The 57,671-nt window shown below is 32.7% G+C and carries 49 protein-coding genes and 2 tRNA genes; 17 read left to right on the top strand and 34 right to left on the bottom strand.

Translation table 11 applies throughout. From position 1 onward, the window contains the following. Nucleotides 1-88 precede the first annotated feature (88 nt). The 17 genes from ABD011_RS06815 to ABD011_RS06735 all read right to left on the bottom strand — a co-directional run bounded on the left by ABD011_RS06815 (nt 89) and on the right by ABD011_RS06735 (nt 26,930). Entirely contained in the window at nt 89-1,840 is a 1,752-nt protein-coding gene (locus tag ABD011_RS06815) for a DUF4886 domain-containing protein (protein WP_343796885.1), read from the bottom strand. Between the two features lie 76 nt (nt 1,841-1,916). Beyond that, complete coding sequence (locus ABD011_RS06810; protein ID WP_343796883.1) at nt 1,917-3,770, bottom strand: family 43 glycosylhydrolase; 1,854 nt, start codon at nt 3,768-3,770, stop codon at nt 1,917-1,919. Between the two features lie 91 nt (nt 3,771-3,861). Beyond that, on the bottom strand, nt 3,862-5,586 hold the full coding sequence (locus ABD011_RS06805; protein ID WP_343796881.1) for a sulfatase family protein: 1,725 nt from the start codon (nt 5,584-5,586) through the stop codon (nt 3,862-3,864). Beyond that, nucleotides 5,586-6,473, bottom strand: coding sequence for an alpha/beta hydrolase (locus ABD011_RS06800; RefSeq protein ID WP_343796879.1), 888 nt, complete (start codon nt 6,471-6,473; stop codon nt 5,586-5,588). The genes ABD011_RS06805 and ABD011_RS06800 overlap by 1 nt, the downstream gene beginning before the upstream one ends. Continuing rightward, nucleotides 6,474-9,077, bottom strand: coding sequence for a glycoside hydrolase family 2 TIM barrel-domain containing protein (locus ABD011_RS06795; protein WP_343796877.1), 2,604 nt, complete (start codon nt 9,075-9,077; stop codon nt 6,474-6,476). A 9-nt stretch (nt 9,078-9,086) separates the two neighbouring features. Beyond that, complete coding sequence (bglX, locus tag ABD011_RS06790; protein WP_343796875.1) at nt 9,087-11,429, bottom strand: beta-glucosidase BglX; 2,343 nt, start codon at nt 11,427-11,429, stop codon at nt 9,087-9,089. Nucleotides 11,430-11,431: 2 nt separating this feature from the next. Next, complete coding sequence (locus ABD011_RS06785; RefSeq protein WP_343796873.1) at nt 11,432-12,217, bottom strand: carboxylesterase family protein; 786 nt, start codon at nt 12,215-12,217, stop codon at nt 11,432-11,434. Nucleotides 12,218-12,227: 10 nt separating this feature from the next. Beyond that, entirely contained in the window at nt 12,228-13,595 is a 1,368-nt protein-coding gene (locus tag ABD011_RS06780; RefSeq protein WP_343796871.1) for a glucoamylase family protein, read from the bottom strand. Next, nucleotides 13,596-14,978, bottom strand: a complete 1,383-nt coding sequence (locus tag ABD011_RS06775; protein ID WP_425545553.1) for a glucoamylase family protein — start codon at nt 14,976-14,978, stop codon at nt 13,596-13,598. 120 nt (nt 14,979-15,098) lie between these two features. After that, nucleotides 15,099-16,508 (bottom strand): RagB/SusD family nutrient uptake outer membrane protein, encoded by a 1,410-nt coding sequence (locus ABD011_RS06770; protein ID WP_131507919.1) that lies wholly within the window; start codon nt 16,506-16,508, stop codon nt 15,099-15,101. A gap of 12 nt (nt 16,509-16,520) precedes the next feature. Further along, nucleotides 16,521-19,631, bottom strand: a complete 3,111-nt coding sequence (locus ABD011_RS06765) for a SusC/RagA family TonB-linked outer membrane protein (RefSeq protein ID WP_131507921.1) — start codon at nt 19,629-19,631, stop codon at nt 16,521-16,523. Between the two features lie 241 nt (nt 19,632-19,872). Then, nucleotides 19,873-22,677 carry a helix-turn-helix and ligand-binding sensor domain-containing protein gene (locus tag ABD011_RS06760; protein ID WP_343796866.1) on the bottom strand — a complete coding sequence of 935 codons (2,805 nt, stop codon included), beginning with the start codon at nt 22,675-22,677 and terminating at the stop codon, nt 19,873-19,875. Between the two features lie 85 nt (nt 22,678-22,762). Next, nucleotides 22,763-23,491 (bottom strand): LytR/AlgR family response regulator transcription factor, encoded by a 729-nt coding sequence (locus ABD011_RS06755; RefSeq protein ID WP_134201144.1) that lies wholly within the window; start codon nt 23,489-23,491, stop codon nt 22,763-22,765. A gap of 1 nt (nt 23,492) precedes the next feature. After that, complete coding sequence (locus tag ABD011_RS06750; protein WP_134201146.1) at nt 23,493-24,536, bottom strand: sensor histidine kinase; 1,044 nt, start codon at nt 24,534-24,536, stop codon at nt 23,493-23,495. 3 nt (nt 24,537-24,539) lie between these two features. After that, complete coding sequence (locus tag ABD011_RS06745) at nt 24,540-24,884, bottom strand: DUF4907 domain-containing protein (RefSeq protein WP_343796862.1); 345 nt, start codon at nt 24,882-24,884, stop codon at nt 24,540-24,542. A 145-nt stretch (nt 24,885-25,029) separates the two neighbouring features. Further along, entirely contained in the window at nt 25,030-26,025 is a 996-nt protein-coding gene (locus ABD011_RS06740; protein ID WP_134201150.1) for a Kelch repeat-containing protein, read from the bottom strand. Further along, nucleotides 26,022-26,930: a DUF6268 family outer membrane beta-barrel protein gene (locus ABD011_RS06735; protein WP_343796859.1), complete on the bottom strand. Its 909-nt coding sequence runs from the start codon at nt 26,928-26,930 to the stop codon at nt 26,022-26,024. The genes ABD011_RS06740 and ABD011_RS06735 overlap by 4 nt, the downstream gene beginning before the upstream one ends. A 205-nt stretch (nt 26,931-27,135) precedes the next feature. Here ABD011_RS06735 and ABD011_RS06730 point away from each other — a divergent pair, with 205 nt between their 5' ends. Together ABD011_RS06730 and bamG are read left to right on the top strand one after the other, a co-directional pair. Beyond that, entirely contained in the window at nt 27,136-28,446 is a 1,311-nt protein-coding gene (locus ABD011_RS06730; protein ID WP_134201154.1) for a DUF4270 family protein, read from the top strand. Then, nucleotides 28,433-29,686, top strand: a complete 1,254-nt coding sequence (gene bamG, locus ABD011_RS06725) for a BamG family beta-barrel-assembly machinery protein (protein WP_343796855.1) — start codon at nt 28,433-28,435, stop codon at nt 29,684-29,686. The genes ABD011_RS06730 and bamG overlap by 14 nt, the downstream gene beginning before the upstream one ends. 454 nt (nt 29,687-30,140) lie before the next feature. Here bamG and ABD011_RS06720 read toward each other — a convergent pair whose 3' ends face one another. Then, the gene (locus ABD011_RS06720) at nt 30,141-31,046 is read right to left on the bottom strand and encodes an NAD(P)/FAD-dependent oxidoreductase (RefSeq protein ID WP_425545555.1); all 906 of its coding nucleotides are present in this window, start codon (nt 31,044-31,046) and stop codon (nt 30,141-30,143) included. 499 nt (nt 31,047-31,545) lie between these two features. Here ABD011_RS06720 and ABD011_RS06715 point away from each other — a divergent pair, with 499 nt between their 5' ends. Further along, nucleotides 31,546-33,687 carry a S46 family peptidase gene (locus tag ABD011_RS06715; RefSeq protein ID WP_343796851.1) on the top strand — a complete coding sequence of 714 codons (2,142 nt, stop codon included), beginning with the start codon at nt 31,546-31,548 and terminating at the stop codon, nt 33,685-33,687. Between the two features lie 72 nt (nt 33,688-33,759). On the opposite strand, the gene ABD011_RS06710 is transcribed toward ABD011_RS06715, so the two are convergent. After that, entirely contained in the window at nt 33,760-34,140 is a 381-nt protein-coding gene (locus ABD011_RS06710) for a Fur family transcriptional regulator (protein WP_335974524.1), read from the bottom strand. 82 nt (nt 34,141-34,222) lie between these two features. Between ABD011_RS06710 and ABD011_RS06705 the strand changes: the two genes are divergently transcribed. Then, entirely contained in the window at nt 34,223-34,627 is a 405-nt protein-coding gene (locus ABD011_RS06705; RefSeq protein ID WP_343796848.1) for a MerC domain-containing protein, read from the top strand. 138 nt (nt 34,628-34,765) lie between these two features. Here ABD011_RS06705 and ABD011_RS06700 read toward each other — a convergent pair. After that, nucleotides 34,766-34,839, bottom strand: a tRNA-Arg gene (locus ABD011_RS06700). An 85-nt stretch (nt 34,840-34,924) separates the two neighbouring features. On the opposite strand from ABD011_RS06700, the gene ABD011_RS06695 reads away from it, so the two are divergent. From ABD011_RS06695 to ABD011_RS06685, 3 genes are all read left to right on the top strand, one after another. Further along, nucleotides 34,925-35,560 carry a Crp/Fnr family transcriptional regulator gene (locus ABD011_RS06695; RefSeq protein ID WP_343796846.1) on the top strand — a complete coding sequence of 212 codons (636 nt, stop codon included), beginning with the start codon at nt 34,925-34,927 and terminating at the stop codon, nt 35,558-35,560. Between the two features lie 61 nt (nt 35,561-35,621). Then, complete coding sequence (locus tag ABD011_RS06690) at nt 35,622-36,182, top strand: YeeE/YedE family protein (protein ID WP_262732716.1); 561 nt, start codon at nt 35,622-35,624, stop codon at nt 36,180-36,182. Between the two features lies 1 nt (nt 36,183). Next, a complete protein-coding gene (locus tag ABD011_RS06685; RefSeq protein ID WP_343796844.1) occupies nt 36,184-36,597 on the top strand; it encodes a DUF6691 family protein in 414 nt (137 codons plus the stop codon). Here the strand turns inward: ABD011_RS06685 and ABD011_RS06680 are convergent. Both ABD011_RS06680 and prmA read right to left on the bottom strand, forming a co-directional pair. Beyond that, nucleotides 36,594-36,869 (bottom strand): ATP-dependent Clp protease adaptor ClpS, encoded by a 276-nt coding sequence (locus tag ABD011_RS06680; RefSeq protein WP_343796842.1) that lies wholly within the window; start codon nt 36,867-36,869, stop codon nt 36,594-36,596. The two genes, ABD011_RS06685 and ABD011_RS06680, sit on opposite strands and share 4 nt — an antisense overlap. Before the next feature lie 18 nt (nt 36,870-36,887). Continuing rightward, a complete protein-coding gene (gene prmA, locus ABD011_RS06675; RefSeq protein WP_343796840.1) occupies nt 36,888-37,724 on the bottom strand; it encodes a 50S ribosomal protein L11 methyltransferase in 837 nt (278 codons plus the stop codon). A 69-nt stretch (nt 37,725-37,793) separates the two neighbouring features. Between prmA and ABD011_RS06670 the strand changes: the two genes are divergently transcribed. Then, nucleotides 37,794-38,996 (top strand): porin, encoded by a 1,203-nt coding sequence (locus ABD011_RS06670; protein ID WP_343796838.1) that lies wholly within the window; start codon nt 37,794-37,796, stop codon nt 38,994-38,996. A gap of 53 nt (nt 38,997-39,049) precedes the next feature. Here ABD011_RS06670 and tpiA read toward each other — a convergent pair whose 3' ends face one another. Genes tpiA through ABD011_RS06645 form a run of 5 tightly spaced genes read right to left on the bottom strand, consistent with a single transcriptional unit; the run spans nt 39,050 to nt 43,221 of the window. Further along, nucleotides 39,050-39,799: a triose-phosphate isomerase gene (gene tpiA, locus ABD011_RS06665; RefSeq protein ID WP_343796836.1), complete on the bottom strand. Its 750-nt coding sequence runs from the start codon at nt 39,797-39,799 to the stop codon at nt 39,050-39,052. Continuing rightward, nucleotides 39,796-40,275: a TlpA family protein disulfide reductase gene (locus ABD011_RS06660; RefSeq protein ID WP_343796834.1), complete on the bottom strand. Its 480-nt coding sequence runs from the start codon at nt 40,273-40,275 to the stop codon at nt 39,796-39,798. The genes tpiA and ABD011_RS06660 overlap by 4 nt, the downstream gene beginning before the upstream one ends. Nucleotides 40,276-40,286: 11 nt before the next feature. Continuing rightward, nucleotides 40,287-41,363 (bottom strand): ABC transporter permease, encoded by a 1,077-nt coding sequence (locus tag ABD011_RS06655; RefSeq protein ID WP_343797822.1) that lies wholly within the window; start codon nt 41,361-41,363, stop codon nt 40,287-40,289. 1 nt (nt 41,364) lies between these two features. Then, entirely contained in the window at nt 41,365-42,681 is a 1,317-nt protein-coding gene (locus ABD011_RS06650) for a BT_3928 family protein (RefSeq protein WP_129761532.1), read from the bottom strand. Between the two features lie 3 nt (nt 42,682-42,684). Then, nucleotides 42,685-43,221, bottom strand: coding sequence for a DUF1599 domain-containing protein (locus tag ABD011_RS06645; protein WP_343796831.1), 537 nt, complete (start codon nt 43,219-43,221; stop codon nt 42,685-42,687). 99 nt (nt 43,222-43,320) lie between these two features. Between ABD011_RS06645 and folP the strand changes: the two genes are divergently transcribed. Genes folP through ABD011_RS06620 form a run of 5 tightly spaced genes read left to right on the top strand, consistent with a single transcriptional unit; the run spans nt 43,321 to nt 47,269 of the window. After that, nucleotides 43,321-44,142, top strand: a complete 822-nt coding sequence (folP, locus tag ABD011_RS06640) for a dihydropteroate synthase (RefSeq protein WP_343796829.1) — start codon at nt 43,321-43,323, stop codon at nt 44,140-44,142. Then, complete coding sequence (locus ABD011_RS06635) at nt 44,142-44,843, top strand: hypothetical protein (RefSeq protein WP_343796827.1); 702 nt, start codon at nt 44,142-44,144, stop codon at nt 44,841-44,843. The genes folP and ABD011_RS06635 overlap by 1 nt, the downstream gene beginning before the upstream one ends. Before the next feature lie 35 nt (nt 44,844-44,878). Continuing rightward, nucleotides 44,879-45,661 (top strand): diadenylate cyclase CdaA, encoded by a 783-nt coding sequence (gene cdaA, locus ABD011_RS06630; protein WP_131507971.1) that lies wholly within the window; start codon nt 44,879-44,881, stop codon nt 45,659-45,661. A 1-nt stretch (nt 45,662) separates the two neighbouring features. Further along, entirely contained in the window at nt 45,663-46,475 is an 813-nt protein-coding gene (locus ABD011_RS06625; protein WP_343796824.1) for a DUF3667 domain-containing protein, read from the top strand. Nucleotides 46,476-46,477: 2 nt separating this feature from the next. Next, nucleotides 46,478-47,269 (top strand): DUF3667 domain-containing protein, encoded by a 792-nt coding sequence (locus tag ABD011_RS06620; protein WP_343796822.1) that lies wholly within the window; start codon nt 46,478-46,480, stop codon nt 47,267-47,269. Here the strand turns inward: ABD011_RS06620 and ABD011_RS06615 are convergent. Both ABD011_RS06615 and truA read right to left on the bottom strand, forming a co-directional pair. After that, a complete protein-coding gene (locus ABD011_RS06615; protein WP_343796820.1) occupies nt 47,266-49,032 on the bottom strand; it encodes an ABC transporter ATP-binding protein in 1,767 nt (588 codons plus the stop codon). The two genes, ABD011_RS06620 and ABD011_RS06615, sit on opposite strands and share 4 nt — an antisense overlap. A gap of 9 nt (nt 49,033-49,041) precedes the next feature. Further along, nucleotides 49,042-49,785, bottom strand: a complete 744-nt coding sequence (truA, locus tag ABD011_RS06610; protein WP_343796818.1) for a tRNA pseudouridine(38-40) synthase TruA — start codon at nt 49,783-49,785, stop codon at nt 49,042-49,044. Between the two features lie 70 nt (nt 49,786-49,855). Here truA and ABD011_RS06605 point away from each other — a divergent pair, with 70 nt between their 5' ends. Continuing rightward, nucleotides 49,856-50,347: a metallophosphoesterase family protein gene (locus ABD011_RS06605; RefSeq protein WP_343796816.1), complete on the top strand. Its 492-nt coding sequence runs from the start codon at nt 49,856-49,858 to the stop codon at nt 50,345-50,347. Nucleotides 50,348-50,404: 57 nt separating this feature from the next. Here the strand turns inward: ABD011_RS06605 and ABD011_RS06600 are convergent, their stop codons facing one another. After that, complete coding sequence (locus ABD011_RS06600) at nt 50,405-50,815, bottom strand: DUF4293 domain-containing protein (protein ID WP_343796814.1); 411 nt, start codon at nt 50,813-50,815, stop codon at nt 50,405-50,407. A 216-nt stretch (nt 50,816-51,031) separates the two neighbouring features. On the opposite strand from ABD011_RS06600, the gene rho reads away from it, so the two are divergent. Beyond that, the gene (gene rho, locus ABD011_RS06595) at nt 51,032-52,711 is read left to right on the top strand and encodes a transcription termination factor Rho (protein WP_335974482.1); all 1,680 of its coding nucleotides are present in this window, start codon (nt 51,032-51,034) and stop codon (nt 52,709-52,711) included. 148 nt (nt 52,712-52,859) lie between these two features. Here rho and rpsT read toward each other — a convergent pair whose 3' ends face one another. From rpsT to proS, 3 genes are all read right to left on the bottom strand, one after another. Then, nucleotides 52,860-53,111, bottom strand: a complete 252-nt coding sequence (gene rpsT, locus ABD011_RS06590; protein WP_129761520.1) for a 30S ribosomal protein S20 — start codon at nt 53,109-53,111, stop codon at nt 52,860-52,862. Between the two features lie 26 nt (nt 53,112-53,137). After that, a tRNA-Glu gene (locus ABD011_RS06585) sits at nt 53,138-53,209 on the bottom strand. A 144-nt stretch (nt 53,210-53,353) separates the two neighbouring features. Then, complete coding sequence (proS, locus tag ABD011_RS06580) at nt 53,354-54,832, bottom strand: proline--tRNA ligase (RefSeq protein ID WP_343796810.1); 1,479 nt, start codon at nt 54,830-54,832, stop codon at nt 53,354-53,356. Nucleotides 54,833-54,932: 100 nt separating this feature from the next. On the opposite strand from proS, the gene ABD011_RS06575 reads away from it, so the two are divergent. Then, the gene (locus ABD011_RS06575; protein ID WP_343796808.1) at nt 54,933-55,922 is read left to right on the top strand and encodes a hypothetical protein; all 990 of its coding nucleotides are present in this window, start codon (nt 54,933-54,935) and stop codon (nt 55,920-55,922) included. Nucleotides 55,923-55,953: 31 nt separating this feature from the next. Beyond that, complete coding sequence (locus ABD011_RS06570) at nt 55,954-57,471, top strand: OmpP1/FadL family transporter (protein ID WP_131507991.1); 1,518 nt, start codon at nt 55,954-55,956, stop codon at nt 57,469-57,471. A 73-nt stretch (nt 57,472-57,544) separates the two neighbouring features. On the opposite strand, the gene ABD011_RS06565 is transcribed toward ABD011_RS06570, so the two are convergent. Then, nucleotides 57,545-57,671 (bottom strand): T9SS type B sorting domain-containing protein (locus tag ABD011_RS06565; RefSeq protein WP_343797820.1); only part of this gene is annotated, 127 nt, incomplete at its 5' end.

The following is a 57,671-nucleotide window of genomic DNA, read 5'->3' as shown; positions in this document are numbered from 1 at the left end:
TGCATAAATAGTTTAGTAAAAAAGCCTCTTTAAATGTATTTGATGTAAACATTTAAAGAGGCTTTTTTCATTGTATAAACTTATGAGTTTATTGTGGAGATATTCTTAAAGCATTAATATAATAAAACTGGTTTCCGTTATTATTAGAATCTCCAGCTGCAACCTTTAAGATAATTTTACCGTTAGCATCAGCTTGTACATTCGATATACAAACTGTATTTGTTGCATTATTTGCAGCGTCTAAGTTTGCAGATTGCTCGTTAGCTCCAACAAGAGTATATTTAGTATCTCTATTATCGCTTACACTATTTCTTGAAGCAAAGAAGCAAAATTCATAAGTATCATTTGATTCAAAACCTGAAAACTCAATAATACTCTCTTCAATTGGGTCATTTGATCCCCAAGCTAAAGCATGAGAATAAAAATTAGATTTTGATACTGAATCGTCCATATTTAAATCAGTAGTTGTAGATCCTGCTCCTGAAGTATTATTAACACCTCTAAATCTAGAAGTTGTAGCAGCCTCAATTCCTGTAAACTGTCCATTAGTGTAAATCATATTTGGTATTGCAACACCTTCTAAAAAGCCTGTATAAGCATTCCATCCATCAGGGTTATCACTAGTAGAAAAGTTAATGAATACTGGTTGAGTTAAAATACCATTTCCACCTGGATCTTGATAATCAGTTAACTCAGTAATTTCATTAGGCGTCAACACTGCTTCGTGTGCTGCTTGTTGAGCCAATTCTATATACAAAGGCAACATACCATCTGGAGAATATGAATTCCCTATAACCGACTCACCAAATAGGGTTTCATACCAAGTACAAGAAGCAATATATTTACCAAAATCGTTTAAGTGATAACCATCGCTTGTAAATCCGTCTCCCAAAAAGCTTGTTCTTGCATTTTGAATTGCAGTTCCAGCAGGTACAACCATTTCTACAGGAATTAAATTTTCGGCTAAAATGTAAGCATCTATAATTCCGTTAAACATCGTCATTTGGTCATTGTTATAGTTTGCAAAACCAGAATGCGTTGAATTTTGTGCATAAGCCCAAGTTTTATGTAAGATATACTTAGTACATGGGTTACTATTATGACTTCTTACAGCATTATAAACAATTGGAAGTGGGTTTATGAAGGTTTCAAAAAGTCCTGACTCATAACTTGCTTGCTGAAAACTAATATAGTCCCAGTTCTCGTCAGCTACAGCCTCAGAAATAGAAACTCCAGAAGTTACTGTACGAGTTCCATCTAGGTCAATTTTTCTGTAACTATAACTATTTGAATCAGATGATGCGTTTGTAGCGTGTGTATCTAAGTTTGCACCACCAATATACATGTTCCCTATAATTACTTGCTTACCTTGAGCATTAGCTAATCCCCAAAAATGCGATTCTAACGCGTCTTCAGAAAAACTATTACCAATAGCTAAGATTTTTAAAATTCCATCATTTTCATCGTCAATAACCACTTGAGTAGATGAAGAAACTTGACCATCATCTGAGTTTAAGTTCAATGTCACAGTTCCCTCTGCAAGTGTTTGAATAGTTATTGCAAACGTTAATGGGTCAACAGTAAAATCAACTAAATTAGAAGGTTCAGCTGACCATGTGTAGCTTCTTGATGGAAAAATAACATTATTAAATTCTGGGACAATTGTATATTGACAACTTGTCGCTAAAGTTAAGTCTCCTTCAAGTAATGCTTCAGTTTCTAAATTTGATGTTGTATAATCGTCAGATGTTCTACTACACGAATAAAAATTGATAACTAAGAATGCACAAAGACAAAAATGTGCCAACTTAATTAATTTGCTGGTTGTGAGATTTTTCATATTTATAATTATTAAGTTAATATTCAGTTTTAAAATAAATTTATTATTGTCTATAAAATTAAATTTGATTCATTTTTTACTCTACAAAAATAGTTTCAGTTTGTTCAGAAATTCCGTTTTCATTATATGCTTCAATGGTAAAATAATACGGCGTATCTCTATCTAAGCAGCGCATAAAATGCGTGTTGGTATCATATACTTGCCAAGATTGATACAATTTGTTTGGTGCAATTCCCCAACGTATGTTATACCCTTGCGCGCCTTCAACTTTATCCCAAGAGAATGAAATATCTCTACGGTCTTTTTCGCGATTAATCTTGAAGTTAGACACCTTGTTTGGTGCTTCACCTAAGCCTAAACCAAAGACTCTAACTTCGGACATCGCAAAGTTGTTTCCTGGTACTTTGACGTTATTATATCTAACATATTTTGCTTTTACAGGTTTGTCTAAAACTAGATAAGCATTTGGCGCATCAATATCAGATTTACTTCTGTCTACAACAGTTTTCCAGTTTTTACCATCTTCAGAAGTTTCAATAGTAAATTGATGTTTTAATCCTTCAACACGTGTGTAAATTCCTGATTCGTGATCGTGGTAATTTAACTGAATAGCGTGTACAGTTCCTTCATTCAACAATTCGATTGTGATCCATTGTTTATCGTCGTTAGTTTCGGCAACCCAAAAGGTTTTAGGGTTTTCGTCGGTTAAAACTTTTGAAGTTATTTGTCCTTCAGCATTGGTTTCTGTTGGGATTTCTTTGACTTCAACTTCATCATCATTAGACGTAAATTTCATTATTTGTTGAAGTGAAGACGATACAGTTACATTGCCTTTATACGATAATAGCATCCAACCGTTATGTTGTCCGGCTTTTGTTGGATGATTAGCGCCATAACGCGGATAATCGCCGTAAGATGTATTGCTATACATTAAACCATCTTCATCAAAATAGGTAGGAAACATACATAAACGACGTTCCCATTGCGCATTAGATGCCAACGCCATCGTCGCAAAATGCCAGTATTGACCGTTGGTTTGCTTTACCGTTATACCGTGTCCTGCACCATTGGTAAATCCGCCAGGTTTAAAACTCATCGGATTGTTTTTCATATACGTGAAAGGTCCAAGTGGCGAATCGCCAACATACACACCATCTGCATAGACATTAAATTGCGTACCTGGTGCAGCGTATTGTAAATAGTATTTTCCGTTGTGTTTAGTCATTGACGCACCTTCCATATACCCTTCTTTTAAGGTTGGATGAAAGTTGTTTTCGCCAAAACGTTCCCAACCGTGTTTTTCTTCATCTAAATTTATTAGCTCTTTTCTAACACCAGTTTCTAAAAAGCGATCATCTTTATTCAACATCTTTACACGAATAGGATGCACGTTAGAACTTCCCCAATAGAGATACGACTTGCCATCATCGTCAATAAATAATTCTGAATCTTGAATGTTATTTGAAATGGAAGCGGTTGGTGTCCATAATCCTTTTTTAGGATCGTCGGTATATAAAATACTTCCGTAACCAGCAGGATCACCAGCAAAATAAACTAAAGAATCTTTATAATTGAAAGCTGTTGGCGCATTGCTACCTTCAAAAAACCATTGTTGTGGTTTTATGAATTTCCAGTTGACTAAATCTTTGGAATGCCAATACCCAAAAGAACGTGTCACGAACATATAATATTCGCCTTTAAACTCAATCACAGCAGGATCTGCACCAGAACGATAGGATTGATTTCTGGCAGAATTGTAAACCATATAGGTATAATCAATATCTAACGGATTGATGTAGGTTTGCGTGGTGTCTATTGTTGCTGTTTCAGTTTTATTATCTTCTATAACAATAGTATTTTCTTGTTTTTGTTTACAAGATACCATTGCTATAATTACGAATGCGAGTTGTATGCTATGTTTTAATTTCATCTGTTAATTTTTATTGTTTTTCAATCGTCAGATGGAACATCTTAATAATATGTTCACTAAGTGACTTGAGATTAACCAGAGATGTTTCATTTTAATGATGATGATATTTTGATCCTGTGTTACCTCTTAATCTGTCAAATTGCTTGTAAGCATTATCTACACGCTGCTTTGGTGCTTTTTCAAATTCTTTTTCGGTAACTTTATATTGTTGTTGTAATTCGGCTAAACGTGTTCTTAGTTTGGTTTCAATCTCGTCGTAATTTTCGTCATCGATAAGGTTAGTTAACTCTTTAGGATCGATTTGTAAATCATATAATTCCCACTCATCAATATCGTCGTACACGTGAATTAATTTATAACGTTTGGTACGTACACCATACATCTTTTTTACCATATGGAATGCTGGATAATCGTAATAATGGTAGTAAACCGCATCTCTAAAATCTTCATTGTTTTCAGTGCCGTCTAATAAACCTGTAAAGGATTTTCCTTGCATATCAGTAGGAATATCAACATTTGCAAAATCTAAAAAGGTTTCAGCAAAGTCGAGATTTTGCGTTAAGCCTTCAACAACAGTTCCTGGTTTAATTTTTTCAGGATATTGGATTAACAATGGCATTTTTAAAGATTCTTCATACATAAAACGCTTATCAAACCATCCTTTTTCGCCTAAATAAAAACCTTGGTCAGATGTGTACACAACAATGGTGTTTTCGGTTAAACCATTAGCATCTAAATAATCTAATATCTTCCCAATACCTTCATCTACAGAAGCTATCGTTGATAAATATTCTTGCAAATAACGTTGTCCTTTCCATTCCGCTAATGCCTTTCCTGATAAATTAGCATCGTGGAAGGCATCATTTTTTGGTTGATAGGCTTTATCCCAAGCAGCACGTTGCTCTGGTGTCATACGTTCAAAATCAGTTTTCCAAGGATTCCAAGCTAATTCTGGACTGCCTTTTTCCTTGGTCATTTTAAGGTCGTGACCTTCGTACATATCACGATAAATAGTTTGCAATTGCTCTTTTGATGCTGTTGAATTTTCGTGATTTGTAAAATATGTATCAGGTAATGGAAATTGCACCGAATCGTACTTATTAACGTGACGTAAAGCAGGCATCCAATTACGATGTGGCGCTTTGTGATGCACCATTAAAAAGAAAGGTTGGTCGCTGTTTTTCTTTTCATCTATGTAATCAATTGCGTAATCTGTAATTAAGTCGGTTGCATAACCTTTAACCACAGTTGTATCTGGTAACTTGGTTGTCCAATGCGCAGTGGTATCAATGTGTTTTTTGTTGATGTGAACCGTATCTTGAATCTTTATAAACTGCGGATTGTAATAGTTACCTTGGTCGTTTAAAATATTCCAGTGATCAAAACCTTCAGGATAACCGTGTAAGTGCCATTTACCGACAATTGCAGTATTGTAACCTGCTTCTTTTAGCAATTTTGGAAGCGTTTGTTGTGAACCATCAAAACGGTCGCCATTCATTCTAAATCCATTAACGTGACTATGTTTTCCTGTTAACACTACAGCACGACTTGGTCCGCAAATAGAATTAGTACAAAAGTTATTTTTGAAAATTGCACCGTTTTTTGCCAATCTATCAATGTTTGGTGTTGGTGCCAGCTGACCAATAGGATGACCATACGCGCTTATGGCTTGCGCTGCGTGGTCGTCTGCCATAATGTAAATGATGTTTGGTCGTTTTGAGTTTTCAGTTACATCTGTATTGTTAGCTTCTGATTTGTTTTCTTTGCAAGACTGAAGCACTAATAATGAGATTAATATGAAAGAAATGTATCGCATTACTTTTTAGTTTTTATAATTTTAGTTTGAACAACCTCATCGTTAATCACTGTGCGCTCAAAAAAATTGAACACAATATCCAATTCCTCATAAGGAATTCTGGAAATTTCGTGACGTGCTTCTTTCACAATATTGAAATAGAATGACGTTTCAAATTCCTCTAATTTATCAGCAATAATTTTAGAACCATCTAACATTATATAACCGTCTTTTGTTGGTGCGCAATAATGATGTGGTGCATTTCCGTATGGTACCAATTGGTCTTTAGTGCCGTGATATAACACCGTTGGCACAGCATTTTCTGGCGTCATATAACTTGCATCAACAATAGCACCAGCGCAAGAAAAAGCACCAGCGAATTTTACATTGCTATACGCCTCAGCATTATCTACAAAATACTCGCGCATAAAAACTGCATTTAGGATACCTTCAGCACCAGCGCTACTACCACCAGCAATGATTTTTGTAGTATCGATTTGAAGCTCGTTAGCGTGCTCAACCACATATTTTGCAGCATCCATATAATCGATAGCGGCTTGTTTAAAAGTTTCCAATTTTTCGTCTTTAGTACAATCGCAACCAAAACCTGTTGTTGTGCCTTTTCTTAGCAAACGATACGAAATGGAAATACCAATATAATTCTGCTCTTTGGCTGCATATTTCACTAAATTTTCATCGTCTATATAATCTCTATGACCAACTGCAAATCCGCCACCATGCATCCAAAGTAACACAGGTAACGTATCTGTTTTTTTTATGTTTTCTGGTGTGTAAACATCTAGTTTTAATGTGTCTGTTCCTTTGATGGAATACGTGTAAGTCGCTTTGTTTTGTGCTGAAAGTGTTAACACAAAAAAGAATATAAATACGTTTATTACTAATTTCATTTAGTCTAGTTTTTCAATTAAAATGCCGCTAATTACAGGTAACCCTTCAATAGCGTTGAGTTTTAAAGTTAGTCCTTTTTTTGTTTGAATATTTGCCTGTAACGTTACACCATATTTTTCTGGATAGGCTTGGGCTAAATTCAATTGCTTTTCGATTAGTATATCGTTAATATACACATCAAAAATGCGTTGTGTTTTATTACTTTCTGATGTTTCTTCTGAGAGGTTATAAATGTTTTCAGTTGGCTTAATTTGTGGTTCTACGAAGTATAATTTAATGTTGTAATTGCCTTCAGGAACGTCTAGTTGATATTTAGTACAACCTTCTAATAAGGTTTGAAATAAAGGTTCCTCATCTGTGTTTTTAATATTATGTGGCAGACCTTGATTTTTATCTTTGGTCATCCCATAAGCTGAACCATCTTTATATCCAAACCATCCTTTTTTATATTCTTGGTCTGGTACAAATGTGATGTTTTGTGCTTCATCATAAAAGTTAAAATGCGCACCTAAATTGATGCCAAAGCGTTTAAAGTTTTTAAAGTCAAAAGCTTCAATACGATTGACTTGCATTGTTTTTTCTTCAGAAAAATTTTCAGTTGAAACTCTAATAGAATTATTACCATTTTTGAAAGGCATATCAATAGAAACAATACCGTTTTTTACTTTAAAACCACCTAAGCTTTTACCATTCAAACTAACATTAACATCATTTTGATTAGAATATATTTGAATAGGAAATAGTTCCTCTTCAATCAAAGTCATTCCTTCTAAATAATCTGTTGCGATATTTATGAATGGTTTTTTATCGTCTAAAACCGATTTGTACCAATAGTAAATGTCTTTTGGTGTTCGGTCGTATTGCACCAGTCCTTTTTGGTTAACGTGCGGAATAGCATCGCCACGAAATTCTGAACCAAAATCGGCAAAATTCCAAGCTGTCATTCCTGTCATAAACGGTCTTTCTGTAATCTGTTTGTAATACGATTGATGCAGTTTTGCTTGATAATTGGTAGAAAAATCGAATTTTTTAGGTGTTTTGGTAAAAATTCTAACATCTGCACCAGGACCATATTCCGACAACAATAACGAGCGTTTTGGAAAACGTTGATGTTGCTGGTCTAAGAATTTACCTAAATCTTCAATTTGTGCATCGTACCAACCAAAGTACAGATTCCAACCAAATAACATTGGTAAGTCTGCGATACCAGTGTCGTTATAAACTTCGTTTAAATGACCAGCCATAACTGTAATATGGTTTGGCGCCAATTTTCGAGTTAAATCTTCTAGCTGGTTAGCGAGTTTTAAAGTCGTTGTTTTTAGAGCTTCTTTTTCTTTATCCGATGATTTTCTATCGAACGCTAAACGCAGAAAAATTTCATTCATATACCCAAACATCACTACACTTGGGTAATTGTAATATTGTTTGATATGCTCGTTTTGCATTGTATCTGAGACCTCAAAAAAGGTTTTAGAATCGGTCACTTTATTTACGATAGGAATTTCTGTCCATACCAAAATACCAAGTTCGTCACAAAGTTTATATAGTTCTCTAGAATGCGGATAATGTGCAAACCGTATCACATTTGCACCCATATTTTTAATAAGATGAATATCCTGTTTTTGTAGATCAATTGGTACTGCATTCCCATAATCTTTATAATCTTGATGGCGATTAACACCAATTAATTTTATTGGTTTTCCGTTAAGAAAAAAGCCTTTTTCAGGATCTACAGTTGCCCAACGAAAGCCTAAATTAGATTGTTTTTGGTCTAAGATGGTTCCGTTTTTATCACTTAAGGTTAGTTGTAATTTGTATAAATATGGATGGTCTGGTGACCACAATTTTGGGTTTTTAATTTTAGGAAACGTGACCTTAACGGTTTCGGTTTTATAGGATTTTAAAGTTAATCCTTGATGTTCTTCTCTAATACGATTTCCTTCGGCATCTAAAATTTCAAGATATAAATGTGCATCGGTTTTGATTTCAAAATTATCTATCAATATATCAACTTTTACACCAGCTTTGTCGTTGGAAACGTTGTAATAATTGACATAAAAACCATCGGATGCAAAATCCTTTAAACTAAAATGCTGTTTTGGGACTTTGATCAATTCCACATCACGATAAATACCACCATAGAATGTAAAATCGGCATCAAGAGGTGGAATGTTGTCATTGTGAGAATTATCGACTTCAACTTCAATTAAATTATAAGCATCAAAGTTTAAAAGCGATGTGATTTCGACATTAAACGCTGTGTAACCACCTTTGTGATTGGTTGCTTTTTTCCCATTAATAAAAACAGTAGCTTCCTGATTTACAGCATTAAATTTTAGATAGAAAATCTGGTCTTTATCTTGAGAAGACACATAGATTTGCTTTTTGTAATAGCCTAAGCCACGACGATAACCAGACTCATCATCAAACGCATCTTTATCATTCCACGTATGCGGAATATTTACGGTTTGCCAATGGGTTTTATCCTCGGAATATTGCCAACCCGAATTGATGGTTTTTGATAAAGAAAAACACAAAAAAGGGAAAGCCACACATAATATGAGAGAAAGGGGAAGCGTCTTATATTTAATGTGTGGCATCATAGTTAGCTATTAGTCTAAAAGTTTGAATGAATTTTTAAGTGCAACATCAGAGTTTGTTCCGATAGCAACTTGGAATTCACCAGATTCTGCAACAAAATCTAAATTAGAGTTGTAGAATTTTAAGTCTTCAACCGAAATTTTAAAGGTTACCGTTACAGTTTCTCCCTTTTTAATGAATACTTTTTGGAAGCCTTTAAGCTCTTTTACTGGTCTTGTTACACTACCAACCATATCTCTTATGTATAACTGTGCTACTTCTTTTCCGTCGTAGTCACCAGTATTTGTAATATCTACCGAAACATTAATTGTATCGTTTTGAGACATTGATGTTTTATCTAGTTTAAGCTCGCTATACTCAAAAGTGGTGTAGCTTAATCCGTAACCAAAAGGATATAAAGGTTCGTTACGAACATCTAAATAATTGGTTTTGAATTTTTCAAAATGACCTTCGTCGTTTCCTAATGGACGACCTGTATTTTTATGGTTGTAGAATAATGGCACCTGACCTACATTTCTTGGGAATGTTGCCGTAAGCTTACCTGAAGGGTTAACATCTCCAAATAATACATCTGAAATGGATAAACCAGCTTCACTTCCTGGGAACCAAACATTAAGGATTGCCGGAACGGTTTCACTCTCTTCAACTAACGTTAAAGGTCTACCTGTAAACAGTACTAAAACAACTGGTTTTCCTGTTTTTAATAAGGCTTGTAATAAATCTTTTTGTACTTGCGGAATACCTAAATCTGTACGACTACTACTTTCGCCACTAAACTCAGCAGACTCACCAATAGCAGCTACAATAACATCAGACTTTTTAGCGATTGCTAAAGCCTCATCAAGCATTTGCTGATCGGTTCTTCCATCTCTTGGGATATCTTTACCGAACATTGTAGCGCGCTTTTCTAAGTCTAAATCATAATCTACGTTACTTCCTTTGGCATATAACAAATTAACATCGTTACCAACGGTTTGTTGTAAACCGTCCCAAACTGAAATAGAATTTTTATGATCTGTAGATACAGACCAAGTCCCAGCCATATTACTATTAGCTTTAGCTAACGGACCAATAACAGCTATAGTACCAGATTTTTTTAATGGTAAAAGCTGATTATCATTTTTTAATAATACTGAAGATTCTGCACCAACAAGACGTGCATAATCTCTATTTTCTTGTGTGTAGGTTTCGTTTTTAGCTCGTTCTTCACTGCAATATTTGTAAGGATCGTCAAATAAACCTAATTGATATTTTGCGGTTAACACACGTGCAAGAGCAGTATCAATATCTTCCATAGAAATTCTACCTTGGTCTAACGCACCTTTTAAAGCATGCGTAAAAGAGGCTTTAATATTTGGCGAATCACCAGCCATATCCATATCTAACCCAGCTTTTAATGCTAGCGAGGTTACATCGTATTCGTCACCCATTCCGTGTGCACGCATTTCGTAAATACCAGTATAATCAGACACTACAAAACCATTAAATCCCCAATCATCACGAAGTAAATCGGTTAATAACCATTTGTTTCCAGTTGCAGGCACACCATCAATCTCGTTAAACGATGCCATCACAGAACCAACACCTTCGTCTACAGCAGCTTTGTAAGGCGCTAAATATTCGTTATACATACGAATACGACTCATATCTACCGTATTGTAATCTCTACCTGCTTCTGGCGCACCATATAAAGCAAAGTGTTTTACACAAGACATTAAGGTATTATTTGCAGCGATATCATCTTGCTGATAGCCACGAACCATAGCGCGAGCAATAGCGCTACCTAAAAACGGATCTTCACCATTACCTTCGGAAACGCGTCCCCAACGTGGATCGCGAGAAATGTCTACCATTGGCGAAAAGGTCCAGTTAATACCGTTTGCACTAGCTTCATTAGCTGCAATTTGTGCTGTTTTTTCAATCATTTCCATATCCCAAGAGGCAGATAAACCTAACGGAATTGGGAATGTGGTTTTAAAACCGTGAATAACATCCATTCCGAAAATAAGCGGAATACCAAGTCGGCTTTTTTCAACTGCTATTTTCTGAACTTCGTAAATATTTTTTGGATCTTTAATATTAAAAAGACCACCAATTTTTCCGTCTTCAATCTTTTTTACAACATCAGTACTTTTTGAAGCACCTGTTGTAATTGGGCCTGTAGCTGGAAGATTTAACTGACCAATTTTTTCATCTAAAGTCATTAATCCGATAATGGAATCTACTTTAGCTTGATAAGGGTTGTCAGTATTTTTCGATGTTATTTTATTGCTATTGGTGTTGCATGATACAGCGGTTAGTAAACCAAAACCAATTGCAAGGGATTTTATGTTAGTAAGTTTAAGCGTTGTCATTATTATTTTTTTGATTTAGAGAAAAGCCATGTTAATAATCCAGGTTCTGCAAAAGCAGGATCCCAACTATTGTGGTTTGCGTCTGAGTATAAAGTGAAATTCGGTTTTCCGCCATTTTCTAGAATAGCATTAACCATTTTTATTGAACCTTTTGGGTCTATAACATCATCGTTTGCACCGTGAAACACCCATAATTCCACCTTAGTAGCGTAATTTTTAGTTAATTCAGCATTACCGTCACCGCAAATGGCAAAAGCAGCAGCAAACATTTCTGGTTGTCTTGATAGAATTTCGAATGTTCCCATTCCTCCCATAGACAATCCTCCAACATAAACTTTGTCTGTATTTACATAGTCTTTGCTGGTAATGTCTTGCATTAAATCTATAACCAATTGCATTGGTGTTGTCGCTTCTTTATCTTTAGGAAAGATTAACTTTCTTGGAAAAGATGATCGGTCTACATCCGCATTAGACCAAAAACTTTCTTTAGGACACTGAGGAAAAATTACTATTGCAGGAAATGCACCACGATTGGTTTTGTCTGCAAATAATTTGCTTCCGTGTGCTAGTTGTCTTTGGTTATCATCACCACGTTCACCTGCACCATGAAGAAATAATACCACAGGATATTGCTTATCTTCTGAAAAATTTTCGGGATACATAATACGGTACTTAAGCGTATCTCCATCTTTTATATGTTTCCTCTCTTTAAATACATCTTTTTGCGCAAATGCTAGTGATGTAATTAGTAGCAGACAAAAAGTAATTTGTGTTTTAATGTGTTTCATTTTAGTTGGTTTAATAGGTGAATCCTAGTGTATCTAATCCGTTTTGTACGTCTTCGTTTTGCATAAATAAATTCCATAGCAACCCAGTACGATAATTTTCTATCATAATAATTTGTGGACCTTGATCAATTGCCAAATAGCGCTCAGTCACCCAATTATATTGTGGATTAAAAGCATCATAAAAACCAGCTGGTCCCATTAAATCGTTATTGTAGAAATAATGCATTGCTGCTAATGATTTCTCAGGCGTATATGGAATAGAACTCACAGCTGCTGTTGGCGAAATTGTACCGTTATCATTTTCTGGTTCGTGAGCAGAATAACCTACAGAACCATCGGAATTACGACTATAACTTGCTGTTAATCCCCAACAATCTGGACCATAATCGGCAAAGTTATGAGGGTTACTAACACAATGCTGATAATTAATATTGGTATGATTAACATTTAAGTTCCAATAGTTAGCATACTGGTCGTTTAGGTTTGAAGGGTTTAATCCTAAGTATGAATAATGTGCCCAAAACAAAGGACCAGTCCCTGAACCTGCATGATCTAATATCAGTGGAATACTATATTGACTTAATGAAGACACAATACTTCCACTACTTGCCCATCCTTGATGGTATACATCTGAAGAAATTGCATAGTCAGGTGATGCAGCACCAAGAATAAATGCTATTAAAGTTTCATTATAACCTTTCAATTCTAGGTTTATGGCAAATTCATTAGTTGGACTCCAATGCCATAGTAATTTATTTTGGTTATTAGTATACCAATCCCACTCGACCCCTTTCCAAAGCGCATCAGCTTGGTTTGCTAAAGCTTGTTCTTCAGTTGTTCCGTTTTTAAAATATTCTTTCACGCAAATTAAGCCTTGAGCAAAAAATGCTGTTTCAACAATATCTCCTCCATTATCCTGCGTACTAAAAGGAATTGTAGTTCCTGTTCCATCATCTATCCAATGTGACCATGCTCCATGAAAACGATCAGCATTTTCAAAGAAATTGAGTATTTGTGTTAAACGTTGTACACCTTGAGTTTGAGAAATATAATTACGCTCTATACCTACCAAAATAGCCATAAGTCCAAAACCACTTCCGCCAGTTGTAATTACATTTTGACTGTCTGACGGATTGTTAGGATGGTAACGTTCTTTAGCTGCTCCAGAATTAGTACCAGCATAATCCCAAAAATACTTGAAGGTTTCTCGCTGCGTTAAATTCATTATTTGATCATCAGTTAAAGGATTAACTACAACAGGATCATCATCTGTAGGTACTTCGTCATCTACAGGATCATTAGTTTCTTGATATGTAGATTCATCGCTAGAACCGCAACTAAAAAAAATTAATAATAATATAAAACTGAATATCTTCATTTAGCTTTTGTTTTCGTATTTAAAACCTAGTTTTTGTAAACCGTTTTGCAGGTCTTTATTTTTCATAAATAAATCCCAGAACAAACCTGTTCTGTAATTTTCAATCATTACTGGAATTGGACCTTGATCAATTGCCAAATATCTTGGTACGTACCAATTATGTTCTAAACTAAAAGCATCATAAGGACCATATTTACCTACTAAACTATCGTGGTTTTTATAAAGGTTTTTTAGCATTTGCATACTCTCTTTTGGTGTGTAAGGAAAAGAGGATAACGCAGCTGTTGGTGATACTACACCAAGATCATCTCCAGGTCTATGACCTGCGTAACCTTTTACGGAATAGCTTGAGGTAAATCCCCAAATATCTTTCCCGTAACCTTTGTAATTTTTAGGGTTATCTATAGCGTACTTGTAATGTATTTTAGCGTGATTTTGAGTCAGTTTCCAGTAATCTCCAAATTGATCTGTTAGACCATTTGGATTTAAACCTAAGTATGAATAATGTGCCCAAAATAGAGGACCTATTGGTGCATCGCTATGTTCAAAATAGTCTAAAACTAATTCTTCATCATAATATGAATCTTTGGAAACAATAGCTCCGTTTCTTGCCCAACCTTTTTCGTAAACTTCTTTTGTAATTGGATACGTTGGTGATGCTGCTGCAAGCACATACATAATTAGGCATTCGTTATAACCGCCTACAGGAAAATTCATTTCCCAGCCATACTCTGGCGACCAATGCCAATACAAGACGTCTTCACCTCCTTTGGTATACCAATTCCATTCAACTTCTTTCCAAAGTTTATCTATTTTGGCTACTAATTGTTGCTCTTGTTTGTTTCCGTCTTTGAAATATTCGGAAACTGTAAGTAAGCCTTGTATTAAAAATGCTGTTTCAACTAAATCTCCTCCATTATCTTTCTTACCAAATGGATACATTTTTCCTGTTTCACCATCTATCCAATGAGACCAAGCACCATGAAAACGATCAGCTTTTTCAAGGAAGTTTACAATTTTAGTGTATCTATTGAAGGCTTGTTCTCTAGTAATCCAACCACGCTCAACACCAACCAAAATTGCCATAAGCCCAAAACCACTTCCTCCAGTTGTAACTGTATTTTTTGGTGATGAAGGGTATTTATCATCCATGTGAATACGCTCTCTTGCCAAACCTGAATTAGGTTCTGCACCATCCCAGAAGTAATTGAATGTCTGATATTGAATAGTGTCTAACAGTTGATTTTCGGTTAATTCAACTTTAGTATTATTAGCTAAAGCTAACTCAGAGTTTTCTTTGTTTTCGGTATTGTTTTTACAGCTAAAAATCGACAAAAGAATAGCTGTCAAAACAAAAATTTTATTTTGATGGATTGATTTCATTAGCAAAGTTAGAATAAGCTTTAGCTACATTTATTAAATGCAGCTAAAGCAATAAAGACTAATTCAAAGATTTCTACACGCTATTAATCATAGGTGTTTTAGGTCATTTTTAAATTTGTATTACCAACCTGGATTTTGAGTCATTTCAGGTGTTTGAATCAACTGAAGGTCTGGGATAGGGAATAACTCATGTTTTCCTACAACAAATGTTTTACCATCTGCAGCCATAGCGCTTTGCGCTTGACCTGTTCTTACTAAGTCAAACCAACGGTCGTGTTCAAAAGCTAGTTCTAATCTTCTTTCTTTCCATACATCGTTAAATGTTGGAGAATTGATTGGAGTAAGGTTAACTCTATTTCTAACTCTGTTTAGAGGTGTTGCTGCATCTTCCCCTACATGTAAAGCTGCTTCTGCTTGAATTAATAATACATCAGCATAACGAAGGATTCTAACATTTTTGTCTCCATCACCAGCTCCAGCATTAGCGCTTGAGTATGCTTTTTCATTATACATTGGGTTTTCAGCTGCAGCACTAACTTGTCTTCCATCCCATAGTGTTTCTCCGGCAAAGATTATTGTAGCATCTCTACGAATTACATCTCCTTCAGCATTAAAAGCATTTAAAAGATTTTGAGAAGGCGTGTTGAAGCCCCAGCCCCAACCTCCAGTACCTCTAGCACCTTGAGTTTGAGAATATTGTTGTACACCATGAGCAATTGACTCACCTCTAGCTTGAACTTCAAAAAGTGATTCAACTCCGTTTTCTTGAGAAGCTCTCCAGATTTCTTCATAATTAGGATGAAGGTTATATTGTGGATCTGTTGCAACTATTGTTGCCATATTATAAGCTTCTTGCCATTTTTCATGGTACATGTATACTTTAGCTAATAATCCTTGAGCTGCTCCTTTTGTTGCTCTACCTAAATCTGAAGCACTGTACTCACTTTTTTCAGGTAGCATATCGATTGCGTCTAATAAATCTTGCTCTATAAACTCGTATACATCATTTTTAGGTTGACGTACAACATAATCAACATGTTGTAAAGGCACATCTCCAAAAGAACGTACTAACCAAAAGTAGTTTAATGCTCTTAAAAATTTAGCTTCTCCAATTAGTCTATCTCTATACGACTGATCAGTTAATCCAAAGTTTTCAGTATAGTTAATAGCAATACTTGCTCTACCAATACTTTTATACCAATGTTCCCACATAGATCTAATTGAAGGTCCTGTAGTTGTATGCTCTAATGCATCTAACTGGTGTTTATCAGTACCTGTATCAGAAGCAGAACTACCTTTATCAGCGTTATCAGAAATAATTTCAGTAATTCCTAAATAAGAGAAAGCATAATCCCAATCTGTTAGCATTCCGTATATACCATTTACCATTTGCTCTGGTGGTATAGCTTCACCAATATCAGCTGCATCAATTTCAGCTCTACTGTCTACATCTAAATAATCATCACTACAGCTCACTATCATTAATAATGAGGATAGTAGTATTCCAAATTTTATTTCTTTTAGTTTCATAATTCGTTTTTTTTATAATTCAATGTTAACACCAAATAAAAATGTTTTAAGGTTTGGATAAGCAGACAGCTCTATACCTGATGTATTTGCTGCACTACCTCCTGCTCCTCCTACTATTTCAGGAGTGAATCCTGTATATTCAGTAAACATAAAAGGATTTTGCGCTGTTGCATATATTCTTAAAGAATTTACTCCGCTTACAACATTTTTCAATGTGTAGCCTACAGTAATATTATTGATTCTGAAAAAGTCTCCGTCTTCTAGGTAATAGTTAGATGCGTAAGAGTCTCTGTTTGCTCCTGGATTAGTATTTGTAGATCCTTCTCCATTCCATCTTGTGTTATACACATTTGCAGTAATGTTCTCTCCTCCATTAATTCTAGTTCCTTTTAATCCATTGTAAACTTTATTTCCTCCAGCTCCATAACCTTCAACAATTAAATCAAAGTTTTTATAATTGAATCCTAAGTTAAGACCGTAAGAAAACGTTGGTAAGTATGTTCCAAAAAACTTTTTATCCTTATCATCAATAACACCATCTTCATTTTGATCTTTGTAGCGTAAGTGACCTGGTAAAGCTCCTGATATACTAGCGTTGTTATTTATTTCATCTTCGTTTTGCCAAACTCCTTCTACTTCGTACATCCACCATGCATATAATGGTTGTCCCTCTTCTAATCGTTTAGTTATTTGTCCATTTCCTAAACTTCCTCCAACTTGTCCATCATAAGCAGATTTTACATTTTCAACTCTGTTTTTATTAGTTGAGAACACTGCACCAATGTTATACGAGAAATCTTCTCCAATGTAATCTTTCCAACCTAAGTTAATCTCAATACCCTTGTTTGATACTTCTGCTCCATGATCGTAAGAGCTTAAAGAACCTTCGGTTGTATATATTGGCGTTACTAACAATACTGCATTTTCAGTATTTCTGTCATAATAGTTAAATTCAAAATCCAATCTGTTATCTAATGCACTTAGGTTAAAACCTGCATTTAACTCCTCAGTCACCTCCCATGAAATTGGGAATGTTTCAGCCCCAAATGCTGCTCCAAATGCCAAATCTTGATTTGCTCCAAACACGTAGTTAACACTGTTACTACCTGCGCTAGTTGTTATTGTTGTTTGGTTAAATGGTACTCTAGAGTTACCTACACGTCCCCAACCTGCTTTTAATTTTAGATAATTGATTGATGGCACATTAAAAAACTCTTCGTTAGATAATGCCCAACCTAAACTTACTGCTGGGAAGTTATCATAATACTCTTCGTTATTATCGTTTCTAAAGTTACTAGAGCCATCTCTTCTTACATTTGCTTGGATGTAATATTTTTCATCATAATTATACATTACTCTACCAAAATAAGACTGCTCTCTTGTTGGTGTAGTATAAAACTGGTTTACAACTTTTTCATATCCATCGTCCGCAAAGTTTATGCTCCAATAGTTTTCTTGTAATGGCACACCGTAACCAGTTGCATTCATTGTGTACACATCGTTTCTTTGACCTCTTGAAAGACCAACAACAGCATTTACATTGTGTACACTATTAAAGGTTTTATCGAAAGTTAAAAAGCCTTCTACGTTATACCTATAACTTTCAGAGTTTTGATAAAACAAGCTATTGTCTGCCCATGATACTACTGATGGGTTGTTATCTTGATTAGTTTGAAACTCCTCATCTGTTCTAGTAGGGTCTCCTGCTAACCATTGACCTCTTGTATCATTAAATGCTCTTGACTTGTTAAACGATTTTGTAGCAGTATATCTAGCCGAAGCTTTTAAGTAATCTGTAATCTGTAAATCTGCTTGAATACTTCCTTGTAAGTCTGTAGTATTGTTTTTTTCATTTGCAAAATCAACAGCCATAATTGGGTTACCTGTAGAGTTTAATCTGTCAATAATTTCTCCTGGGTTTCCTAAGTAAGTTGCAATACCAGTTGATTGATTCCAAAACGATTGACCATATTGTCCTGTTTCATAATACACAGGAATTACAGGTGCTTGTCTATAAGCTGCATTAAATGCTCCAAATGGTTTTGGGAAAGACCTGATAAAAGATGCACTAATATTTGAAGATATTTTTAATCGATCATCAAATAACTCAATGCTATTGTTTGCTCTTAGAGTATTACGGTTATAATCATCATTATCTAAAATACCATCTTCATTATAATTGTTGAAACTAAAAAAGTAGCTAATATCGTCACTTGCTCCTGAGATAGCTATGTTGTTAGAGTTACTAAACCCTATGTCAGTTAATTCATCATACCAGTCGGTATCATGAGGTTGATTTGGTGATAAAAATGCTGTTTCACCAATAGCTACTTGATTTTCATTAAAATATCTAACATATTGACTAGAGTTAGCCATTTCAACTGGGTTTAGCATTGACTTAGCTCCATAAAAAGAAGATAATTCAATTTTCATCTTACCCTGTTTACCCTTTTTTGTTGTAATAATTACAACTCCATTAGCAGCATTCATACCATAAATACTTGCTGATGAAGCATCTTTAAGCACATCAAAAGACTCAATATCTGCAGGGTTTATATTGGTAATACTGTTAACTTGTACACCATCTACTACATATAAAGGATCATCACCTCCTGCTGCAGTACCAATACCTCTAATAATAATATTAGGTTGACTACCTGGAGCATTAGTATTTACAATATTAACACCAGTCATTTTACCTTGTATTGACTGTAAGGCGTTAGCAGCTGGTTGTTTTAATAATTCGTCACCAGATACACTTGCAATTGCACCAGTCACTTCTTTTCTGGTTTGTGTACCATATCCAATAACTACAATTTCTTCTAAAGCTTCAACATCATCGGCCAAAACAACATTTAAAGTTGTTTGGCTACCAACTGTAATTTTTTGTGTTTTAAAGCCTATGTAGCTAAATTGCAACACCTCACCTGGTGCTACACTTATGGTATATCTACCATCTAAATCGGTGGATGCTCCTCGATTTGTTCCATCGACAATAACACTTACACCTGGCAATGGTAATCCATCACTTGCAGCGGTCACTTGACCATTTACTTCTATTTGTTGACTCCATGAGACAAGAGAGAAAAATAAAAGTAATAATAAACTGAATTTAGTTTTCATAAATTAATAATTAGAATGAGTTAGTTTTCGACTTCTAAATTAATAATCTAAGCGTTTGACGAAATAGTGTTGTTTACATTTTAATTACGCCATTTGAATTAACAAAAGTGAAACTCCGCTTAAAATCAACGTTTGACGTACTTTAAATTTACAAAGAAGTACGCTAAAAGACTAACGAAAACGATAAATGACGTATTAATGACGTATTAAAAAATAAGATTTAGATAAAAATAAGTAGTGATTATTTAAAATTTAGCAAATAATCAGTCAAAGAAATGTCATTTTCTAAATCAAGCTTCTTTTTTAACCTGTATCTATGTGTTTCTACGCCTCTTACCGAAATATTCATCAATGGCGCAATCTCTTTAGTGGATAAATTCATTTTGATGTAGGCACAAATCTTTAAGTCTTTTTGTGTTAATTGCGGATGGTTTTCCTTTAAACCTTTGAAGAATTCTTCGTGAACTTGATTGAAGTTATACTCAAAAACTTTCCATTCATCTTTATGTGCAATTGAACCATCTACTTTTTTCAATAGCTTTTTGTATGAGTAGTAATTGTCAAAACTTGTTTTGTTACCTACCAATTCTTGCTTAATCTCTTGCAAGGTTTCGTTCTTTTTAACTAAAGCCATAGCAGTATTTGCTAATTGCTTACTCTTTAGCTTTATTTCATTTTGAAGCGATTCATTTTTTAACTGCACTATACGTTTCTCGTTTTCTAAGGTTTTTTCTTTGAGTAGTTCCTCTTGTTGCTTTTCAAACTTTAATTCGAGTATTTTTTGCTCTTTAATAATTTTTCGTTTGTGTAAAATGAAAATTACCAATAAGGTTAAGAGAATTAAAAATGTGTATAACGCAAAACCTATATCATCTTTATACCATGGCGGAAGTATGTTAATTTTTAATTCTTTAATAGGCGAAGTTTCGCCAAATCCATTACTTGCTCTTATAGCTATATCATATTCTCCATGGTTAAGGTTGGATAATTCTAGTTTATGATTTTCCATTCTATTCCACTTAGAGGAGTCAATCCCAAGAAAAGCATATTCAAAAAAATGGTTATCAGATTTAGCTGAAGATATAGATACACCAACACTTTGATTAAACTTAAGCTCTATTGGTTTTTCTTCATTAATAGCAACAGGTTCTTTATTAATTTCAACCATTTCTACCTGTGGCTGTTCCATTTTTAGGGTTTCATTTAGCCTATCGTCAATAAGCATAAAACCATCAATTAAATTTAAAGCATAGGTAGAGTCACTAATTTTTGAAACATTTTCATAACCCACAATAAGCCTATTTTTAAAATAATTACTAGTCAATGAAAACTCATCTTCTGCTATTGCCAAAGATTTAAAACTTATAACGTCATTTTCATTTTTTAAGACTAATCGTTTTACATTGTCTTCAGAAATAATATGTGTTCCTTTTCCAAAACTTTCATTTAGTAATTTATGAGGAACTATACTATCTAAAAGTGGTTCATATTTTTGCCATCCGTCATTAGTTTTAAAACAAATATCATTTTTAATTTTATAAACTCTTACATTAAAACTCGACCAAATGCCTTTATTTTCATAACTTTTAAAACTTGTTATTTTATCATAATTACCATTAAATTTCACTTTATAAAGGCCTTTATAAGCATGAGAAACCCAAGCTGTATTTTGGTCTTCAAAAACCAAAAAGCGAATTGGCATTGCAATTCCTCCTCCAAGTCGCTGTGAGTTCCAGATATTATTTTCGTTTTTAAAAGTGACTAAACCAGTATAAGTCCCTTGAATGTAAACATTCTTCTGTTCTGGTACTTTTTTAATTGTTAAGCCTCCTGTATAGTTACTTATAGGTATAGGTTTTTTATCTTTAATTAAAAATGTTCCATCGTTATGACCGCAAAAAAGTTCTCCATTGATTTCTTTTAAATTCCAGACTTGCCCTTGAGAACCTTCAATAAATTGAAGTTTATTTTTTTTATCTAAATAAAACAAACCTGTGTTACTGCCTATGTATATATCACCTTTATAATCTATAACGTCATAAACAGCTCCTAGCTTTCCTGAAACATCATTGAAAAAATAATTGTGACTGCTTAAATCTAATGACGCCAAACCATTATCTAGACCTAACCAAAGTTTATTAGTCTCATCTAAATGATGCCTTAAAACAGTGTTATTGACAAGTCCATTTTCTTTACTTAAATGAAAAAGCACTTTTCCTTTACTATCGGTTAAGTAAATTCCGTCTTTAATAGTACCAAACACCATTCTGCCATCTGCTAATATTGAAAAGTCATTAAGTTGATGTTGAATAATGTAGTCATCTACTTCAAAGTTGGTTTTAATTAATCCGTTACCATTATATAAGAAGCAGCCTTTTAATGAAGTTGTAAGCAACAACCCTTCTCTATACTTATCAATAGAAATAACTTTTGTATTAACTAATTTTTCGTCACTAATTATTTGTTTTAACTCATTACCTACTAAGGTAAAAATGCCATTATTAAGTGTAGAGACTAACAATTCATCATCAACAATACTACAAGACATAATTACCGATTTAGGTCTTATTTTTTCGATACCTACTTCGGGTTTAAAACTATAAATGCTAGAAAATGCTCGAAAAATGATTTGGTTCTTAAAAGGAATAATTTGCCAAATCTCATCATTTGCAGAAATTTGATCTTGTATATCTTGGCTAAGCGATTTGTAGACTAAAATTCCTTTTTCATTTTTTTTCCAAAATCCAAATTCTTCGTAAGAACCAGTATAAATTATGTCGTTATGAGCCAAAACAGATCTAACAGTGGTTTTATTGGGTAACTCATAAAAATTCCACTTAAGTCCATCATACTCTAACAAACCATCATTATTGGCTACATAAAGTTTTCCATTTTCAGCTCTAGAAACATCCCAGTTTTGATTACCAGCATTATACTCTGAAAGGGAATAGTTTTGAAAATAAGGTGAATATTGTGCAGAAACTAGTTGTGCTTGAAAACAAAGCACTAGAAGCAGTACATACTTTATTATTTGGGAAAAATTCATAGCAACAGATAAATCCTTTTACAAGGTACTAATTTACCTATTTATATGAATTGTAAAAAGTATTTAGAAATTACCTGTAAATTTATTAAATGCCCAATAAACCAAATAAGTACCCTTTATAACTATCTCCAATAGGAATTCTCATTTGGTCTTCCATGATAATTTGATTGCGTTGAATAGACTCTAAATATTCAATATTGACTATGTATGACCTGTGAACTCTTACAAAATTAGAGGTAGAAAGTTTACCCTCAATAGATTTAAAATTCATCAATGTTAAAACTGGTTTTTGATTTGACAAATGAATCTTTAAATAGTCTTTTAATCCTTGAATATATCTAATTTCAGAAAGTTTTAGCTTAAGGTTTTCATACTCTGATTTTACAAAAATAAAATCTTCTCTAGGAGTTGTAGAAGTTGCTCCTGATGGCACCAAATTAGATAACTCTTGATGCTTTAACTTATATATTTCTTTTACTCTATTAATAGCCATTACAAAGCGAGGAAATGGGATTGGTTTCACCAAATAATCAACCGCATTTAACTCAAAACCATCTAAGGCATACTGTGGATAAGCTGTTGTAAAAATTATAAAAGGCTTTTTATTTTCTATAGATTTAATAAAATCTATTCCTGAAATTTGTGGCATTTCAATATCAGTAAAAACCAAATCAACTTTATTGTTTCTTAAGTAGTCTAAAGCATCAATTGCATTTGTAAATGTTTCTAAAACCTCTAAAGAATCAATTGAGCTACAATAAGAGCTTATAATGTTTATTGCCAGTGGCTCATCATCTATTATTATACATTTCATATTATACTAATTTCAACCTCAACTCTACCTTATAAAAACCGTTTTCTTCTTTTGTAATGAGGCTATATTTGTTTTTGTAAAGAAACTCTAACTGATTATTAATGTTTTGAAGACCAACTCCTGAGTTTACATAATCTTTTTTATGATGCCCAATAATATTATCTACATTTAATAAAAGCTCATTATTTATGATTTCAATCACAACATTTATATTGGTATTACCCTTATAATCTGTTCCATATTTAAAAGCATTTTCAATAAAAGTGATTAAAACTAGTGGATAGATTTTTAACTCATTTGTATTACCATGAATTTGTAATTTAACATTTTCGCTATTTATTAATCTCATTCGTTGTAACGATATATAGCTTTTTATATAGTTTAGTTCCTTTTCTAGCATTACTTTATTTTCATTAACTTCATAAAGCATATACCTCATTAGCTCAGACAGCATGATAATTGCTTCTGGTGCATCGTTAGATTTACTTCTTACTAAAGAATAAATACTATTTAGAGAGTTGAAAAGAAAATGAGGGTTTAGTTGTGTTCTCAAAAACTGCAATTCCATTTCTTTTTTCTTAGCTTCCATATGTGTTGCTGTACTGTCTCTTTTATAAAAGTCAGTAATCAACGCAAAAACTCCTCCTAACAAAAATATTGAAAGTGAAAATGTTACCGGAAGCATATATCTAAAACCGTTAGGTGGTGGCGGAAAGCGAAACCCTTTTGTCGCTTCATTAAATTGCTCCATTGTTTCTAATCTAGGTGCTGCAGGAGCTAATTGAACATTCAAAAAATTAAATAAAGCTAAGAAAAGTATCGATGCTAGAACGTACCAAAATATTCTCTTCTTTAAGAGTAGCATTGGCACCAATATTAAATAATTAATATAGAATAGGAAAGGTCCTTGCAGCATTCTTAAGTATCTAAATTTAGGAACACCTCCTGTTTTTTGAGGCTCTAACAAGCTCCATAATAAAACTGTTACCAAAGACCAAAAAAGTATATGCAGTAGCACGACACTTGCCTTAAATTTTATTTTCATCTTTTAATTTGATATAATTATGTTACTACTCATAATTTCTTGAAAAGAAACAGTTGGAGGCACTACTCCGTTTTTGAGTTTGTCCAAAACAAGGTAACCTATTTTTTCAGCATCTCCTTTATTTTCAAAATAACATTCACCTGAAATAGCAGGTATTGTTTCTTGTTTTATTAACAGTTTTTTATCTACATATATTTCATAAATCCAACCTTTATCATTCTGAGTAATTACCAATGACTCTTCAAAACCCACATTATCCCTGTTGGTTAGAAATATTACAAGATTTAAACCTACTACTGCCAATGCTATAGTAAGGAAACTTGCTATATAAATTTTATGCTTTTTCATAGTCTTAGAATTTAAAATAAAAACAAGGAGCCAGGTCTTACTGTCTTTGAAAAACAACTAAACCTGATTGAACAACCTAAGTTGCAAACAAAATGATTTATCAATTAAAAAAACTTAAATTCGCTCCTTGTTTTTTCGCTATCAATCAATTATCATCGTCATCTTGCTCTTGTGTAGGGAAGAATTCCATATTATCATCTAGATAATAAGTACCATTTCTTCCTAGCGCTACAAACGCTCTTAAACCATCATTAAAAACCACAGGATTTTGCCTATCTAATAACTCAAACTCTGTTCTTTCTATCCATTTATCAGTAGAAGGGTCGTATTCCCAAACTGTATTTATTGCTCCATAATTTTCTCCGCATGCGATATACCCTTTCCCCATAATTGTAAAGCCTACTGACGCGCTTCTTGTAATTTCATAATCATCGTCATCTTCTAAATCGGATAATTCGGTCCAAGATTCTGTGCTTAAATCGAATGCCCAAAAATCTTCTTGATAAATACCGTTACTAATTCCTGTTGCAATGTAAGCTGTATCTCCTATTACAAAAGATGTAGCATCTCTTCTTTTTTCACCTCCAAAACCAGCTATTTCTTCCCATTGATCTTGTAATGGGTTATATTTCCAAAAATCTTTTTGGTCATTACTTCCATTATATCCAGTGCCTACATAACCATTTGTTGAGGACGCAAACCCAATTGCTCCACGCCTTACTCCTCCTCCAAAATCAGCTATTTGTTCCCAAGTATTTGTATCGACATTGTATTTGTAAAAATCCTCTAATTCATCGTTTATATCACCATTGTATCCTGTTCCAATATATCCTGTATTGTCAATAGCAAATCCAATTGCTGAACTTCTTTCTAAGCCTGGAAAATCTGCTTTTTGTTGCCAAAAATTTGTTTCCATATCATAAACCCAAAAGTCTTTAAGGTAATCGTCACTATCATATCCAGTTCCCATATAACCTTTAGTTCCTATTGTAAAAAAAGCTGAATTTGCTCTAGCTGATCCATTAAAAGTGGATTTAGCAACCCAATTCCCTATTAAATCATCATTGTCATCATCGCTACAACTTACACATAGCACACACGATAATGCACACAAAATATTTAGTCTTAAAAAATTTCTCATAGTTTATTTATATTAATGTTATATTTAATTCCACATCCAAAAAAAATTGTTTGATTTGTTTTAAACTCACTAAACTCTTCTCCTGTTGATAGTTTAAGATTTGCTTCAGGCAAAAACCCTAAGTTCAAAAACCCTTCAAACTCTTTACCTAACTGAAAACCATAGTCTAGGTTTACTTTAATTGCATCATAAGAAAGTTCTAGGTTTTGATAATTGTATAGGTTATTTGCGTCTTTCAATGTTATATCACTTGTATGAAAACCATCTTTAAAAAGACTTAGAGTGAATTGACTTTTTGAATCCACTTTATACTTAAAACTAGTTTTTGGAAAACCTAAAGACAGAAAAAACTTATCACTTACTGCGTAATAATAATTAAAGACTGGAAATAATTGAGGCTTACCAAATAACGCGCTATAGCCTATCCCTAATTGAAGTTCTTTTTCATTACTTACAGAGTTAATCCACTTTTTTGACAAAAGCACACCTCCACTTAAGTTAACATCGTTAATTGATAATGCTGACTCAAAATTTGAAAACACATTAGGCTCAAAAGTAATTGAAGAACTCCAGTTATTCTTTAGCTCAATGTTATGTTGCAACTTAAAAGCAACATAGTTTAACTTGTTAAAACCATCTGTAAAATGGTCTAGTGAGCCCAAATCTTTAAAAGTGTAGTTATAGTTAGAATAGTTAACTCCATAACTAAAAGTTCCTATTGTTGTTGAGTCTTTATAAGTTGCACCAATTGCAGTTGTTTGCAATTGAACATCATCAAAATTAGGCGTCATTTCATATTTAAAGTTAATATTACTAACCTCCTCTATATTTAAGTTATTTAGTTGCCCTGACATCTTATAACACATTAAGAATACAATAAAATAAGGTGCTTTAATTTTTTTCATTGAACGAACATAGAATCTTTAAAAGAGTAGAAAAAATAAATTATACGCTTAACACTTATCACTCTACCAATGGAATAATTTTATCTATGAAATAGCATAATTTCATTAATAGATAAATTGTTGGGTTTAGTATATCTATTTAAGAGTCTTGTATATTATTGTTTTATAGGGTTAAGGGAAGCGCTTTATTTGGTCAAAAAAAGACATGACTCTCTTAAGACTTTTATGTTCAATATTAATTTGTTCTTGTTTGTTTAATTGCTCACAAGAAGATGAAGTTTCTAACTTTATAGTTGGTGAAGAATTTACCGATTCTAATGTTAGAGTAATTAGAATAGACACACTTAGTGTAGACTTATCAACGTTTAAATTAGATAGTATTACAACTTCGGAAACTGGCCGATTACTATTTGGACAATACAATGACGCTTCTTTAGGAAAAATTTCCACAACACCTTACTTTGAATTATCATCATACACATATTCAATTTCAGATGCTGCAGTTTTAGACAGTGTTGCATTAATTTTAAATTACGACCAGTATTTCTACAATGATACTACACAATTAATGCAAATGAGGTTTCATCGTTTAAATGAGAAGGTTAAACCATATGATAGCGATTTTTATAATACTTCAACACTTAGTTTTTATGATTCACCAATAGCAACTAAAACATTTGCTCCTAGACCAAACAGCGACTCTCTACATGTCTCTATACCTTTTGAGTTTGGTAATACAATGTTTGACTTTATTAAAGACAACACAAGTGATACAGAGGAATTTGTTCAAGAATACAAAGGGTTTACACTACAAATTGACGAAGCTTCAGATGGGTCAGTCATTGGTTTTTCAACAGAAACTGACTCCACTTATTTACGCTTTTTTTATAGGTTATCCGACGACGATGAAGACACAGAGTACACTTATGATTTATACATAACTGAAAGTAGCGATATCCCAAAACACTTTAATCGTATTCAATCAGATGTTTCTGGCTTACCCTTATCTAATTTAACCAATCAAGATTATAATTTATCATCTTTAGATAGTAATAATGAAAGTTACTACCAATCTGGAGTTGGGTATTTTACAAGAATTAACTTTCCTTCCATAAGAAAACTGTATGAAATTGAAGGACAAGGAACTGTTATTGATGCCAAATTAAGGCTAAAACCCAAAATACATTCTTATAACGATAATTTACCTTTAAAGGATAGCTTAAGCCTTTATTACATAGATCAAAACAATAGTATTACAGAACAAGTTTCCAACTCATTAGGAGAAGTCATGTCAACAATTGTTGAATCGGTTGATGGATATGATGATGTTTATTATGAAATACCTGTATTGCAATATATAGACAGAAAACTCATACAGTCTCCACTTATCGACGATGCTATAATTTTATATCACGCAGATTATAACAAATCTGTAGATAGAATGATTTTTAATGATATGTATGAGAACGAGGGAGCAAAACTCATTTTAACTTATGCCATTTATGATACAAATTAAGAATAAATTACTATTACCATTTATATTACTTTTTGCTTTAAGTACAAACATAAATAGCCAAACAAATAATTTAACTGGATCACCTTATTCACTTTTTGGTCTTGGGGTTGAAGGAAATTCTAATATAGGTAAATCTAGCGGCATGGGTTATACAGGTATTTCTTTGGATGCTAGTGAAGAGATTAATTTTTTAAACCCTGCATCCTTTGCAACCATAAAAGAGAAAAAATTCATTTTTGATATTGGTTTTTATACTCAAATTGAAAGTTTAAACAATGGAGAAAACAACGAACTAAGACACGTTACAAATTTTTCAAATTTTGCAATAGGGTTTAATGCTAATGGTAAATATGGCCTAGGGCTTTCTTTATTACCATCAAGCAATGTAGGCTATACGCTTGTAGGAATTGAAAGTATTATTGAAGGAAGCAATAACGAAAGCTACTCCACTAATATAACAGGCTCTGGCTCTTTAAACGATTTACGTGTTGATTATGGACAGCCTTTGCTTAAAAACTTGAATGTTGGATTACGTTTCTCTTATCTTTTCGGAAAAATTGAAGAAACTGAAAGTGTTCAAACAACTACAAGTCTTCTTGCAATAGAAAAAGATAATTATTATTCAGGTGTTAGGTTTGGTTTTGGTGCTCAATACACTTTTTTAGAAAAAAACACTATAGGATTAACAATTGAAAGTCCAACATCTTTATCTGCAAGTAGAGATACGACGACCAGTAAAATTACCGAATCTGCATTAACAACAATAGAAGAAACCACAAATGAGAACATTGCTAACTTTAAACTTCCCCTTAAGTTAGGCCTGGGAATCAGCAAAAAATACAAATATTTTAATTTTGCTTTAGACTTTAAAAAAAGTTTTTGGAACTCAACTAATCAAAGTGATGAAACTGGAGATTATGTTGATCAAAACATCATTAATTTTGGTACCGAATTTATAAAAGACCCAACAAGTTATAAGTATTGGGAACGTATTAACTATAGAGCAGGATTTAACTACGACAGTGGATATTTAAAAGTTGATGATAAAAATATTAGCAGTAGTTCTTTTAGTTTAGGTTTAGGGTTTCCTCTTGATTTTAATGGCTCAAAATTAAACCTCTCATATGGTTATAAAAAAACAGGAAACATTGACGGTATTTTAATACAAGAAAACATTCATACCATAAACATAAACTTATCCCTAACTGACTTATGGTTTATTAAAAGAAAGTACAATTAATAATTGCCTACTATTCATTAAATATATTTTAAATTGTTTCATATTTAATCCTAAAAAGCAAGCTTTACTAAAATGAGCTTGCTTTTTTTATGACCTTATAAGTTACTCCAGAGCCTATTCAAAATATAGTATTTCAATTGTTTATACAGCTTTTAAAAAAAACAACAATTAAAACCTTAATTCAATTTACTTTTCTAAACCTCATCACTAACTACAAATTCTATCTTCCAGTAACTGACATTCTATATTATAACTTTTAACTATTTTAATAATAGAGTTAATCTTAATAAGGTCACCTTCTACTCTTAAAACGGAGTGCCCACAAGGATATGGTTCATTAAAGTCTTCTAAATCAAAATTAAACTTTAAGCTTGGAAATTTATCAACTAATATTTTTAAAATTTTGTTTGAGAAGGTTTCCGTTCTCACATTAGTTATTAACACCTCCACCATACTAAAAGCTTTCTTTTGTAAGTTCACTATTAATAACTGCTCCAGTAATATTTCCTCCATAAACAGCTGTAGCTACTGAACGCATCATTGAGCTATTATCACCGCAAGCAAAAATTCCATCCATGGTTGTTTTATGCATAAAATCAACTTCAATATGTCCATGTTCAGTTAGCTTACAACCTAATTCTTCGGGTATTTTAGAGCTTTGTTCAAACGGAATAGAAGCATAAGCACATTCAAAATGTGCTTTACTACCATCTTTAAAAATGATAGTCTCTAATTGTCCTTCATTGTGTTCAATCTCTAAAATCTCTTTTTCTATAACTGTTATATTATGTGATTTGAGCTTAAGAAGTTGATTGTCATCAAAATCTTTTTTTCCAGAAGTTAATATCGTGATGTCTTTTGTTAAGTTATTGACCAAAGAAGCAATATGAAAAGCACGTTCACCATTAGCTATAATTGCTGTTTTTTTATTACGTATTTCGTATCCATGACAATAAGGACAATGCACTACAGATATTCCCCAACATTCTGAAAACCCTTTTATATTAGGCATTAAGTCTTTTATTCCTGAAGCAAAAACAAGTTTTTTTGCTCTAAAAACATCTTGATTAGAAGTAGTAACCTCATAACCTTCAGCTATTTTCTTGCCACTAATAGCCAACCCTTCATAAAACCTTATAGTGTCATAGTTTAAAACCTGTTGTTTGGCAATCGTAGAAATCTCTTGTGGTGTACTACCATCTTGCGTTAAGAAATTATGGGAATGTGGTGTTTGCCTATTACAAGGTTTACCAGAATCTATAATTAAGGTTTTTCTTAAAGAACGCCCTAAAGCCATTGCTGCCGAAAGCCCTGAATAGCTTCCACCAATTATAATTACTTCAAATTCATTTTTATCCATGTTGTTATATTTAGCAAAGAGTGATAAAGGTTTTGGTAACGCTAGCACCAAACCCGATACTCCAAATAGTTTAATTATTTCTCTTCTAGTCATTATTTACATTTAACTCACACCTACAATGCATATTGTAAAATGAAGCAAAACTATAATTAGAGTCAGTAACACTCATAGTTATTAATTTAACATAATAAGCTTAGTTGTGTTACAAAATTTTACTACAAAAATACGATTAAATTTCACTTAACGCAACTTAGTTGCATTAAATAATTAATATACTCAAGGTGAATTGCAAAACTCAAAAAGAAAAATAAAATCACTATTTTTTTAAAGCAACATGGTTGCGTTTATAAATAAATACTTAATTTTGCTACTAAGTAGCATTAAATAAATTTCAATTAAAAAATGTGTAAGCTTCAACTCAGCGACTTATCTACAAACTAGTTCTTTTCCTAGACCTACAACGAAGCCCAAACACAAATCATTAACACTTAATTACATAATGAAAAAAACTAAATTAATTCTTATTGCATTTTTAATTTCTTTACCTACCTCATTTTTTGCAAATGAAGGCATGTGGTTTTTAATGCATATCGACAGATTAAATCAACGCGATATGCAAAAAATGGGACTTCAGTTAACTGCCGAAGAAATTTATAGCATCAACAACCAAAGCCTTAAAGATGCCATTGTACAATTTAATGGTGGTTGTACTGCAAGTATTATTTCTGAAAACGGACTGGTTTTAACTAACCACCACTGTGGTTACAATGCAATTGCCGAATTATCAACTGCTGAACAAAACCATTTAAAAAATGGTTTTTGGGCAAAATCACTTTCAGAAGAATTAAAACCTGAGCGCTTATACGTGAGGTTTTTTGTTAGAATGGATGACGTTTCAAACCGTATATTGTCTCAAGTTAACGATTCAATGACCGAAGAAGAGCGTGAAGCTGCCATTAACAAAGAAATTGCAAAAATTGAGCAAGAAAATAACGAAGGTGGTAAATATACCGTTTCTGTTCGTTCGTTTTTTCAAGGTAACGAATATTACTACTTCGTTTATGAAGATTATACTGACGTAAGACTAGTAGGAACACCATCTGACAAAATAGGAAAATTTGGTGGAGACACTGATAACTGGGAGTGGCCTCGTCACACAGGGGATTTCTCTATTTTTAGAGTATATGCTGATGCTAATGGTAATCCTGCTCAATATTCAACTAGTAACGTTCCTTTAAAGTCAAAGTATCACTTACCTGTAAATATTTCAGGTGTTGAAGAAAATGATTTTGCAATGATTTTAGGTTACCCAGGAAGAACTAACCGTTGGATGCCTGCAGAAGGTATTGAACAAAATGTTAATTATGCTTATCCTGCTTGGGTTGAAGGTTCAAAGCTTAGTATGGACGTTATGAAAAAATATATGGATAAAGATGAGTCCATAAATTTAATGTACGCCTCTAAATATGCAGGAATAGCAAACTATTGGAAAAATAGACAAGGGATGATCGATGCCTTAACAGCTCATAAAACTGCTGAAACTAAACGAAAGGTAGAGAAAAACTTTGATAAATGGGCCAACAAAAAACCTAATAAAGAAACCTATGGAGATGTAATTAGTAACATAAACAACTACTACAACTTAACAAACGAAAAAGCTAAACATGACAATTACCTTAGAATAATGTTACGTTCTAGTACGTTTTCAATGTTACCTTATCGTATAGGGAAAGGGTTTGAAGCCTATATTGAAGCTAATGAAGCAAAGCGTAAAGAATTATTACCTGAATTAACTAAATTCATTGAGAATTCTTATAAAGATTTTCACCTTCCTTTAGAAAAAGAAATGTTAGCAGCTCAATTAGAACTTTATACTTCTAAATCTAATTACGACTTACCAGAAGTAGTATTGAATGTTTCTGAAAGCAATGATTTTAATTCGTTTATTGATACAATCTTTAAGTTAAGTTTATTTTCATCAAAAGAACGCGCAGAAGCGTTTTTAAAATATCCTGATGCTAATTTACTAGCTAACGATCCTCTTTATAAACTCTCATCAGGCTTATTAGAAAAATACAGAGAACAACCTGAACATATAAAACAACCACTAGAAGACTACCAAAAATCTTTTAGATTGTTAGTTGATGGGTTAAGAAAATCTGAATTAAGTAATATAAAATATCCAGATGCTAACTCTACATTACGTCTAACTTATGGTAAAGTAAGAGCCTTACCTAAAGATCCAAGAAACGATGCTGCTGTAAATAACTATACAACTTTTAAAGGCTTAATCAATAAATATAAGCCTAATGATGATGAGTTTGATTTACCTCAAGGCATACTAGATATTTACAATAAAAAAGACTACGGTAGATACGCAAACAGTAAAGGTGAATTGCCTGTAAACTTCTTATCAGATAATGATATTACAGGAGGAAACTCTGGTTCTCCAGTACTAAATGGAAAAGGAGAATTAATTGGTTTAGCCTTTGACGGAAACATTGAAGCTATGGCTGGAGATGTTATTTTTGACTCAAACCTACAAAGAACTATTAATGTTGATATAAGATTTGTACTATGGTTAATAGACAAATACGCAAAATCAAGTCACATTGTTGATGAGTTAAGCATTGTTGAATAAAAGTAAACACTCATTGATGATATAAAAAAAGCAGCTATAAAATAGCTGCTTTTTATTTTTACAAATATTATATTATTTAACACAAGACTCACATTTTCCTTGAATTAAAACATGAGAGACAACTACTTCGCGCTTAGGTATTTTTGGAATAGAAACATCAACTGACAAGCATTCTACCTTACCACAATTTAAACATTGAAAATGAGGATGCGCATCATGGTGATGAGCTTCATCACAATCTTTACATTTGGCATACCACGTTAATCCATCTTTACCTATAAATGAGTGTAAATGCCCACTCTCTTCTAAACGGTCCAAAATACGATAAACAGTTGTTTTATTCATTTCTTTTTCTAGTTGTTTTACCAACTCTACAACTGACATTGCATTCTCAGCTTTATTAAATAAGGTTAAAAGCGCTTCTACTGATTTGGTCTTTCTTATTATTGCCATAACTCAAAGTTATCACAACTATGTTGTAAAACCAAATAATAAAATTATATTTGCAACCTAGTTGCATTAATAATTATATTAAGTGAAAATTATTTTACAAAAACCAGATACAGTTGGAGCGCTTGCAAGTACGCTATGTTTACTCCATTGTATTGCCACACCTTTGCTCTTCATAGTACACTCTTGTGCTGCTGGAGGTTGTGCTTCAAGTCCTTTTTGGTGGAAAAGTTTAGATTTTATCTTTCTTGCTATTTCATTAATAGCAGTAAAACGTTCTACTCAAAACACATCAAAGCCTTTCATGAAGCCTTTGTTATGGATTAATTGGTCTTGTTTATTTTTTTTAATAATAAATGAAAGACTATTGTGGATTTCATTACCTGAAAGCTTAATGCATATCTCTTCTGTTTCTTTAGCAGTGTTACATATTTATAATTTAAAATACTGCCTGTGTAAAACCGATAAATGCTGTACAAACAGTATATAAATCTTAAGTAGATAATCTTATCTTATGTAAAAACTGTAAGATAAATTTGCTGTACTAATTAACAAACAAATAAAATTAATAAAGTAAAAACAAAAAACCCTAACTCATTATTTTCAAATGAATTAGGATTTTATCTAGTGACCTCGACAGGATTCAAACCTGTAACCTTCTGAGCCGTAATCAGATGCGCTATTCAGTTGCGCCACGAGGCCGTTTTAAAGTGGGTGCAAATATAATACTTTTATTAAAAAACTTCCAAACAATTATTTCAAAAATGTATTTCCTTATTTTTGATGTATGATACAAAAAGAAATTTTAGCGCCTTTTCATTATAATTTTGACGAACAATTGGTAAATAGCATAACCAAGAATGGTGTATTAAAAACGTTTGAAGCTAATGACATTATTATGGATATTGATCAAGAACTCACACACGTTCCTCTATTGCTTGAAGGCAACATTAAAGTATTTAGAGAGGACAACAATGGTAACGAACTTTTATTATATGTTCTCGAAACTGGAGATACCTGTGCAATGTCTCTTACCTGTTGTATGGCTAAATCAAAAAGTAAAATACGAGCTGTTGCTGACAAAACCTCAACAGTTATCATGATTCCTAATGAAAAAATGAGTGAATGGTTTCATAATAATGATAGTTGGAGAAACTTTATTCTTCAAAGCTATCAAATACGCTTTAATGAAATGCTAGAAACTATCGATACACTTGCATTTATGAAAATGGATGAGCGTTTATTTAAATACTTAATTGACCAAGTAAAACTAAATGCATCTACTACAATTAGTAAAACCCATCAAAATATTGCAGAAGACCTTCATACCTCTAGAGTTGTAATTTCTAGACTATTGAAACAACTAGAAAATGATAACAAAATAAAACTCAGCAGAAATAAAATAGAAGTTTTAAACTTTTAAGTAACATTTATCACACAACGATAATTGACTTAAAAGTAACTTTGCAAAAAATAAATTTATGATAGACTATATTTTACAACCTTGGCCTTGGTATGTTACTGGTCCTTTGATAGCCTTAGTAATGTTTACACTTATTTACTTTGGAAAAACATTTGGGATGTCGTCAAACTTAAGAACATTTTGTGCCATTGGTGGTGCAGGAAAAAAAGTGTCTTTTTTTAATATAAACTGGAGAGACTACAAATGGAATCTTATTGTAGTATTAGGTGCTGTTATTGGTGGTTTTATCGCTCAATTTTATTTGTCAGAACCTACTAATATTGACCTAAATCCAAAAACTATTGAAAGCCTTAATGCTTTAGGTTTCAATAACGTTGGTAAATCACTGTTACCACCAGAACTCTATAGTTTAGACTCTATTTTCACCATTAAAAATTTAGCCATTTTAATTTTTGGTGGTTTTTTAGTTGGTTTTGGTACTCGCTATGCTGGAGGTTGTACCTCTGGTCATGCCATAACAGGTATAAGTAGTTTACAATTACCTTCTCTTATTGCAGTTATAGGCTTTTTTATTGGTGGCTTAGTAATGATTCACTTATTGTTTCCTTTAATTTTTGGTTAGTATGAAGTATTTAAAATTTTTATTAGTAGGTATCTTTTTCGGAATTGTTTTAGTAAAGTCTGAAGCTGTATCATGGTATCGCATTTATGAAATGTTCAAATTTGAATCGTTTCACATGTACGGAATTATAGGAAGCGCTGTAGTAACTGGTATTTTACTATTACAACTAGCTAAGATTTTAAAACTAAAAAATATTGAAGGCACTCAAGTTAATGTTCCTAAAAAGGAGATGGGATTAACACGTTACATTGTAGGTGGTTCAATATTTGGACTAGGTTGGGCACTTTCTGGAGCTTGCCCTGGACCAATGTATATTTTGGTTGGTACAGGTGTTTTTAGCATGCTTATAGTTATAGCTGCTGCTATATTTGGAACTTACATTTACGGTGTTTTAAAAGACAAATTGCCTCACTAAACAATTTCGGCACTTAAACCTGCTTCCAAGAGTTTAGAACAGCGTGGTTTTAAATCGTCGTAATCACCAGTTTTTACAGTACATTTTCCTTTGTAATGCACTATAATAGAGCATTGCTCTGCTTGTTCTGGAGTATGGTCGCAAGCAAAAATTAAAGTTTCAATAACATGGTCAAAAGTATTGACATCGTCATTGTAAAGCACAATTTCGTTTTGTCTTAGGGTGTCTTCTTTAAAAAGAATTTCTTCTGATGTTTTTTCTATAGTTCCCATTCTTCTTCTTTTTTTAGACTAATTTAAAAATTTTAGAGCAACCCAATGGTTTTTCTCTAAAGTTTCAACGAGTTTTAACATATGCTTATTACATTCAGCCTCTAAAACTGGTATATCATCTTTATAAAAACCACTTAAGAGCAACATACCATTTTTTTTCAAACATGCTACATATTTGTCTAAATCGTTTAAAAGGATATTTCGATTTATATTAGCTATAATAACATCATAATGTTTATCTACCAATAAGCTTGCATCTCCTTCTAAAACTGTAATATGCTCACAATTATTACGTTCTACATTTTCTAAACTATTTAAATAACACCAGTTATCATAGTCTATGGCATCAATTGGTTTTGCGCCTTTCATTTCAGCTAAAATCGCTAAAACTCCTGTTCCGCAACCCATATCTAAAACCGATTTATCTTTAAAATCATTATTAAGAATATACTGTATCATCATATGTGTGGTTTCATGATGACCAGTACCAAAACTCATTTTTGGTTCAATAATTATATCGTACTCTGTATTTGGTTTGTCATGAAAAGGCGCACGTACCGAACATTTCTCATCTACAACTATTGGTGTGAAGTTTTTTTCCCATTCTTCATTCCAATTGGTTTGCTCAATGTCTTCAAACGAAAAAGAAATTTCAAACTCATTAGAGTTTAAGATTTGTATATCGTCAAGAATAGTTTCACTCCACTCCTCTTTTTGAATGTACGCTGTAACACCTTCTTCTGTTTCAACAAAACTTTCAAAACCAGCATAACCTAATTCAGCAATCAAAATTTCAACAGCTGGTTGCAACGGTTGTACTTTAAAGTAATAGCCTATGTATATTGTATTTGACATCTTTTTTTTTGCAAATTTACTAATCCTTAATTTAGTTACTCTTACTTTTGTAGCTAAATTGATTTTAAAATGAACAAACTCATTATTGCTTTATGTCTTTTTTGCTTTTGTACAATAACAAACGCTCAAGACAATAACGATATTAAACTTTCTGCACTTCCTTATTATAGCTACGGAAAAGGACTAGGTATTACCTCTCCTGATAGTATTTTTAAGTTGAATATTAGATTTAGAATGCAAAATCGTTTAACGTATTTAAACAACGAAGACGAAGATCCTGCTTATGAAGCCATGATAAGACGTTTACGTTTACGTTTTGACGGTTATGTTGGTGACCCAAAAATAATTTATGTAATTCAGTTATCGTTTTCTCCAAACGATGTTGGAGCTATTGAGGATGGCGAAAACCTCAATATTATAAGAGATGCTATTGTGTTTTATAGACCAGATAATCACTGGAACATTGGTTTTGGTCAAACAAAATTACCTGGTAACAGACAACGTATTAACTCTTCGGGAGCTTTACAACTTACAGATCGTTCTATCAACAACGCTCGTTTTAATATTGATAGAGATTTTGGTTTGCAAGTGTATTATTTAAACGAATTACAAAATCAGTTTTCATACAATGTTAAAACTGCAATTAGTACAGGTGAAGGTAGAAACTGGACCAAAGATCCAGACAATGGATTAGCATTTACAGGTCGATTAGAATTGTTTCCTTTTGGTGCATTTAAAAACAACGGAACTCTTTTTGAAGGTGATATCAAGCGAGAAGCTACACCTAAACTAATGTTATCTGGTGTGTATCATTATAATGAAAAAGCAAGACGAACCAGAGGCACTCTAGGTGACGATTTATTTGAGCAACGCGATATGCAATCTGTTCTTTTAGACGCGATTTTAAAGTATAATGGTTGGGCGTTTCAAACAGCTTACATGAATAGAACAACTAACAATCCTATAACGGTAAACCCTGAAGACAATACTGACACTAGATACGTTTTTGTTGGTCATGGATTTGATGCGCAATTGAGTTATATTTTTGAAAACAACTACGAACTTATAGGTAGATATTCGTATCAAAAACCTCATGAAGATATTGAAGCCTTAACTCCACAAACCAATCAATACAGTTTGGGTGTAACTAAATACATTTGGGAACACGCTTTAAAACTGCAAGCCGAAGTTACCAATAGCGATTTAAGCTATTTCGATTCTAGCAGTGCTAATAATTGGTACATGCGCTTTCAGGTTGAAATAGGTATATAAAAAAAACGGTCTTAAAATTTTAAGACCGTTTTTTTTATATTATTTACTTCTAATTAGAACGCATTAACTATCGCAAAAAAGTCTTCTGCTTTTAGTGATGCTCCACCTATTAACCCTCCATCAACATCTGGTTTAGAGAAAATTTCTTTAGCATTATTAGGCTTTACACTTCCTCCATATAATATTGAAACACTATCAGCTACTTCACTGCCATACTTATTAGCCAATGTTGTTCTAATAAATGCGTGCATGTCTTGAGCTTGTTCTGGTGACGCAGTTTCTCCTGTACCAATAGCCCAAACAGGTTCGTAAGCTAATATTATATTACTAAATGCAGACGCTTCTAAATGAAACAAAGCATTTTTAATTTGGCTTTCAACTACATGCTCATGATTACCAGATTTTCTATCACCTAGCTCTTCACCAAAACAAAAAATAACAGTCATTTCATTGTTTAAAGCAGCATCAACTTTTTTAGCCAAAAGCTCATCGGTTTCATTAAAATATGCACGACGTTCACTATGACCTAGTATTACTGTTTTAACTCCAACACTTTTTAGCATGCTTGCACTTATTTCTCCTGTGTAGGCACCATTTTCAGCAAAGTGCATGTTTTGTGCTACAACTTCAATATCGGTTTCTCTTAATGACTGAAAAGCAGGCCACAAATTGGTAAACGTAGGAGCAACCATCACTTGCGCATCAGATGTTTTTGATTGCAATTTTAAATCGGTTATTAATCCTTCTGTTAACGATAAATCGTTATTCATTTTCCAGTTACCTGCTACTATTTTTTTTCTCATTTTAATGCATTTATAAGTTTACTATCGTCGGCTTTCACTGCTTTAAAGAGTTTGATTGCTCCTGTTTCATCAACTACCATATATCTTGGAATCCAATCTAAGTCAATAAAAGTTCCAAAGTCACCTTTCCAACCTGATTGCATAAAATAGTGGTCGCCTTCAACCTGATATTTATCTATTCCTCTCTTCCAGCTATCCATACTCTTGTCCAAAGATAAAAAGACATAGACAACATTGGTGTTATTTTCTTGTAAAGTTTTAACTTTTGGCATGCCTTTTATACAATCTTTACACCAAGATGCCCAAACATCAATTAATATGGTTTTACCTTCGTGCTTGGTAAGTATTTCATTAAATGGTATTGTTTCTCCGCTTAAGGTTACAAATGTATCATTTAAGGCATCTTGCGAAAATTGAGTTGGAGTGTCTTTACTACAGCTTAAAAAGCTAATTAGCGCTACTAATAGAATGTTCATTTTTTTCATTTTTATTGCAATTTTACTTTAGGATCTAACCATGTGTAGATTATGTCGACTAAAATATTAATACTTACAAATACAATTGCAATAACTAATACAGCTCCCATAATTACTGGTAAATCTAAAGTATTTAATGCATTCACGATTTCCTTTCCGAGACCATTCCATCCAAAAATATATTCTACAAAAACAGCTCCTGCTAGCATAGATGCAAACCATCCTGAAATTGCAGTAACCACGGGATTTAATGCGTTTTTTATAGCATGACGTTTTATAACCTGAAATTCGTTTAGTCCTTTTGCTCTAGCTGTTCTTATGTAATCTTGATTAAAGACTTCTAATAGCGAGTTTCTCATAAGTTGTATTACTACTGCTAGTGGACGAATTCCCAATACAATAGCTGGTAGAATAAGGTTTTTCCATTTAATATGCATACGCTCGCCAAAATCATCTAACTCATAAAGGCTTCCTGTCATTTCAAGATTAGTGTATTTATGAAGTACAAACCCAAATAACCACGCAAAGAGTATTGCGCTAAAAAAGGAAGGCACACTCATTCCTAATGTGCTTAGGATTTGAATAATTTTATCAATCCATGTGTCTTTGTACAATGCTGATATAATCCCGAAAATAATCCCTAAAATTATTGCAATTACAATAGCAGAAACAGCCAACACAAAGGTATTAGGAAGCGTTTCTCCAATTACTTGTGTCACCTTTTTTCCTTGTTTGGTAAACGATTCTCTTAGGTAAGGAAATTTTAAAACTGTTGTAGTATTACCAATAGTGAATAGTTTTGAAGATGTGTATTTTCCGTCTCTCAAATACGTATAATCACTTTTTGAAGTTGAATGAAAAGACAAAGGTGACAAATCATTAAGGTAATACAAATACTGGGTTCCTATGGGTTTATCGAAACCATATTTTGCTTTAACAATTGCTAGCTGTTTGCTGTCTTCGTTTTGACCTAACATCATTTGAGCAGGATCTCCTGGTAAGACATTAAACAGAAAAAAGATTACCGTAACTACTCCTAATAAGGTAAGTATTGCATAAAAGGCTTTATTTAGGAAATAGCTTATCAGATTACTCCTTTTTTAAAACAGCTTCAACAAATGATGTATAGTTGGTTTTATTTGCTGCATTAATTGAATCCAAAACATCGCCTTCGTTTCTTTCCTTTAGAACATACATTGCTTCAATATCATCTTTAGTTAAAGCTTCTACTTCTTCTTTGGTTGATATTTCGCCATCAATTAAATATACTGTTCCATCATCTTTAATAACTTCCTGCTTACGCTCAACCTTTGGCAACTCAATATCTTCAATATCATTCCAATGTTCTTTTTGAAGTACTGTTCCTTTTTCTAATACCAATACTCCAGGATTAGAACGCACAATAGTTTTTAGCACTTTTTCATCACACAAATAGAAATCGAAATTTAAGTCGTAATCCTTTTTAATTTGTGCTTTTACATCGTTTCCAGATGCAGAAAGCCCAATAACAGTATAACCGTTTTCAATAGCTTTATCTGACACTGCTTTAAGTTTTTTAAGTCCATCAACTTCAGCAGACTCTAAGCTATAACTCGTTATCATTACAAGGTGGTCTTCTTCAAGAAATTGAGTGGTTAAATCTTCATCGTCAGACTCTATAGAGAAATCCAATATAGAAGGTTCATATCCTTTTTCAATAACCTTGGTTTCATAACTTATAAGTTTTCCTTCAACTGTTGGATAAGACCCATTAGTCACGAATTCTTTTTCTTCACCATTGACATCAAATAACCATGTCCATTCCATAACAGGTTTTTTAGCGCCTTCTGGAATTGTCATATTATCTTGTATGTTGCTTCCTATTTTGTAGGCTCTAAAATCAAATACAGGTAAGTGCATTAACACATGGTAAGCAAACCATAAACATGCTATAAAACTTAATAGCGATGCAACGGTTAGTCCTAATTTTCCAAAAATTGGTTTGATATGTTTTACTCCAAAAAACAGGATTAAAATAAGTATTAGCAGAATAACATCTTTGGTAAATGATTCCCAAGGTGTAAGTTTTAAGAAATCACCAAAGCAACCACAGTCTTTTACTTTATCAAAATAGGCTGCATAAAAGGTTAAAAATGTGAAGAACACAATCATTGCCAAAAGGCTCCAAACAGTAAACTTAGGTTTATAACCTATGAGTAAAAATATACCTAAAACTACTTCAAAAATAACCACAAAAATGGAGATCCCTAAAGCATAAGGCTCTAAAAAAGGAATATTAAGTACGTCATAACTAAAATACTCTTGGAGTTTATACGAAAACCCTAACGGATCGTTAAGTTTTATAAAACCTGAGAATATAAAAAGTGCTCCAACAAGCAATCTACTAACATTTACTATAAATTTCATGTGTTATTCTTTTAAGTGAATCATTGCAAAAACAGCGTAGTTTATCATATCTTGATAATTAGCACCTATACCTTCGCTAACCAGTGTTTTTCCTGCGTTATCTTCAATTTGTTTTACGCGCAATAGTTTTTGTAAAATTAAATCGGTTAATGAGCTTACGCGCATTTCTCTCCAAGCTTCACCATAATCGTGGTTTTTATCCATCATTAATTGCTTGGTAATGCCTATTTTTTCATCATACAATTCAGTAGCTTCTTCAACCGATAAATCTGGCTGTTCTACAACACCTTTGTCTAACTGTATAAGCGCCATAATGCAATAGTTTATTATACCTATAAACTCACTGGTTTCGCCTTCATCAACTTTTCGTATGTCGTTTTGCTGAAGACTTCTAATACGTTGCGCTTTTATAAAAATTTGGTCGGTTAACGACGGTAATCTTAATATTCTCCATGCACTTCCGTAGTCTTTCATTTTATTAACAAATAAGTCTCGGCATGTTTTTATAACGTCGTCGTACTGTTTTGAGGTATCTTGCATTTAAAACATTTAATTTTCCGTAAATTTCGCATAAAAAAGTTTAAAGTTCAAAGTTTAGCCTTTAAAGTTTGCTACTATTAACACTTCAAATTCTTATTTATGACTATTAATTGCAAAGGGCAACTTATAGATTTAAGCACACCTCAAGTAATGGGTATTTTAAATGTAACTCCAGATTCGTTTTATGATGGTGGAAAATACAAAAACGAAAGTGAGCTACTCTCTCAAATATATGTAATGCTTAAAGATGGAGCAAGGTTTATAGATATTGGTGCTTACAGCTCAAGACCTAATGCTGAACATGTTTCTGAAACCGAAGAGTTAAAACGCATACTTCCAATTATTGAACTAACTTTAAAAGAATTTCCTGATGTTTTAATTTCGGTTGACACCTTTAGAAGTGCCGTTGCTAAACATGCTATCAACTCTGGAGCTGCCTTGATAAACGATATTTCAGCAGGCTTATTGGATCAAGATATGCTTAAAACCATTGCCCAATTGCAAGTACCATATATTATGATGCACATGAGAGGTACACCTCAAACTATGCAACAATATACAAGCTATGATGATTTGGTAAAAAATATTTTATTTTACTTTTCTGAAAGAATAACTGCCGCAAGAGCTCTTGGTATTATCGATATTATTGTAGATCCTGGTTTTGGTTTTGCCAAAACTACCGAACAAAACTTTGAGCTACTAAACAAACTCGACCTTTTTAAAATGCTTGAATTACCATTATTGGCTGGAGTGTCTAGAAAATCGATGATTTACAAAACCTTAAACAACACTCCAAAAGAAGCTTTAAATGGCACAACAGTTTTAAATACTGTTGCCTTACAAAAAGGAGCAACTATTTTAAGAGTACATGATGTTAAGGAAGCTATGGAATGTATAAAACTTACAAATCTATTACACTAATGAAAATCAAATTCTATATAGTAATACTAACTGCTTTATGCTTATCCTGTGGAAAAGACAAAATTGTTTTGCTGCCAGAAATTAATAAGGCAAAAATTACAGAAGTAAAAGATGTATCTTCAGCTTATTTGTTTTACGATGAAACCCAACCAGATAGTCTAGAACTCAACCGAAAAAACTTAATTAGCACCACCAATTGGCTGGTTAATGTTGATAAGCGATTAACACTAGAACAAGCTATACCCAAAATAAAATTTTTACAAGACAAAAAGAGAAATGCTGAAATGCATAAAAATGAAAATGCTAAAAACTATTATAGTTGCAATGATACTAGCATTAAAAACTTAGGGTTTATAGAGTTTACTGATGTGGTCTATTGGGAAGAATCTTCAGTTGGCATACAAAAAAAGACGTCTCAACTTCCTAAAGACAATACTATAGCTATACATCTAAAGTTAGGTTTAGATAAAAAAATTCATATTTCTAACACCAATGATGAATTAAGTATTAAAACAATACATTATTCTGAGTTTGAAAATCATCTTACAAACTTGAAACACCAATTTCCTAACAAGGCAATTAGCATTAAGCTAAACTTTGATGAAAAATTAAGTATTCAAGACTACATCACTTTTAAATCGCTTGTTTCTAACATAAAACTAGATTCAATAACAATAGATAACAACGAATTTATTTATTAATCATATTTTGTTACATTTACACAAACGCCTTAACCTTGGATAAATTCAAATTTTGGGATTTTACGCTTATAGACTTTATCGACGTGTTTCTCGTCGCTATTTTACTCTACTATGTATATAAGCTAGTAAAAGGTACTGTTGCCATAAATATTTTTATAGGAATTATAGTAATTTACTCCGTTTGGAAACTTACCGATTTACTCAACATGAATATGCTTCATAATATTTTTGATGGGTTTATGAAAGTAGGAATTATAGCCTTAATAGTAGTATTTCAACCCGAAATACGGAAATTTCTGCTTATGGTTGGATCTACGAATTTAGGTGGTAAACGAAAATTCTTTAGTAAAATACGGTTCTTAAAAACCGAAGTTGAAACTGAAACAGATATTGACGCCATAATTGCTGCATGCAACAAAATGGGAACGACTCAAACTGGAGCTTTAATTGTTTTAGAACGCAATAATAATCTTGATTTTTTAACAGGAACTGGAGACAATATGAATATCTCGGTTACTCAAGCCATTATTGAAAGTATATTCTTTAAAAACAGTCCGCTGCACGATGGAGCCATAATTATTGAAAACAATGTGGTAAAAGCAACTCGTGTTATTTTACCTGTAAATAACGAGAAAAATATTCCGCAACGTTTTGGTTTAAGACATAGAGCAGCTATTGGAATTACCGAAAAAACTGATGCCTTAGCGATTGTTGTTAGTGAAGAAACTGGACAAATTTCATATATTAAAAATGGTGAGTTTGTGATGTATAATGACACTGCTAATCTCACTGAAATGATTAAAAAAGATATGGTATAAAATGAATTGCAAAAACTGTAATACTAACCTTGCAGTAGAGCAAAATTATTGCTTTGAATGTGGCGCTAAAGTTATTAGAAATCGCTTAACTCTTGCTAATATTTTTTCTGAAGTAAAAGAGCACCTTTTTCAATATGACAATAAGCTTTTACAAACATTCATTTTGCTTTTTAAAAAACCCGAAGCTGTTATTGTAAGTTATATTAATGGCACTAGAAAAAAGTATATTAACGTTATACAGTATTTTGCCATTTCGCTTACACTTATTGGTATTCAAGTATTTTTACTCAACACCTTTTTTAAGGATGTGCTTTTTAACGACTTCTCCTTTTTAAGTAATTTTGACAGTGAAACAACTAGCTCATCTGAATTTATAAAAGACCAAGTTAATATTCAGCAAAATGTCTCTAATTATCAAAACCTAATTTACATAATAACCGTTCCTGTTTCAGCACTTGCAACTTGGGCTGCTCATTACCTTACCAACTACAGACAGTTTAATTTCACCGAACATATAGTTATTAACCTTTATTATTCGTCACAGGTTATTATTGTTACAGCATTGCTTAACATCATTTTTTTATGTGCTGGAGCTAATTATTACTTAGTAAGCTCTTTAATTTCTTTTCTCTCTGTTATTTATTACATCTATATATTTAAACGAGTTATTGGAGCTGGTTTTTGGCAAACTTTAGCCAATATGCTAGTTATGTTTTTTATATACGCTATCATTTCTTTAATCCTATTATCTCCTATAATAATTAATGGTATAAAAGAAGGAATTGATGCAGCTAATAAAGTAAAAGGCGCATAAGTATGAATTGTAAAAACTGTAATATTACTTTATCTGAAAACAGCGATTATTGCAATGCTTGTGGCGGAAAAGTAATAAGAAACAGACTTAATTTTAAGAATTTATTTGAACACATTAGCGAAACATTTTTTAATTACGACAACAAGCTACTACGTACTATTATCGACTTATTTAAAAAACCCGAAGCTGTTATTGTAAGTTATATTGAAGGTGTTAGAAAACGTTATGTAAACCCTATTAGTTTTTTTGGTGTCGCATTAACCCTAAGTGGTCTTTACGTTTTAGCTTTAAATAAGTTTTTTCCTGAAATCATGGATTTTTCTGCAATAACACCAAAAGGTCAAGAAGAAATGCAACAACGCAACATGAGTTTTTTACAAGAGTATCAATCTATTGTTATGATGCTATATGTACCTATCTATGCGTTAATTGCAAAACTGACTTTTATTGGACTAAAAAAATTCAACTACACCGAAATGGTTGTTGTGTTTATGTACATACAAGCACAAATATCTGTTGTTTCTGCAGCAATAGTAATTATAGGCGCTTTTTTTGGTATAACTTATGGTGTAATGAGCTTGTTTTTGCTTCCGTTAATGATATTATATTCAGCGTATTGCTTACAAAGAATTTATAGACTGAGTTTAAAACATTTATTACTAAGAGGCTTACTATTTATTTTTATTTTAATACTTTTCTTTATTGCCCTTAGTATTGGAATGTTTGTTATAATGTATTTAAATGGTGATTTTCAACAAATTATTGAAACTCAAAAAGCTGCTCAAGGTTCTTAAGCCAGTTCTTCTTTCATAAACTGCACTTCGTATAGGTTTTTGTAATAACCATTTTCTTTTTTAAGAAGCGTTTTATGTGTACCTTCTTCAACAATTTTACCAGCATCCATTACAATAATTTTGTCTGCTTTTTTAATGGTTGCTAACCTATGAGCAATAACTATTGATGTTCTACCTTTAGTAATTTTATCGGTTGCATCTTGTATTAATTGCTCAGAATAAGAATCTACCGAAGAGGTAGCTTCATCTAACACCAAAATACTTGGATTAGTAACATAAGCTCTTAAAAATGATATTAACTGACGTTGACCTGAAGATAGCATCACACCTCTTTCTTTAACATTATAATGATAACCATTAGGCAAACTCATTATAAAATCATGAATTCCAATATCTTTTGCTGCTTGTTGCACTTCAGTTTCCGTAACGGTATCGTTATTAAGTGTAATATTATTTAAAATCGTATCAGCAAACAAAAACACATCTTGCAATACCACTGCAATTTGTGCGCGTAACGATTGCAAAGTCATGCTCTTTATATTGACACTATCAACACAAATTTCACCTTTTTGAATATCGTAAAACCGATTTAACAAATTAATAATTGTAGACTTTCCTGCTCCTGTAGCACCAACAATAGCTATGGTTTGTCCAGCTTCTACATTAAAAGATATACCTTTAAGAACTTCTTCATTTTCTATATAAGAAAAATGCACGTCTTTAAAAGTTATGTCTCCTTTAAATTGTGTTGCTACCACATTACCACTATCATCAATTTGAGATGTAGTATCCAATACCTTAAATACTCTATCAGCAGCAACCATTCCCATTTGTAGTGTATTGAACTTATTAGCTATTTGGTTAAGCGGTCTAAACAACATAGGAATCATCATGATAAAAGCAGTAAGTTCACCAAGAGAAGCTGTACTATCCATAATTACATTAAGTCCTCCATACCAAACAACCAATCCTAATGTTATTGATGATAAAAATTCTGCAATAGGAAAGAAAATAGAGTTATACCATACAGTTTTTAACCAACCTTTTTTATGACGTTCATTAATTGCCATAAACTTTTTATATTCTGTATCTTCTCTTGTAAACAACTGAAGTATTTTCATACCTGTAACACGTTCTTGAACAAAACTATTTAGGTTAGACACTTCAGTTCTTACATCTTGAAAAGCTAATTTCATATACTTCTGAAAAATCTTGGTAGCAAACAATACAATTGGTAATGTAGTAAATACAATAAGGCTCAATTTCCAATTCATTGAAAACATCATAATAGCTACAGCTAACATTTTCAACACATCGCTAAAAATCATAAACAAGCCTTCACCAAAAATATCAGCAATACGCTCCATATCGGTAACTGCTCTAGTAATCAAAACACCTACTGAAGAGTTATCAAAATATTTCATTTTAAAACTCAACATGTGTTTAAACAACTTTACTCGTATGTCCTTAACTACAGATTGCCCTAGCCAACTTGCATAATAAATAAAAAGAAGTTGAGAAATAACTTCTAAAACTAAAAGCGCAATCATGATAATGATGTAAAACAAAAAGCCATCATACTCTTGCAAAGCAATTTTTGTATCTATAGCTAATTGAAGCACTTTAGGTCTAAAAACTCCAAAAACAGACAGTCCAATAACAAAAATTAAGGTACCAAAAAACACAAGCTTGTAAGGTTTTACAAACTTTAGTAATCGTTTAAAAAGTTTTATATCAAAAACGTCTGCTCCTTTTTTAGACATATATAGTTTTTATTTCTTTATCGTATCAGGATACTTTACTTCGGTTAAATACAGTCCATGAGCAGGAACCGAAAAACCTGCTTCACTCCTATTTTTTGATTTTATAATATCATGCAATTCCTCAACGGTAGTTTTACCTAATCCAATATTCACCATAGTACCAACTATGGCTCTTACCATATTTCTAAGAAAACGGTCAGCAGTAATTACAAAGGTTAACTCTCCGCTATCATTAATCCATCGTGCATGCTTTATAATGCAATTATACGTCTTTACATCTGTATTTGTTTTAGAAAAACATTGAAAATCTTTATACTGCAATAAAACATCGCAGGCTGCATTCATTTTTTCTACATCCAACGGAAGTTGTAACAAGTAAGCATAATCAAAAGTAAACACATTTTTACGATTGGAAACCTTGTAATGATATGTTCTCTCTGTAGCATCAAAACGCGCATGAGCATTGTTAGTCACCAAAAACATGTTGTGTATTGCCACATCTTTAGGTAAAAATGAGTTTAGCTTATAGGTTAAATCCTGAGTATTTAATTCTATTTCAGAATCAAAATGGGCAAACATTTGCGATGCATGCACGCCTGCATCAGTTCTTCCAGCTCCAACAATATCTGTTTTTTGCTGCAATAACGTTGAAAGTGCTTTCTCTATAACTTCTTGTACAGAAATAGCATTAGGCTGATTTTGCCAACCATGATATGCTTTTCCGTTATATGACAATTCGATAAAATATCTCAATGGAAACTTCTACTTTTGTAAATGACAAAGATAATTAGTTTTCTGAGTTAACATTTTACATTAACATTATATGAAGAAAATTCTTCTACTTTCAGACACACATAGTCACATTGACGACACCATTTTAAAATATGTAAAACAAGCCGACGAGGTTTGGCATGCTGGTGATATTGGTGACTTAAGTGTTACTGATGCCATTAAAGCACTTAAACCTTTACGAGCTGTATATGGTAATATTGATGACGCTAAAGCTAGAGTTGAATTTCCTGAGCATAATAGGTTTATGTGTGAGGATGTTGATGTATGGATAACTCATATTGGTGGTTATCCTAGCAGATATAATCCACGGGTAAAACCTGAAATTTACAACAATCCGCCTAATCTGTTTATTTGTGGACATTCACATATTTTAAAAGTAATGCCTGATAAAAAACTCAATATATTGCATATGAATCCTGGTGCAGTTGGCAAACACGGTTTTCATAAAGTACGAACAATGCTTCGTTTTACTATTGATGGAGAAAAAATTGATAACCTAGAAGTTATTGAGTTAAAGCGATAAAAAAAGCCCAAGATCTTCACCTTGGGCTTACGCACTAAATTAATTAAGATATAAGGTTTATCGTAATCTATCCACAGATTTTACAAGATCTTCATCCTTTTTGATGGCTTTATTGGCTAAAACCAAAAATACGATAGAAAAAATAGGTAGAAGAATCCCAATACCTTTCTCAGAAACATCAGCTTCTCCAGATAAGTTTAGCGATTGATATACAAATAATCCTAATAAAATAAAGTTTAATATGATGTTAAGTCGTCCCAAAACAAATTGCGACTTCCTATTTTTATATCTAAATATTGAAACCAAAGATAAAAAAGCTGAAGCCAAAAACAAACCTAAATAAAGATTGTTGTCTTTTACAAAAACCAGCACATCCGAAGCATTAGTCCATAAATGAAAAACAAATATTAGACCAGCTGAGATACCAGCAGAAATTAATAAATAAACAGTTTGAATACGTTGAAGCATCTACTTTTTTAAAATTTAAAGCACAAAATTAGTAGTTTCTTTTTAAAACATATACTTGTTTTTAAAATAAAATTGTATTATTGCAGTAGTAATTTGTTACACACAACAGTTTCAGGTTATTAATCTTCAAGATTTTTTTCTAGTTTTTCCCTTTTATTTCAAAATAGAGAATATTCAGATTAAATCTATTCAATAAAAATTATTCAATAAACATACATGTTTGAAATTTCGCAATTAAAAGAAAAAAAGCTTTCTGAGTTACAGGAAATAGCTCAAAAACTGAACGTTCCTAAATACCGTTCATTAAAAAAATTGGATTTAGTATATCAAATACTAGATTATCAGGCTGCAAACCCTGATGCTCTTAAAAATGAGGCTCCAGCATCTAACGAGAGCAGTAAAAGCAAAAAAACTACCGAAAGAAAACCTAGACAACCAAGGCAGAGAATTCAAAAAAAACCTGCCGATCAACAGTCTAAGGAGCAGCAAAAAATAGAGTTTTCTGAGTCTAAAAAAGAGAACAGCAATAACAATAACAGTAAAGACAACCAAAAACCTACTGCGAAAGACAATAAAAGACAGTCTCAAAAAGACAACTCGAACCAAAAACAGCAAACTCAAAAAGACAGCGCTAACAACAAACAGCAAGCTCAAAAAGACAACACCAACAATAAGCAACAGCGCTCTAAAGACAATAACCAAAATAACAATTCCAATAACAATAATGGGAATAACGGTAATAAAGACAACCGTAACCGTTATAGAGAACCAGATTTTGAGTTTGATGCTATAATACAAAGTGAGGGTGTACTTGACATCATGCAAGATGGATATGGGTTTTTACGCTCTTCTGACTACAACTATTTATCATCTCCTGATGATATTTATGTATCTCAATCTCAAATTAGATTATTTGGATTAAAAACTGGAGATACAGTTTTAGGTCATGTAAGACCTCCTAAAGAAGGTGAAAAATATTTCCCTCTTATTAAAGTGAGTAAAATAAATGGTCAAAAACCCGAAGTTGTAAGAGACAGAGTATCTTTTGAGCACTTAACCCCTCTATTCCCTCAGGAAAAATTTAATATCGCTGAAAAGCAAAGTACTATTTCAACCAGAATTATGGATTTGTTCTCTCCTATTGGAAAAGGACAACGTGGTATGATTGTTTCACAACCTAAAACTGGTAAAACTATGCTTCTTAAAGATGTTGCAAATGCTATTGCTGCAAATCATCCTGAAGTATATCAAATGATTTTACTTATCGATGAGCGTCCTGAAGAAGTAACAGACATGCAACGTAATGTTCGTGGCGAAGTTATTGCTTCAACTTTTGATAAAGAAGCTCACGAACATGTAAAAATCGCTAACATAGTCCTTGAAAAAGCTAAACGATTAGTCGAGTGTGGACACGATGTTGTAATCCTTTTAGATTCGATTACTCGTTTGGCAAGAGCATACAACACTGTTCAACCTGCATCAGGTAAAATATTAAGTGGTGGTGTTGATGCTAATGCATTACATAGACCGAAAAGATTCTTTGGAGCTGCTAGAAATATTGAAAATGGAGGTTCATTAACAATTATAGCTACAGCACTTACCGAAACTGGTTCAAAAATGGATGAAGTAATTTTTGAAGAGTTTAAAGGTACAGGAAACATGGAATTGCAATTAGATAGAAAAATATCTAACCGTAGAATTTTCCCTGCTATTGATCTTACATCTTCAAGTACACGTCGTGACGACTTATTACTTGATGACAATACCATTCAAAGAATGTGGGTAATGCGAAAATACCTAGCAGACATGAATCCTGTTGAAGCAATGGAGTTTATTAACGAGCGTTTTAAACAAACCAAAAACAATGAAGAGTTTTTAATCTCTATGAATGGTTAATAAATAAAGACCCTAATAATAAAATATTAAAAACCCATGGAGTTTTCCATGGGTTTTTTATTTGCTTTATAGTAACTGTAAACTTAATCAATAAAAAAAGCCTTTTCAATGAAAAGGCTTTTAAAATATCTTTTAATAGTAATTCTTCTTATAGAGAAGCTACATGCTTAGCTAAACCTGATTTTAAGTTAGCTGCTTTGTTTGCATGAATAACATTTTTCTTAGCTAACTTATCAATCATAGAAACTACTGTAGGATAAAAATCCTGAGCATCTTTAGCTGTTTCCATTTCACGTAATTTCTTAATAGCATTACGTGTAGTTTTATGCTGATACCTGTTAGTTAAACGCTTTGCTTCGTTACTTCTTATTCTTTTTAATGCTGACTTATGATTTGCCATTTTACTTTTTCCTTATTAAAAAATTGTAGCCCGTAGGGGAATCGAACCCCTCTTACCAGGATGAAAACCTGGCGTCCTAGCCGATAGACGAACGGGCCATTAAATTTTGAAAGCACAAATTTAATTATAAAATTTAAATATGCAACAATCTTTAAATGAACATGCAATTTCCTCATTGCGGATGCAAAAATACAACTATTTTTAAATGTTGCAATAGCTAATCAATTTTTTTTCAAAAAAAATTAATATGCCTTTGCAAATAGCACTCTTCTTTTTGATGGGTTACCAGTAAATACGCATACTCCAGCCTCTTCTTCTCCATCTTGAGGAATACATCTAATTGTTGCTTTTGTTAACTCCTTAATTTTTTGCTCTGTTTCAGGAGTTCCATCCCAATGCGCTGATATAAAACCTGTTTTATTCTCTAAAACGTCTTTAAACTCATCAAACGTCTCAACTTTTGTGATATGACTATTTCTAAAATTTAAAGCTTTATTAAATAATTCTTCTTGTATGGTAACTAGTAATTTTGAGATTAAAGTAGGTAAACCATCAAGGTTTACAATTTCTTTTGTTAAAGTGTCTCTTCTGGCTAATTCAACAGTTCCATTTTCTAAATCTTTAGGTCCAATAGCAATTCGCAGAGGAACACCTTGTAATTCATGCTGAGCAAATTTTGCTCCTGGTCTATGTGTTTCTCTTCCATCAAACTTGCAGCTTACTCCTAAAGCTTTTAAATCGTTTTTTATAGTATTTGCTAGATCAGAAATCTGTTTTAACTGCTCATCATTTTTATATATAGGAACAATAACCACTTGTGTTGGTGCTAAATTAGGAGGTAAAACCAAACCTTTATCATCACTATGTGTCATTATTAAAGCTCCCATTAAACGTGTAGACACTCCCCAAGAAGTAGCCCAAACATAGTCTAGCTTTCCTTCATTATTTGTAAACTTTACATCAAATGCTTTTGCAAAGTTTTGCCCAAGAAAATGCGATGTTCCTGCTTGTAAAGCCTTACCATCTTGCATTAAAGCTTCAATACAATAAGTTTCTACTGCTCCAGCAAAACGTTCGCTTTCGGTCTTTAATCCTTTAATAACTGGAATAGCCATAAAGTTTTCAGCAAATTCAGCATACACATTGTTCATTTGTTCGGCTTCAGCTAATGCTTCTGCTTCTGTTGCGTGAGCTGTATGTCCTTCTTGCCACAAAAATTCTGCAGTACGCAAAAACAAACGTGTACGCATTTCCCAACGTACAACATTTGCCCATTGGTTAATAAGTATAGGTAAGTCTCTATAGCTTTGAATCCAACCTTTATAGGTGTTCCATATAATTGCTTCACTAGTTGGACGCACAACTAATTCTTCTTCTAATCTCGCTTCTGGATCGACCCTTAATTTTCCTTCATTATCAGGGTCATTTTGTAATCTATAATGTGTTACAACAGCACATTCTTTTGCAAACCCTTCGGCATTCTTTTCTTCAGCTTCAAATAAACTTTTAGGTACAAATAGTGGAAAATATGCGTTTTGATGACCTGTTTCTTTAAACATTCTATCTAATTCAGCTTGCATTTTTTCCCATATTGCATATCCATATGGTTTTATAACCATGCATCCTCTAACTGCTGAATTCTCAGCCATATCAGCCTTTACGACCAATTCGTTATACCATTTAGAATAATCTTCTGCTCTACTTGTGAGATTTTTGCTCATTGTAAGTATTTTGGCACAAAAATTGTGCGTATGTTAAATAAAAAAATAGTTCAACAAAACTAACTATTTTTGTAATGTTCAACAATAAAATTATACAGTTATGCAATTTAAAAATTACATCATATCAAAATTGCCATTTTTTGTTGCACTAAGCTTTGCTTTTGTTTTAGCTTCTTGTGGTTCATACCAATATGTTGGTTATGACAATGATGGTATATACAATTCTGATGGAGTTGTTTATGAAGAAGACACTTATCAAGAAACTACAAGCGCTAGCGGCAGCTACTACAAAAATTATTTTGCTGAAAAATCTCAACAATACGAAAGCATTCCTGAGGAAAATATAATATTCACAGATATTGAATCTTACGAAGGAAATTACACTGAAGAAGAAGATACAACCGATGAGTACAATGGATATGCTGGTTGGGGACAAGATAGCGATAACATCACCATAAATGTGTATTCTAATTATGGATGGAATAATTGGGGTTACTACAATTATTGGGGTTGGAATAGACCTTTTTATTCATGGAATAGATGGAACACTTGGGGATGGAATTCTTGGGGTTGGAACAATTGGGCTTGGAACTCTGGCTGGGGATATTATGGCTACAATTCGTTTTGGGGTAACCCATATTACAATGGCTTCTATTATGGAGGTTATTACAATCGACCATACTACTACAATGGATACCGAAATGGGTATGCATACAATCGTGTAAACTCAAGACGTGGTCAAATTAACAATGCTTACAATTCTAGACGTTCTAATTCTGTAATAAATAATAGTCGTATTGGGAGAACCAATCGTTCTACATTAACTAGACCTAGAAGTACCACTACAAGAACTAGAGTAAATTCTTCTACAACGAGAAGAAATAGTTCTATCACGCCAAATAGAACTAGAGTTAATACAAGATCTAACAACTCTGTAAGACCTAGATCAAATTCTACAAGAACAAGAGTTAACTCTTCATCGACAAGAACTAGAGTAAATTCATCATCTAGAAGTTCTTCAGTAAGAAGCTCTTCTGGTTCTTCATCGCGTAGTAGTGGTAGCAGAGGTTCATCTGGAAGAAGACGATAATATTCCCTAAAATATTAAATTAAAAATTGATATGAAAAAGTTAAGTTTACTATTCATAGGCATACTATCTATGTCTAATGTTATGGCTCAAGATATATCTGATGCGTTGAGATATTCTTCAGACGAAATTCAAGGAACAGCGCGATTTAGAGCTATGAGTGGAGCTTTTGGAGCTCTTGGTGGAGATATGTCTGCCGTTAGTTTAAATCCTGCAGGAGCAGCTGTATTTACTAGAAGTCATGCTTCGGCTTCTGTTTCCATTTTAAGCACCAACAACGATGTTAATTATTTTGGAGAAATGCGATCTTCATCTGACTCTAAATTTGATCTTCATCAAACTGGAGCTGCTTTTGTTTTTAATAACACTAATCAAAATTCACCATGGAGAAAGTTTGTATTTAGTATTGCTTATGATAAAGTTGCTAATTATGATAACGATTGGTTTGCAACTGGAACAAGTACAAATTCAATAGATTCTTACTTTTTGTCTTATGCACATGGTTTGAGGCTTGATGAAATTTCTGCCTTTGCAGGCGAAAGCTATACTGACGCTTATGCTGATATTGGCTCTGCTTACGGTTTTAATAACCAACAAGCTTTTTTAGGTTATGAATCCTATATTCTTGAACCAAACAGTGATACTGATGATAACACTTCTTATTTTTCAAATATTGCTCCTGGAAGTTTTGAACACGATTACAGTTATCTTGCGACTGGATATAATGGCAAGTTTACATTTAACTTTGCTTCACAATTTAAAGACAAGTTATATATAGGTCTTAACCTAAATACTCACTTCATCAATTATGAACGATACACTTATTTGAATGAATTTAATTCAAACGAAGGATCTTTGGTTAACGAAGTTGGGTTTGAAAATTCGCTATTCACCACAGGAACTGGTTTTTCTTTTCAGTTAGGAGCGATTACAAAGCTTACAGAAGAACTTAGAGTAGGATTAACCTATAACTCTCCTACTTGGTTTAGTATTGAAGAAGAAACTACTCAATATCTTGCTACAGTTAGAAATGATGGAGGTTCAAACATCACTCAAGTAATTAACCCAGCTATTATTAATGTTTTTCCAAGATACAGATTACAATCTCCTGGTAAATTAACAGGAAGTTTAGCTTATGTTTTTGGAGAGCAAGGTTTAATTAGTTTTGATTATTCTAGAAAAGATTACTCAAACACTAAATTCAAGCCAACTTCTGATACTTATTTTTCTGCTCAAAATGATATTATTAGTAATACACTTAAAGCCGCATCTACATATAGATTTGGTGGAGAATACAGATATAAGCAAATAAGTTTTAGAGGTGGTTATCGTTTTGAAGAAAGCCCATACGAAGATGATTCTTTTTATGGTGATCTTACTGGGTATTCTCTAGGTTTAGGATATAATTTTGGTGATATAAAATTAGATTTAGCTTTTGATCAATCTGACAGAGAGATTAACCATCAATTCTATAGTGTTGGTCTTACAAATGCAGCTCTTTTAGATTCTAAAAACTCTAACGTAACTTTATCTTTAGCTTTCAATTTATAGAAAGTATATAACACATAAAAAAGAAAAAGGCTGAATAAAAATTCAGCCTTTTCTTTTTATAAACTTCTTTGGTTTATCGTTTCAAAGTAAAGTGAGCTTTAAACTCTTTTCTCTGCCCACCAATTGGTTCGTCGTACTCTACTACAAACCAGTAATCACTTGATGGCATTGGGTTTCCATTGTAGGTTCCATCCCATCCT

Source organism: Gaetbulibacter jejuensis, assembly GCF_039524015.1.
In the GTDB taxonomy this organism is placed as follows: domain Bacteria; phylum Bacteroidota; class Bacteroidia; order Flavobacteriales; family Flavobacteriaceae; genus Gaetbulibacter_B; species Gaetbulibacter_B jejuensis.
The sequence above is the reverse complement of the archived record's forward strand: the minus strand, read 5'-3'. Positions and strand labels throughout refer to the sequence as shown.

Bases quoted from the DNA above. Each gene is read 5' to 3' on its own strand.
- ABD011_RS06815 (WP_343796885.1), bottom strand. From the start codon at position 1,840: ATGAAAAATCTCACAACCAGCAAATTAATTAAGTTGGCACATTTTTGT.
- ABD011_RS06810 (WP_343796883.1), bottom strand. From the start codon at position 3,770: ATGAAATTAAAACATAGCATACAACTCGCATTCGTAATTATAGCAATG.
- ABD011_RS06805 (WP_343796881.1), bottom strand. From the start codon at position 5,586: ATGCGATACATTTCTTTCATATTAATCTCATTATTAGTGCTTCAGTCT.
- ABD011_RS06800 (WP_343796879.1), bottom strand. From the start codon at position 6,473: ATGAAATTAGTAATAAACGTATTTATATTCTTTTTTGTGTTAACACTT.
- ABD011_RS06795 (WP_343796877.1), bottom strand. From the start codon at position 9,077: ATGATGCCACACATTAAATATAAGACGCTTCCCCTTTCTCTCATATTA.
- bglX (WP_343796875.1), bottom strand. From the start codon at position 11,429: ATGACAACGCTTAAACTTACTAACATAAAATCCCTTGCAATTGGTTTT.
- ABD011_RS06785 (WP_343796873.1), bottom strand. From the start codon at position 12,217: ATGAAACACATTAAAACACAAATTACTTTTTGTCTGCTACTAATTACA.
- ABD011_RS06780 (WP_343796871.1), bottom strand. From the start codon at position 13,595: ATGAAGATATTCAGTTTTATATTATTATTAATTTTTTTTAGTTGCGGT.
- ABD011_RS06775 (WP_425545553.1), bottom strand. From the start codon at position 14,978: ATGAAATCAATCCATCAAAATAAAATTTTTGTTTTGACAGCTATTCTT.
- ABD011_RS06770 (WP_131507919.1), bottom strand. From the start codon at position 16,508: ATGAAACTAAAAGAAATAAAATTTGGAATACTACTATCCTCATTATTA.
- ABD011_RS06765 (WP_131507921.1), bottom strand. From the start codon at position 19,631: ATGAAAACTAAATTCAGTTTATTATTACTTTTATTTTTCTCTCTTGTC.
- ABD011_RS06760 (WP_343796866.1), bottom strand. From the start codon at position 22,677: ATGAATTTTTCCCAAATAATAAAGTATGTACTGCTTCTAGTGCTTTGT.
- ABD011_RS06755 (WP_134201144.1), bottom strand. From the start codon at position 23,491: ATGAAATGTATAATAATAGATGATGAGCCACTGGCAATAAACATTATA.
- ABD011_RS06750 (WP_134201146.1), bottom strand. From the start codon at position 24,536: ATGAAAATAAAATTTAAGGCAAGTGTCGTGCTACTGCATATACTTTTT.
- ABD011_RS06745 (WP_343796862.1), bottom strand. From the start codon at position 24,884: ATGAAAAAGCATAAAATTTATATAGCAAGTTTCCTTACTATAGCATTG.
- ABD011_RS06740 (WP_134201150.1), bottom strand. From the start codon at position 26,025: ATGAGAAATTTTTTAAGACTAAATATTTTGTGTGCATTATCGTGTGTG.
- ABD011_RS06735 (WP_343796859.1), bottom strand. From the start codon at position 26,930: ATGAAAAAAATTAAAGCACCTTATTTTATTGTATTCTTAATGTGTTAT.
- ABD011_RS06730 (WP_134201154.1), top strand. From the start codon at position 27,136: ATGACTCTCTTAAGACTTTTATGTTCAATATTAATTTGTTCTTGTTTG.
- bamG (WP_343796855.1), top strand. From the start codon at position 28,433: ATGATACAAATTAAGAATAAATTACTATTACCATTTATATTACTTTTT.
- ABD011_RS06720 (WP_425545555.1), bottom strand. From the start codon at position 31,046: ATGGATAAAAATGAATTTGAAGTAATTATAATTGGTGGAAGCTATTCA.
- ABD011_RS06715 (WP_343796851.1), top strand. From the start codon at position 31,546: ATGAAAAAAACTAAATTAATTCTTATTGCATTTTTAATTTCTTTACCT.
- ABD011_RS06710 (WP_335974524.1), bottom strand. From the start codon at position 34,140: ATGGCAATAATAAGAAAGACCAAATCAGTAGAAGCGCTTTTAACCTTA.
- ABD011_RS06695 (WP_343796846.1), top strand. From the start codon at position 34,925: ATGATACAAAAAGAAATTTTAGCGCCTTTTCATTATAATTTTGACGAA.
- ABD011_RS06685 (WP_343796844.1), top strand. From the start codon at position 36,184: ATGAAGTATTTAAAATTTTTATTAGTAGGTATCTTTTTCGGAATTGTT.
- ABD011_RS06680 (WP_343796842.1), bottom strand. From the start codon at position 36,869: ATGGGAACTATAGAAAAAACATCAGAAGAAATTCTTTTTAAAGAAGAC.
- prmA (WP_343796840.1), bottom strand. From the start codon at position 37,724: ATGTCAAATACAATATACATAGGCTATTACTTTAAAGTACAACCGTTG.
- ABD011_RS06670 (WP_343796838.1), top strand. From the start codon at position 37,794: ATGAACAAACTCATTATTGCTTTATGTCTTTTTTGCTTTTGTACAATA.
- tpiA (WP_343796836.1), bottom strand. From the start codon at position 39,799: ATGAGAAAAAAAATAGTAGCAGGTAACTGGAAAATGAATAACGATTTA.
- ABD011_RS06660 (WP_343796834.1), bottom strand. From the start codon at position 40,275: ATGAACATTCTATTAGTAGCGCTAATTAGCTTTTTAAGCTGTAGTAAA.
- ABD011_RS06650 (WP_129761532.1), bottom strand. From the start codon at position 42,681: ATGAAATTTATAGTAAATGTTAGTAGATTGCTTGTTGGAGCACTTTTT.
- ABD011_RS06645 (WP_343796831.1), bottom strand. From the start codon at position 43,221: ATGCAAGATACCTCAAAACAGTACGACGACGTTATAAAAACATGCCGA.
- folP (WP_343796829.1), top strand. From the start codon at position 43,321: ATGACTATTAATTGCAAAGGGCAACTTATAGATTTAAGCACACCTCAA.
- ABD011_RS06635 (WP_343796827.1), top strand. From the start codon at position 44,142: ATGAAAATCAAATTCTATATAGTAATACTAACTGCTTTATGCTTATCC.
- ABD011_RS06625 (WP_343796824.1), top strand. From the start codon at position 45,663: ATGAATTGCAAAAACTGTAATACTAACCTTGCAGTAGAGCAAAATTAT.
- ABD011_RS06620 (WP_343796822.1), top strand. From the start codon at position 46,478: ATGAATTGTAAAAACTGTAATATTACTTTATCTGAAAACAGCGATTAT.
- ABD011_RS06615 (WP_343796820.1), bottom strand. From the start codon at position 49,032: ATGTCTAAAAAAGGAGCAGACGTTTTTGATATAAAACTTTTTAAACGA.
- ABD011_RS06605 (WP_343796816.1), top strand. From the start codon at position 49,856: ATGAAGAAAATTCTTCTACTTTCAGACACACATAGTCACATTGACGAC.
- ABD011_RS06600 (WP_343796814.1), bottom strand. From the start codon at position 50,815: ATGCTTCAACGTATTCAAACTGTTTATTTATTAATTTCTGCTGGTATC.
- rho (WP_335974482.1), top strand. From the start codon at position 51,032: ATGTTTGAAATTTCGCAATTAAAAGAAAAAAAGCTTTCTGAGTTACAG.
- rpsT (WP_129761520.1), bottom strand. From the start codon at position 53,111: ATGGCAAATCATAAGTCAGCATTAAAAAGAATAAGAAGTAACGAAGCA.
- proS (WP_343796810.1), bottom strand. From the start codon at position 54,832: ATGAGCAAAAATCTCACAAGTAGAGCAGAAGATTATTCTAAATGGTAT.
- ABD011_RS06575 (WP_343796808.1), top strand. From the start codon at position 54,933: ATGCAATTTAAAAATTACATCATATCAAAATTGCCATTTTTTGTTGCA.
- ABD011_RS06570 (WP_131507991.1), top strand. From the start codon at position 55,954: ATGAAAAAGTTAAGTTTACTATTCATAGGCATACTATCTATGTCTAAT.